This window comes from Sulfitobacter sp. NFXS29, from assembly GCF_040148765.1.
Taxonomy (GTDB): Bacteria; Pseudomonadota; Alphaproteobacteria; order Rhodobacterales; family Rhodobacteraceae; genus Sulfitobacter.
Genome location: NZ_JAGDED010000001.1, coordinates 1 through 55,455, shown reverse-complemented (window position 1 = coordinate 55,455; position 55,455 = coordinate 1). Strand labels below are relative to the sequence as shown.

Here is a 55,455-nt window from a genome sequence, read left to right as displayed (position 1 = left end):
GCGATGTTGATGCGCTTTCTTTTGCAATTCTTCAGGCCCATTGGCGCGATGATATCGACCTCGCAAATCCCGAGCATCTGCGCCGCGCGACCGCCGCGATTGACCCCGACAGCGACGCTCTGATCACGCAGGCGATGGATGCAGACGTTCAGGCCATCCACGCTAAAAACACCGAAGAGGCCATTTCCCGCGGCATCTTCGGCTCACCCAGCTATTTCCTGAATGGAGACATGTATTATGGCCAAGACCATCTGGAATTGATGGATCACGCCTTTGACCAGCCCTACCGCGACACGGGCTTTTACAACCCGCCGAAAGACGGGCGAGGCGCCCAAAAAGCGCTGCGTTCTTCAATTTTGGGTAGTGGCGGACCGAGGAGGATTCGAACCCCCGACCCCCTGATTCGTAGTCAGGTACTCTATCCAGCTGAGCTATCGGTCCACTGAGCGGGGGTTTAGTCTTAGCCCCGGGGAGTTGCAAGCCCTCGTTTTGAGGAAATGCAATTTTCTGCAAAAATCTATAGGGTGCCGTCCCCTTTGGGCAGCGTTATGTCAAAAACTGTCCCTTCCGGCCCACTGCTGCGCAGGGCCAAGGTGCCGCCGTGGCCGCGCACCAGTTCGGATGCGATCACCAGACCCAAGCCCGACCCACCTTTGCGTGCACCGCCCTGAAACGCGGTAAAAAGGTGCTCTCGCGCTTTCGGTGGCAGGCCGGGGCCGGTATCGCTGACGGTGATGCACCACGCATCGCTCATATCCTCGGCCCGCAGATGGACTTCGCCCGGTTTGCCGGTGGCGGTAATCGCCTGCCGGGCGTTCCGCATCAGATTGGCCAGCACACGGTACATTTGTTCGGGGTCCGCACGCACGGTCAGATTCGCGGGGATGTCGGCGGCAAAGCTGATGTCGCTTTCGGGGTCGGCAAGGCGTTCGCCGTCGATGACCTCTTCCACAAGATCTTCGAGCAGCATCAGGGTCAGCGTCGGTCCCGGCTCTTCGGCCTTGCCGAAAGCCAGTGTCGATTCGCATAGGTGCACCGCACGGGTGATGGAACTGACAAGCTTGGGCGCCATGCGTTTGACCGTTGGGTCTTCGGACATCTCGATCCGGTCGGTGAACAGCTGCGCCGAGGTGAGGATATTGCGCAGATCATGGCTGATCTTGCTGACCGCGCTGCCCAATTGGGCCAGACGCTCTTTCTGTTTCAGCGCCTGTGTCAGGTCGGTCTGGAGCTTCTGCAGCGCCACCTCAGCCTCGCGCAATTCGGTGACACTGGCGGAGGGCTCAATGATCCGCCGGGCGTCTTCGGGCGCGGCGGCGTAGCGCTGCATATGCCCTGCCACCCGCTTGATCGGCTTGAGCAGCAATGCCCGCATGGCAAAGAACAAAAGCACCGCCGTAATGACAGAGATCACCGCCGAGAGGATGAGGATGCGAATTCCGTAGTCGAGCATGGCCACACGCATGGGCGCGGTCTCCATCGTGACCTCGATCAACAGCCCCGCCTCGCGCACCGGGGCGCCGATCACGCGGACCACCTCATTGCCGGGCCGGAACAATCGCAGCATGGCATCGCGGATTAACACCGTCGCCGAGGCATCGCGCAAATCATAGGTTTGCGACACCATCCGCGGCATTGGAGAGGCCAGCACCAGTTGCCGCGCTTCGTCCCTGCGGAGCACCACGTTGAAGACCTCGGCGTTGCGCAGCAGCTCCGCCTCCAACTCCGGGTCGAGCATATCATCGGCCAAAAGCGCCAATGACGCGATCTGCGCCCGCTCGAGCCGGGTCAGCATATATTCCTCGCGGAACCGCGCGATGGAGGGGACGAAAATCAGCACTTCGGCCAGCATCACAAAGATGGTGGTGAGGATCAGCAAACGGCCAGAGAGCGAGTGAATCATGAGCTATCTCAGGGCAACAGGCGCTGCACGGCGCGCACGACCGCTTTAACCAACGAACTTTCGAAGAGGCGCGGACTAAAATAGGCCCCCGCCGCGCGTTTGTTGATTTCCGAGATCGTGGGGTAAGGGGCGACCATAGCGGCAATCTGGCTCATCTTCATGTTATTGACCAGCGCAAGCGACCACAGAGTGATCAATTCGCCCGCCTGATGGCCGACGATGCTGGCCCCCACGGGGCGCCCCTTGACCACCATGACTTTGATGAACCCTTTGGTCTGACGCTCGGCGATGGCGCGGTCGTTGTGGTTATAGTGAAAACGCACGACCTCCAGTTTGTCGCCATGTTCTTCGCGTGCCTGCGCCTCGGTCAACCCGACTTGCGCCAGTTCCGGCGCGGCATAGGTGACCCATGGAATATGGTGCAACTTGGTCTTGCTCGGCAGGCCAAAGAGGATTGAGCGGATCACCACCCCAGCGTGATAGCCCGCCACGTGGGTGAATTGCAGCCCGCCAGCCACGTCGCCGATGGCATAGACGCGGCGGTTGCTGCTGCGCAGACTGTCATCGACCTTGATGCCTGCTTTGGTGGTTTCCACCCCCGCCTTATCAAGGTCGAGCCGATCAACGTTGCTCTTGCGCCCCACGGCCATCAACAGGTGCGAGCCTTTGATGACACGGCCATCCTTGGTCTCAACCGTGATCGCGCCCGCCGCGCCACTGATCTTGGCGGCATCGCTACCCTCTTCAAAGGCCACCCCCTCGTTCCGCAGAGTCTGCAAAACCACCTCGGACAATTCGGGGTCATCCTTGCCAAGCGCGCGGCTGCCTTCGATCACGGTGACTCTGCAGCCCATCCGCACATGGGCCTGCGCCATCTCGATGCCGATGGGGCCACCCCCGATGATAATCAGATGCTCCGGCTTTTCCCGCAGATCAAAAAGTGTTTCGTTGGTCTCATAGGGCACATCTTTCAGCCCCGGAATCGGCGGCACTAGCGGGGATGACCCGGTGGCCACGACGATCCGCCGCGCGGTGATGATCGTATCACCCGCCTGCACCTCTTTATCGGAAATGAAACGCCCGTATTCACGGATCACCCGCACGCCCAAGCCCTCAAACCGCTCAACCGAATCGACCGGCGCGATTTGCGAGATCACATCGGCCACGTGATCCTTGGCCGCGGCGTAATCCACCGCTCCCGCGGCGTTTTCGACCCCATATTGCGCGCTGTGCTGTTGAGCATAGGCTGTCTTGCCGGTCTTGATCAGCGCCTTCGACGGCACACAGCCATAGTTCAGGCAATCGCCGCCCATCTTGTGCCCTTCGAGCAAGGTCACATCCGCGCCCATCTGCACGGCCCCCGCCGCCACCGACAACCCGCCAGAGCCTGCGCCGATGATCAGAACGTCGGTCTTGATACGGGTGGTCATTTCAGCAGATCCTTCTTGCCGGTAATTGTCTTAATCGCCACAGGCAGCAGCGACAGCACGCAAAGACCCAGAATGGGCAGCAAAATATGGGGCTCAAAGATGATCCCAAGGTCGGGCGTCTCACCTCGGGCAAAAACCGCACCTAGCCCAGCCCCGACAGAGGTAAAGACCAGCGCCCCCGGCATGATGCCGAAAAATGTCGAGATGGCGAAGCGAAACAGCGGCACCCCAAGAAAAGCAGGTACCAGATTCGCGACGAAGAACGGCACCACCGGCACGAGCCGGATAAAAAAGAGCATCGACCATTGGTTATCGTCGATCCCCGCTTTGATCTTACGCACCACCCCCTCCGAGGCATCCATCCGCGCCTTCAGTCGGTCGCCCAGCCCCCATTGTGCGGCCAAAAAGATCACAATTGCGCCCAACGTCGCGCCGCCCACGTTATAAAGGACGCCCGGAAACAGACCGAATAGAAAACCGCCCGTGAGCGTGGCCACCGTGGCCCCCGGCAGCGAAAAAGCCACGATCACCACATAGGCCGCGACAAAGGCCAGCGCGGTCAGCAGGTAATTGCTGTCCCGAAAGGCGATGAGCGCCTCACGATTGTCGCGCAGGGCATCGAAACTCAGGTAATCGCGCAAAGTAAAAGCGCCGATGGCGGCGACCACCACGATCACCGCGAGGGGCAGGTAGCGCATCAGCGCGGGCTTACTTTGGTCATCGCGGCTCATTTCAGTACTTTCATTGGGCCTACATCAGACCATTTGTCGTTTCCTTAATGATGGCGTTAAGCGGCAGGTAGGAACAGGCTCCTCACGCGCGCTTGATAGGACTTGTGCCCAAAGGCCCGATTTCGCAGGCTAGAAGGGCGAACTGAAACAAACCGCCCCCTTCTGACCGGCATTTTGTTGCAAAGCGCAGTTTTTCCCTGTCAGGGGGTTTGACTTGCGCGCCCCGCCGCATTAGAGGACGGGCTTGAATTGACGCTGGCCGCGGTGGAACCCTTCAAGTGATTCCGTGCCCAGCCAGCTTTAGATGGAGACGGAGCGATGAAACGCACCTTTCAACCCTCGAACCTCGTGCGCAAGCGGCGCCATGGTTTCCGCGCGCGCATGGCCACCAAAGCCGGCCGTAAGATCATCAATGCACGCCGCGCACAGGGCCGGAAATCGCTGAGCGCGTAAGCGCCCTCGATCTTCGGAACCAGAATATGACACCGCCGGAGGCACCCTTGAATGGCACTTGCGCCACGAAGGGGAACCCTGCCCCGGCGGTTTCTCTGCGTCTGGAAACCCTGACCAAACGGGCGAACTTTCAGCGTGCCAGCCGCGCCAAACGTGTGGCGACCGCCGGTTTTATTCTACAGATGCGACCCCGCCGGGAGGATGAGCCCAGCGCGGCGCCCATTCGCGTGGGATTTACCTGCTCGAAAAAGGTCGGCAACGCCGTGGCCCGCAACCGCGCCAAGCGCCGCCTGCGTGAAATCGCACGGCTGACGCTGCCTCAAGCTGGGCGCGCAGGCATGGACTATGTCTTTGTCGGGCGGCGCGAGGCGACAGCGGCCCTGCCCTTCGACCAGTTGCTTGCCGATCTCACCCGCGCGCTTGAAATCTTGCACGGGGCGCGCAAATGAGCCCCTTGGCGGTGCTGCTCGCCCTGCCGGTGCGCGGCTACCGGCTGATTTTCAGCCCATGGGTTGGATACAATTGCCGCTATCAGCCTACCTGCAGCGCCTATGCGTTGGAAGCCTTGCAAAAACACGGCGGGCTGCGGGGGGGATGGCTGGCCGCACGGCGCATCGCCCGATGCCACCCTTGGGGCCACAGCGGGATCGACAACGTCCCAGACTAGCGCCACGCTTGCGGCAAAGGGGTAAAATGCCCTAGGTGAAGCCAAGCAGATAGTGAGAGACCGACGATGCTGGACGAAACCAACGAGATTCACCCCCTCTTTGCCGGCGCACCGCAAAGCACCGAGTTCAAGAAACTGCGCAAGCGCATCGTCCGCATGACCCGCGAGGCGATTGACCAATACGGCATGGTGGAGCCGACTGCCGAGGGCGCGCCGAAACCCAAATGGCTGGTTTGTCTGTCAGGCGGCAAGGACAGCTACACCCTGCTTGCGGTCCTGCATGAATTACAATGGCGCGGCCTGCTGCCTGTCGAGCTTCTGGCCTGCAACCTCGACCAAGGCCAGCCGAATTTTCCGGCCACTGTGCTGCCGGAATTCCTTGAAAAGATGGGCGTTCCGCATCGCATCGAGTATCAAGACACCTACTCGATCGTGATGGACAAGATCCCTGCCGGACGCACCTTTTGCGCCCTTTGCAGCCGTCTGCGCCGGGGCAATCTCTACCGGATCGCGCGGGAGGAGGGCTGCTCCGCCGTGGTGCTGGGGCATCATCGGGATGACATCCTTGAAACCTTTTTCATGAACCTTTTTCACGGCGGACGGCTGGCGACGATGCCGCCCAAATTGGTAAACGAAGAAGGCGATCTGTTCCTCTACCGCCCCCTCGCCCATGTGGCTGAAAGCGATTGTGAACGCTTTGCCACGGCGATGAATTACCCGATCATTCCCTGCGATCTTTGCGGGTCGCAGGACGGGCTTCAACGCCAGCAGGTCAAGGCGATTCTCGACGGATGGGAGGCCAATAGTCCCGGTCGTCGGCAAGTTATGTTCCGCGCCCTGATGAACGCCCGGCCCTCACATTTGCTGGATCCCCAGCTTTTCGACTTTGCCGGGCTTACGCGGAACATTGAGAGCACAGAGCAAGAACAATTTTAGATAATAATCCGCGAAAAACCGGTCTCTGTTAACCCACGACACACCCTAAAGGCGATATCCCACCCCCATCAGCGCAGGCATGGCGCGCATTGAAGAGGGATATCGCGATGGCACATTACCGCACCACTGGGCCCAGGCAACTGCGCCAGTCGCTCGCCGCATTGCTTAGCGGTCAGGCCGCGCTAGCCTTTCTCCCCGCAATGTCACTGCTGGCGTTTTGGATCGGCGGTGAAATGGCCCTGATTGGCGTCTCCGCCGCGCTGCCGCTTCTTTTTCTTGCAGGGCAGCGGTTTGGCGAGGGGGCGACGTTACCCAGTGACACGCTCACCGCCATACTACAGCGCAGCACCTTTGAAGAGCTGACCGAACAGATCTTTCAAAGCGCCCGAACACAGGGCCGCTTGGCGGCAACATGCTTTATCGCGCTTGAGGATTTTGACCAGATCATCGAACGTTACGGCCAATCCGCCGCCGATACGATTGCGCTCCAAAGTGGCGAACGTTTGCACAGCGCCCTGCGGGATAACGATATCATCGCCAAAATGGGCGAGGCGCGTTTCGCGATCTGCACGGCCCCGGTCCGCCAGCTTGATCTTGAGCTTTGCATTCAACTCGCCGGGCGGCTTCAGGCCACTTTGGAAGAACCGTTCTTTATCGACGGGGTCACGATCTACCTTACGGCTTCCGTTGGATTTTGCCTCAACACCCGCGCCCCGGGTGGTGATGGCTCCGCTTGGCTTGCTGCCGCCGCCACGGCACTGCGCAGCGGCCAGCGGCGCGGACCATCTTCCATCCGCGCCTTCTCTGACCAGATGCGCCGGGAAACCGAAAGCCGCGCAGAACTCCGCGAGGAGGTCGCGCAAGCATTGGACAGTGGGCAGATTCAACCATGGTTCCAGCCGCAAATTTCAACCGACACCGGCCAAATCACCGGTTTTGAAGCACTGGCGCGCTGGAACCACCCGGTCCAAGGCATGATCCCGCCCTCCGATTTCCTGCCCGCCGTCGAAGAAGCTGGCCTGTTGGAACGTTTGGCCGAGGTGATGATGTATCATTCCTTTGCCGCGCTCAAAGCTTGGGACAGTTCCGGCACCGAGGTGCCCCAGATCGGGGTGAATTTCGCAGGCGGCGAACTTGCCAACCCTCAGCTCATCGACAAAATCACGTGGGAGTTGGACCGTTTTGATTTATCCCCCGAAAGGCTCGCAATCGAAGTGCTGGAGACGGTCGTCGCTTCCGCCGCCGATGATGTGATCACCCGAAATATAAATGCCCTGCGCAAGCTCGGTTGCCGCATTGACCTTGATGATTTCGGTACCGGCCATGCCTCCATCGCATCCATCCGCCGCTTTTCTGTCAGCAGGATCAAAATCGATCGTTCCTTCGTCATGAAGGCCGACCGCGATCCCGATCAGCAACGCATGATCAGCGCCATCCTGACCATGGCCGAACGCCTGGGCGTCGAAACCCTTGCCGAAGGGGTGGAGACGGTAGGGGAGCATGTCCTGTTGGCCCAACTCGGCTGTGACCATGTGCAAGGCTTTGGCATCGCCCGCCCCATGCCGTTTGAACAAACCCTTGATTGGATCGCCCGCCACAATGCGAAACTGCAAGATGTCCCCCGCATCATGAACGGGCGCGCCACATAGCGGCTCAACCCTCGTCCGATCGACACGCGCCAAATGCAGCTCCCCGTACCTGTTCCGGGCAGATGTTACCTCCCTCGCGCCGAGGCCTTAAAACCCCTTCGGCCCCGGCCCCGGCCAAAGCCAGTTCCACGGGGCCCCGCAACCAACCCCGGCGAAACTCCGCAAAACCCATGCCAGATGGGCCAAAACCACGCTACATCGCCCCTAACCTTACCCGATTCCACTTGACCTTTGGCCCCGCACTCTGTTGAACCCCCGTGATATTCAAAGACATCAGGTGGCGGTCCCCATGGACGAACAGAACAAGAATCTCATCCTTGCCACGGCGCTCAGCTTTGCCGTCATCCTCGTGTGGTTCCTCCTGTTCCCGCCCCCCGAAGCCGACCCTGCGTTAGAACCCGGCACAGAGACCAGCCAAACCATCGAGGGCACCTCGGTCCCCGCCTCCGCCGCCGAGACCGCTGCCGCGCCCGGCACGGAGGATGGCGAAGGCGCCGCACCCGAAGGCCGCCGCGCGGCACTGGCGGCTGCCCCCCGCGTGGCCATCGCGACCGATAAAGTCAGCGGCTCCATCTCGCTCATGGGGGGTCGGATCGATGACCTGAAACTGAACGACTACCAAACCACGCTCGACGCAGACGCCGAAATCGTCACCCTGCTCTCCCCCGAAGGATCGAGCGATGCCTATTACGCGCTGCATGGTTGGGCCGCAGGCTCTGGCCTTGCGCCCGATGCCGTGCCGGGTGTCGATACGCTCTGGACCCTGAGCGAGGGCGAAACACTGGGCGTCGACAGCCCCGTCACACTAAGCTGGGACAATGGCGCCGGGCAGGTCTTTACCCGCACCATCTCGGTCGACGACGAATATATGTTCGACATCACCCAGAGCGTGACCAACAATGGCGAAGGCGCGGTGAACCTCGCCCCCTTCGGCATGATCGCGCAACACGGGTTGCCCGAAGACCTGAAAAGCTTCTTCATCCTGCATGAAGGTGCCGTGGCCATGGCCAATGGTGAGCTTTCCGAAGTCGATTGGGACGACATCGCCGAAGCCGACGTGAACAGCACCTGGGGCCGCCCCGCCGTGGTCACCGAAGGCGTCACCGAGGGCTGGGTTGGCTTCACCGATCACTATTGGCAGGCCGTGCTGATCCCCGACGCAGGCGAGACCTTTGAACAGGCGCTCACCTATGACCCGCGCGCGGACACCTACCGTGCCTTCACCCGCCAGCCCACACGCTCGGTCGCGGCAGGCGAAAGCGTGAGCACCTCCAGCAAGTTCTTCGCGGGTGCGAAGGAGTGGGAAACCCTGCAGGATTACCAAGCCTCCGGTGTCGCCAAATTCATCGACAGCATCGACTGGGGTTGGTTCTTTTTCCTGACCAAGCCGATCTTCTGGCTGCTGCATAACCTCAACCAGCTCATCGGCAACATGGGCGTTGCGATCATCGGCCTGACGCTGCTGATCAAGGCGCTGCTCTTCCCGCTGGCCTATAAATCCTACGTCTCCATGGCGCGGATGAAGGAACTTCAGCCCGAAATGGAAAAGCTGAAGAAGGATGCGGGCGACGACCGTCAAAAGATGCAGCAGGGCATGATGGAGCTCTACAAGAAGAACAAGGTGAACCCCGCCGCGGGCTGTCTGCCGATCCTTCTGCAAATCCCGATCTTCTTCTCGCTCTACAAGGTGATCTTTGTCACGATCGAATTGCGCCACGCGCCCTTCTTTGGCCCGTTCCAAGACCTCAGCGCGCCCGATCCGACCTCGATCATGAACCTCTGGGGCCTGCTGCCCTATGCGGCCCCCGAGCCCGGCTCGATGCTGGCGCTGGTGTTCATCGGTATTCTGCCGCTTCTGTTGGGTATTTCCATGTACCTGCAGCAAAAGCTGAACCCGGCCCCCACCGATCCGACGCAGCAGATGATCTTTGCTTGGATGCCTTGGGTCTTCATGTTCATGCTGGGCGGTTTCGCGAGCGGCCTCGTGGTCTACTGGATCGCGAACAACACGATCACCTTCACCCAGCAGTATCTGATCATGCGCAGCCAGGGGTACAAACCTGACCTCTGGGGCAACATCGCAGGCGGCTTTAAACGCACGCCCAAGGGTGATGCCGCCAATGCAGATAGCAAACCCAAATCGGGCAAGTCGAAAAAGTGATGCAGGTCACCGCGCTTAACCGGCACCCGCTCAAGGCCCATGGCCGCGAGACGGTTGAGCGTGTGACCCTGCGCGCCGGGCAGTCGATGCCCTATGACCGGCTCTGGGCCGTGGCCCATGACGCATCCAAAGCCGCGCCCGGAGATTGGGCGCGGTGTTTAAATTTCACGCGAGGGGCGTCTTCGCCGCAGCTGCAGGCGATCACGGCCAAGCTGGATGAGGCGACAGAGAAGCTGACCCTGCGCCACCCGGCGCGCGGCGAAATCACCTTTCACCCCGATCGCGATCAGGCCGCATTCCTTGACTGGGTGCGCCCCTTGGTGGCCGAAGGCCGCGCCGCCCCCGTAGATATCCTGCGGCTCGACGGGCGTGGCTATACCGACAGTGCCGAACCGACGCTCTCGCTCAATAGCCTGGCCTCCCATGCCGCTGTCGAAGCGCTTGCCGGCAGCCCGCTGCAGACCGCCCGCTGGCGCGGCAACATCTGGTTTGACGGGGCCGCCCCGTGGGATGAGTTCGAATGGATCGGACGCGACCTGAAAATCGGCGCGGCGCGGCTGCATGTGTCAAAACGCATCACCCGCTGCCTTGCCACAACCGTGAACACCGACACCGGCGCGCGCGACGTGGATACGCTCGCCGCGCTTGACCAATTGGGTCACCGAGACTTCGGTGTTACCCTAACCGTCACCACCGGCGGAGAGATCGCCGTGGGCGACGAACTGGAGCTGATTTGATGCAAGTGAACTACACCATCGCCGAGGAGCCGGACGCGCCGAGCGCCGAAAAAGGCCGGATGCTTTTCGCCGGTGAGACGACATTCGTTAAAGGCGTGGTGGCGATGGACGGGCTGCCGCCCCCAGACCGGATGGAGGTCTGCTTTGCCGGCCGTTCAAACGTGGGCAAATCGACGCTGATCAACGCGCTGACGGGCATGAAAGCACTGGCGCGGGCCTCTAACACACCGGGACGCACGCAGGAGATTAACTTCTTCACGGCGGGCGAAGAGCATTACCTCGTCGACCTGCCGGGCTATGGCTATGCCAACGCGCCGCTGCCGGTGGTCGAGAAATGGCAGCGTCTGCTCAAGCAATACCTTTCGGGCCGTCAAACCCTGCGCCGCGCCTTTGTGCTGATCGACGCGCGTCATGGCGTCAAAAAGGTCGACAATGAAATCATGTCCCTGCTCGACAGCTCTGCCGTGACCTTTCAGGTCGTGCTGACCAAGGCAGACAAGGTCAAAGAAGCCGAGCGTGAGAAAATCCTGACTCAGGTGAAAGACGCGCTGAGCAAACACCCCGCCGCTTACCCTGAGATTGTGGTCACGTCTTCGGAAAAGGGCTGGGGCATCCCTACCCTGCGTGCCATCATCGCCACGCTGGAATAGCACTTTCCGCCGCTATCGGCTTCCCATGGGTCAACAGATGAGAACGCAAGAAATGAACCGCGACTGGATCGCTACCGCCCAAACCCTCAGCCAAGCTCTGCCCTTCCTGCAACGCTATGCCGATGCCACCGTGGTCATCAAGCTGGGCGGTCATGCGATGGGCAGCGACGCGGCGATGGATGAATTCGCCCGTGATGTCGCGCTGATGCGGCAGGTGGGTGTGAACCCGGTGATCGTCCATGGCGGCGGCCCGATGATCAACGACATGCTGGCGCGGTTAAATATCAAATCCGAATTCGTGAACGGCAAGCGGGTCACCGATGCCGCGACCATGGAAGTGGTCGAGATGGTGTTGTCGGGCCTCGTCAATGCGCGGATCGTGCAGGCGATTTCCGAACAGGGGGGGCGCGCCGTAGGCGTCTCGGGCAAGGACAGCGGTTTGATCGTTTGCGAGCCTGAAGACCCCGCTCTGGGCCTCGTCGGCAACCCGACACAGGTGAACCCGCGCATCCTGCGGGACTTTGCCGATAAGGGCATCATCCCCGTCATCGCACCGCTGGGCATGGGCCGGGGCGGTGAGACCTATAACATCAATGGCGACACCGCCGCTGGCGCCATTGCGGGCGCGCTGAAGGCCGACCGCCTGCTGTTGCTCACGGACGTGGCTGGCGTCAAAGATGGCGCGGGTGAGGTGGTGACCGACCTGACGGCGAGCCAGATCAACGAGATGATCGCCGATGGCACCATTGCAGGCGGGATGATTCCCAAGGTTCAGACAGCACTAGATGCGCTCGAAGGCGGCGTGCGCGCGGCGGTGATCCTCGACGGGCGGGCGCCCAATGCCTGCTTGCTGGAACTGTTCACAGAACACGGCGCGGGCAGCATCATTCGCAAAGGCTGAGGCAAAGCGCTTGCCCCCTGCCCCTGCTTCGCGCCTATGATGGGCCGAGCAGTGAAAGGAATGACATGCGCCGCCTGATCCTAATGCGACACGCGAAATCAGACTGGTCCCACGGCACCAGCGATCATGATCGCCCCCTGAACCCCCGCGGGCGTGGCGCAGCCGAAGCGCTTGGCAACTGGCTGCGGGCGGAAGGGTTTGTGCCTGATGCGGTGCTCTGCTCCACGGCGGCGCGCACGCGCGAAACCTGCGCGCTTCTAGACCTACCTGAAAGCTGCACAGTGACGCACCTGCGCCAGCTTTACCTCGCCGAGCCTGATGAGATCATAGCGACCCTGCGCCAGCGGGCGTCTGGCGACACCCTGCTGCTTGTCGCGCATAACCCCGGCATTGCCGCCGCCGCCGCAGGGCTGTTGCAGGACACGCCCGGCCAAGATGCGTTCGGTCGCTATCCCTCGGGGGCCACCACGGTGATGGACTTCGATATCGACAGTTGGGCCGACCTCGCCCCCGGCAGTGCCGCGTTGCGCGCCTTTACCGTGCCCAAGCAACTGGTCTGAAACGCAAAACGCCCCGACCGATTGGCCGGGGCGTTTGGTTGGCTATCATGCCGTAGCGCGGCTTAGTGTCCCAAAATCTGGCTCAGGAACAACTGTGTGCGCGGGCTTTGTGGGTTGTTAAAGAAGGCTTCGGGCTCGTTCTGTTCAACGATCTGGCCTTCGTCCATAAAGATCACCCGGTTCGCCACCTGACGGGCAAAGCCCATCTCGTGGGTCACGCAGAGCATCGTCATACCCTCTTCGGCAAGCTCGATCATCGTGTCGAGCACTTCCTTGATCATCTCAGGGTCAAGCGCCGATGTCGGCTCGTCGAAAAGCATGATGCGCGGGCGCATGCAGAGCGAGCGGGCAATCGCCACACGCTGCTGCTGACCACCCGAAAGCTGGCCGGGATACTTATTGGCCTGATCGGGGATCTTCACCTTTTCAAGGAAATGCATCGCCGTTTCCTCGGCTTCCTTTTTGGGCGTCTTGCGCACCCAGATCGGGGCCAGCGTGCAGTTCTCAAGGATCGTCAGATGCGGGAAAAGGTTGAAGTGCTGGAAGCACATGCCGACCTCGGAGCGAATCTTGTCGATGTTCTTGAGGTCCGAACTCAGCAGCGTGCCATCGACCTCGATGGTGCCCTTCTGATGCTCTTCCAAAGCGTTGATGCAGCGGATCAGCGTCGACTTGCCCGAGCCCGAAGGCCCGCAGATCACGATACGCTCGCCCCGGTGCACCGTCAGGTCAATGTCGCGCAGCACGTGAAACGCGCCATACCACTTGTTCATGTTCTCGATCCGAATCGCGACTTCGTCGGATACTTTCATTTGTGCGGTCTCAGACATGCGAGAACCCTCCCTTAACGATGGTCAGTCGCAAGACGGCGTTCCAGCCACTGCGAGTATTGAGAAATGCCGTAGCAAACGATGAAGAACAGCACGGAAGCAAAGAGGAAAAGCTCCCAGTAGACGCCGTTCCAATCGGTCGAGGCCAAGATCGGGCCGCGGATCATGCCGATGATATCGAAAAGCGAGATCACCGAGACCAGCGTGGTGTCCTTGAACAGGCCCACCGCGATGTTGACGATGCCCGGGATCGAAATCTTCAGCGCCTGCGGCAGGATGATCAGCCGCATCGCCTGCGGGTAATCAAGGCCAAGGCTGTCGGCGGCCTCGTATTGGCCCTTTGGCAGCGCGGCCAGACCGCCCCGGATCACCTCGGCGATGTAGGCCGATGAGAACATGGTGATCATGATCACGACGCGGATGAAGAGGTCCACGCCCGAGCCCGGCGGGAAGAAATAGGCCAGCATCACGTTCGCCACGAACAGAAGCGTGATCAACGGCACGCCCCGGACGAATTCGATGAAGACCACGCAGATGCCTTTGACGATCGGCAGGTGGGACTGACGCCCCAAAGCCAGCGCAATCCCGATCGGCAGCGACAGCGACACACAGGTGATGCCCAGCATCATGTTCAACATGAAGCCACCAAGGTCACGGCTGGGGATCGCTTGCAGCAGTGGCGAGGCGGGGCGCAATGCCTCCCCTATAAAGCCACCGATATACCAAACGATCACCGCGACAACGAGGCCACCCGCCAGCGCCATGGCAAAGCTTTTCTGCACCAGACGGCTGTAGACGATATAGCCTGCAATGACGCCCAGGAGGGCAAAGATCGGCCCCCAGATTGGACCGCCCCAGATCAGCCAGAAGGCAAGAAACGGGTAGACGCCAGTGAAATAAAGCAGCTTGCGCGGCAGGTCGATGAAGAGCACGGGGGCCACCGCAAGGAACAGCAGCACCAGCGCGAGAGTCGGACGCCAGTATTGATCACTGGGATATTTGAACCCGAACAGGAGCTGATGCCAACGCTCGCTCAGCACCGAGAAACAGGCCCCCGTGGCCCCGTCCAGTATCTCACGACATTCAGACAGGCTGCTAGCCGACCAAACGCCGTTCAACAGCCATGGCAAAGAGCCGGCGAGCAACAGATAGAGGAAATAAAGCGCCACCACCGTCAGGAGGGCATTCGCCCATGTCGGGAAGAGGTTGTCTTTCACCCATTTTACCGGGCCGCCAACCTTGTCCGGCGGTGCCGAAGGCGGCAGTGAGGTTTCACGCACGAAGGCGATGGATTCAGCATGTGTGTCTGACATGGCTTAACGCTCCTTCAGCTTCGTTGCGTTGTTGTAGACGTTCATTACCATGGAGATGCCCAGCGAGATGACGAGGTAGAAGAGCATCAACAAGACGACACATTCGATCGCCCGCCCGGTCTGGTTCAGGGTGATCCCGCCCAGCGTGGCCGTGATGTCGGCATACCCCACGAGGATCGCCAGCGAGGAGTTCTTGGTGATGTTGAGGTAGTTGGAGATCAGCGGCGGGATGATTACGCGCAGCGCCTGCGGCAGCACCACAAGGTTCATGATCCGGCCCGACCGCAGCCCCAAGGCAGCAGCGGCTTCGGATTGGCCCTTGCTGACGGCTTGGATGCCCGCGCGGACGTTCTCGGCGATGAAGGCACCGGTGTAGATCGACAGGGCGAACCACAGCGCGATCAGCGGTGCGCCGATCTGGATGCCGCCGCGGAAGTTGAACCCTTTGAGCGCGGGGTAATCCAGCCCGATCGGCATGCCCATGATGAAGAACATGATGATCGTCGGCAGCAACAAGATCGCGACCGAGGGCCAAAGCATCGGCAGCAAGCGGCCGGTGTCATAAAGCAGTTTCGTCGCATAGCGGCGGTAGGCAAAAACGCCGATCACCGAGGCGACAAAGGTCGCCACCACGATCATCGAGCCCGGTCCCCAGACGGGTCCGGGGATATAGACGCCCCGGTTGGTAAAGGCGAAAGACCCCAGCATCATGCTCGACGCCGGATCATCGCCCCGGAAGGCTGAAGGCGCGGGCATCGCGGCGGTCATGATGGTGTAGATGATCAGGATCCAGATCAGCACCGGGATGTTGCGGAAGATCTCGACATAGCCCGCCATCAGCTTACGGATGAGCCAGTTGTTCGACAGGCGCAGAACCCCGGCGATGACGCCAAAGATCGTGGCCGTCAGACAGGCGAGGAAGGAGACCAGCAGCGTGTTGATGATGCCGACCCAAGCCGCCTGAAGATTCGACGATTGGCTGGTATAGGGGATCAGCGTTTGGTTGATGTCATAGCCCGCGGGGTTACCGAGGAACTGGAAAGAGATGTTCAACCCGGCGGCGCGAAGGTTCGCGGCAAGGTTCGATCCCAGATACCAGATCGCCGTGACCAGCAGCGCAAGTGCGATAACCTGAAAGGTAATCGACCGATAGCGGGTGTCGCTCAACAGCATAGATGGCCGGAACGACTCCTTGGGAGGGTCGGAGAATGTCGTCATGTATGTATCCCTGTGTTCCGGCTTGTTTTTTATTGGTGCATTTGGCGCACCTTGGCCGAATCATTTTTGGTCGTTGATCGTTTTTCGATCGTGGGCTTTTATTGTCTCGTTGGGGTTTTGTCAGCCGTTTTTAGACCGTTTTTCGTGCGCAAAGGCATTTCGCGCCCCCAGAGGCACAAAGGGCGCAGGAATTCCTGCGCCCCTTGCCTTGCTATTTAGCGGAAGGGCGGTGCGTAGAGCAGGCCACCGTCTGTCCACTGGGCGTTCAACCCGCGTGCCAGACCGATCGGGGTCTCTTCGCCGATGTTCTTGGCAAAGATCTCGCCGTAGTTGCCTTCGGCCATGATGGCGCGCTTGGCCCACTCGGCGTCGAGGCCGATCATCTCACCCAAGGTACCTTCGGTGCCCAGAAGACGAGCGATCTCAGGGTTGTTGGTGTTGCCGGTCATCTCTTCGATGTTGGCGGATGTGACACCCAGCTCTTCAGCAGCGATCAGCGCGTTCAGCACCCAGCGGGTGATATCGCCCCAGTCGTTGTCGCCGTGACGGACCAGCGGGCCGAGCGGCTCTTTCGAAATGATCTCGGGCAGCAGCACGTGCTCGCCGGGGTTCTCAAAAGTGGCGCGTGTCGCGGCAAGGCCGGATGCGTCTGTGGTGTAGGTGTCGCAGGCACCAGCAAGGTACTGCTGCTGGCCTTCGGCGTTGGTTTCGACAGGCACCGGCTCATAGCTGATGTTGTTCTTGCGGAAGAAGTCCGCGAGGTTCAGCTCGGTTGTTGTGCCGGTCTGGATGCAGACGGTCGCGCCGTCCAGATCTTTGGCCGAGGAAACGCCAAGCGCTTTGGGGACCATGAAGCCCTGACCATCGTAATAGTTGACGCCGATGAAGTCGAACTTCAGGTCGGTGTCACGGCTGAAGGTCCATGTGGTGTTGCGTGCGAGGAAGTCGATCTCGCCCGAGGCCAGCGCGGTGAAGCGGGTCTTGCCGGTTGTCGGCACGAATTCCACGGCGTTCTTGTCGCCCAGAACGGCGGCGGCAACGGCACGGCACACAGCCACGTCGAAGCCTTCCCATTCGCCGTTGGCGTTCGGCGCGGCAAAGCCTGCAAGGCCTGTGGTCACGCCACAGTTCAGCTTGCCGCGGGCTTTGACGTCATCAAGCGTGGCAGCACCAGCAGCACCGGCCGCAAGGCCAGCAACGGTCAGCGCGCCAAAAATTACGGTTTTTTTCATTTTTACCTCTTCCTGATAGTCCGCCACGTTCACTGGCGGTTAATCCGACGTCAGATGACGCCGAAAGCGATCTTGCGCAGGGTTTCCCCTGCTCAATGAAAAGCAGTGTGGGCGGATTCAGGTTTGAAGGTCAAGGGCGCGATGGGCAAAATCAGGACGCGTTTTCACATCGCGCGGCAAAGCTTTTATCAAGTTAAGCAGCTTTGCAAAGCACGATAATTGCACATGCATGTAAAAACGCCTGTCGCTTGATTTCGGCCTCTTGCTCGGCCACGTCATCGCGGCCCCACTGCTCGGCCTGCCAATTCTCATCCAGCCGCGAAAGGGCCCAAATTTCTTCGGGGTCAAAGGCTTGGTCCAGCGCGGCAAAGCCAAGGATCAGCGAGCCGGTCAGGCTGACAAGGTCATGAAATGCCGCCAGTTCGAACGAATCGAGCCGCGCCGTGCGCCGGTGCAACTCAGCCAAGGCGTCGGGCGTTTGCGGGGCATGCATGATGCCCTGTCGCGGCTCCAAACGAACGCCGAGGGTCTCTGCAGCCCAATCCAGCATCGGATCCCACTGCACCGCTTGCCGGGCGACCAACTCTTCGGGACTGTCGGCGCGGTAGCACAGCAGGTCACTGTCCCCATAGGCCGCCAGCATGTCGACGACCTCGGCCTTTTGCACCGCGACCTTGTCGATGGCGGCATTGGCGGTTTTGGTCACCGGCATCGTGCGGGGGTCGATCTGCTTTTCCTGCGCCTGCCATTCGGCGGCCACGGCATCGGCCATGGCGCGGGTCGGCAGGGTCAGGGGGCGCTTGGCCGGGGTCTTCACCCGGCGGCCATCCAATTCCACGGTGAAGCCGTCCTCGACCGCGACCACGGCGGCGTCTTTCCAAAAGCGTTTGGCTTTCCAGTCACTCATGCGGGAATGCTCCAGATTTGTTCCAGCAAGGCGGGCAGCGCCGCGAAATCCTCAACCAGATGCGCGGCAGCGGCCAACCGTTCCGGGCCGTGATAGCCCCATTTGACCCCGATCCCGGTCACCCCGGCGGCGGCGGCCATGTCCATGTCGAAAGAGGTATCGCCGATCATCACCGTCGCCTCCGGCCCCACACCGGCATCGGCCATCGCCTGATGGATCATCGACGGATGCGGCTTGGAGGGGTGAAAATCCGCGACCTGCTGGGTGATAAAAAGCCCTTCCAGCCCGTGCCCGGCGATCAGCTTATCAAGCCCGCGTTTCGACTTGCCAGTGGCAACGCCCAACAGCACCTCCGGCTCGCCATGAAGACGCCGCAACGCGTCCAGCGCGCCGGGATAAAGCGGCGAGGATTGCGCGACGCCCGCCTCGGCCCGCAGGGTCATATAGGCGGCCTTATAGGCCTCCACCATCGCAAGGTGATCGCCGGTCGGGCGCGTGGGCGCCAGCACGGTCATTGCCACATCCAGCGACAGGCCGACGATCGACAAGATCTCGGTACGGCTCGGCGCGGGCGCGTTGACAGCCGCAAAGGCCGCCGTCATCGCGGCCACGATATCGCCCTGGCTGTCGACCAGCGTGCCATCGACGTCAAAGATCACCAAACGCAGTGGCTTGCTCATTGCAGCGACTCAAAGGGATCTTCGTCGGCCAGATCTTCGGTCCAGCCAAAGGTGTCCCAGCTATGCGCCATATGTTCGGGCAACTCAGCGGTGATGGTGACCGTCTTGCGGGTATGGGGATGCTCAAACCGCATCATCCGCGCGTGCAGATGCAGCTTTTTCGAGATGATCCCGCCCAGTTGCGCGCCCCAGCCGTCGCCGAGGTTTTCTTGCCCCGAGCCGCCGTATTTCCCATCGCCGACAATCGGATGCCCGATCTCGGCCATATGCGCGCGCAGCTGGTGCGTGCGGCCGGTGACTGGCTCCATCGCCACCCAAGACGCGCGCGATCCGACGCGGAACAGCGTGGCATAGAGCGTATGCGCCCGTTTCGCGCCCGGCGTGTCATCCATGTCGCGCGGATGCACGGCGATCATCTTTTCGCCCTCGCCGCTGCGGCCATGACCACCAGCTTTCACGAGGCCGTATTTGATTTCGCCCAAGTAAGGCGTCGGCACACCGGCGACGATGGCCCAGTAAATCTTGCGCGTCTCGCGGTGCCGCATGGCTGCGGTCAGCGCCTTGGCCGCCAAACGGGTCCGCGCCAGCAGCAGCACGCCCGAGGTATCACGGTCAAGCCGATGCACCAGACGCGGTTTCTCCTCGGCATCAAAGATCAACGCCTCAGACAACGCATCAACATGGCGATCCGCCTGCCCCGAGCCGCCCTGCACGGCCAGTCCCGGCGGTTTGTTCAGCGCTATGACATGCTCGTCGCGGTAGATCACGCAGTTGCGGATCATCTTGGCATCGGCATCGGTGATGCGGGTCCGTTTTGGCGGGGGCGGCGGGGCGCTGTCGGGCAGCGGCGGCACGCGCACCTCTTGGCCCGCTTCGAGCCGCGTGTTGGCCTTGACCCGGCCCCCATCGACGCGAATCTCGCCCTTGCGGCACATCTTCTCGATGAGTCCCTGATTGATCTGCGGAAACATCCGCTTGAACCAACGGTCAAGCCGCTGGTCGCCATCGCCCTCAGCGACGGTAATTGTCTGTACGCGGCTCATGCCAACACCTCTCGGGCCACCCAGAGGCCCAGCAAACAGGCGGCCAGCGACAAGATCACCGAGGCCCCCACATATGAAAATGCGACAACGGCGCGGCCTGTTTCAAGCAGCCGCATCGTGTCGAGTGAAAACGCCGAAAAGGTGGTGAAGCCGCCCAGCAGGCCGGTCATCAGGAAAGGCAGCAACAGCGCCTTATCCGCCAGTGCGACCCAGACCACCCCGATTGCGAGTGAGCCCGTGACATTCACCGCCAGCGTGCCCAGCGGGAAGCCGACGGTCAGACCGACAAGGTAGCGCAAGCACGCGCCCAGAGCGCCGCCGAGCGCCACCATGATCAGTGTTTTCATCATCGACACCCCATCGCGCGGGCGCGGCCCGGAGTCAAGTTTTCCGCTTGGCCCGCAGCCCCGCGAAGTAATCCTGTCGCTTTTTCAACTCCCGTTCGAAGCCACGTTCCACCGGCTCGTAAAGGCTGGGCCGGTCCAACGTGTCAGGAAAGTAGTTCTGGCCCGAGAACCCGTCCTCGGCGTCGTGGTCATAGGCATAGCCGCTGCCGTAACCTTGCTCTTTCATCAGCTTGGTCGGCGCGTTGAGGATATGTTTCGGCGGCGGCTCTGACCCGGTGCTGCGGGCCAGCCTGCGGGCCCCCTTGTAAGCTTTGTAGACGGCGTTGGATTTCGGCGCGAGGCAGATATAGGTCAGCGCCTGCGCGATGGCCAACTCCCCTTCGGGGCTGCCAAGCCGCTCGTAGGTCTGCCATGCCTGAAGGCAGAAGGCCTGCGCCTGCGGATCGGCGAGGCCAACGTCCTCCACCGCCATACGGGTGATACGCCGCATCAGGTAGCGCGGGTCCTCCCCGCCCTCCAGCATCCGGCCCAGCCAATAAAGCGCCGCGTCCGGGTCCGAGCCGCGCATGGATTTGTGCAGAGCGGAGATCGTATTTAACTTGTTTTTCTACCCGGTGAGTGAGTGAGCGAGTAAATTCTCTTTATAATCAGGTAGATCGGCGCGTTCTGAAACTGCAACCTTAACAGTATTCTCCATGGGTATATTTTTTTTCTTCCCAATCGCAACCTATCGGCGAGCGTCCAGATCGTCACCTAATAGGTGATACAGAGTTTTCCACCCAGAATCTCGGGCTCACAAGATTGAAAGGTGGGTCTGTTTGCAGATTTCTCAGATCGGGTCGGTTCGGTGCGCAGCCGTTGCGCCGCAGTAATAGTGTGTTGGCCATGTCGATTTGTATGTGGTGATTCCACAGATGTACCGACAACCAGTCGAGTAACACGATTTTGCTCACGTGTGATGTGGGCTGACCTACTGGGCCTTCCCGGCAAACCGCAGCTCTTGTTGCGGGCGTAGCTGGCGGGATTTATGGCTAAGCGGTCGAAATCTTCCAGCGTGTTCATGATCGATATGCGGCGGCGGCGCTACTTGCCGGGAGTGCTGATCAGAACCTCATGTCGATGGCGACCAACACGGTTGACAAGGGTAGCATAGATAGCCGCCATTGCCGGTCTCCTCAGCGGTGTGGCTATGCAAAACCACTGTTGAGACCTGAGACCCGGTTATGGCTAGCCGCTGCGCAATTTGAGGGTTGCGGAAGCTGCTAGAACCTCTCAGCGGCGCTTCTTCCCTACGTGCTATGGAACGGAGCTAACATCGAACACCATCTTGCAATGGCAGGAGGAGCGATGCGTCGAATTGCACTACATCGCCCCCGGAAAACCTATGCAGAACGGCTTCGTGGAAAGCTTCAATGGCCGTCTGCGGGACGAATGCCTCAGCGAGCATTTGTTCGCCGACCTGCGCCAAGCCCGGGACCTGCTCTCTGCCTGGCGCGAGGACTACAATCCTCATCGCCCACACACGAGCCTCGACGGGCTCATTCCGTGAGAGCATCACCAACGGTTAGTAAAAGACCCAGACCTGAACAGAGCTAACTCAAAATAGCGGACTAAGGGGAGCAGGTCAGCGAAAAGCCCTTATGGCATGAGATTTTCCTTATTGTGATACCAATCAAACCCGCTTGCTCCGCCTCCGAGAGGAGTGCCCGCGTACATGCACCAACGATCAGAGCTGACCTTGCCGTACTCCTTTAGATAGGTAGCATAAACGTACGCCATTTCGTGATCTACGTCGGTTGCAAGAAAAGCTTTTAACTTGCGTCTCCCGCGCTCTGTTAGAAACGCACGCCCTCCATCAGGTTCGGCAGATAGCTTGCACTTGATAACTATGAGCCGCCGCTTTTTCGCAACGCCAGCTTGCTCTTTAGAAAGCCAACCATACCAAACGAGTAAAAAGGGCAGAACAAGATCATTGCTTAGACCGAGGGCAGAAAGTTGGCCATTTATTGGGGACACGAATCACTCCTATTTTGGGAGTGCCTGACTAACCAACGTATTGCACCCTGTCGAGCACGATTGGAGCAAAACATTGGCAGGCGCCGCGCACACGGAGACATACTTGGTTTTCCGCAAAAAATTGATCGAAAGCCGGAAGGCTGCAGCACTTTCACAAGCTGAGCTTGCGAAAATGCTAGGAAAGCCTCCTTCTTACGTAGCCAAGTATGAGTTGGGAGAACGTCGTTTAGATGTGGTCGAGATGTGCGTCATACTGAAATGTATTGGGACCAATCCTTGTCGGTTTCTCCAATCTATTTTTGAAGTCGCACCAACGTCTTTACGCTAGCGTAACGCTTCGATCGTTAAGCGTCCGCTGCCTGACGCCAGCACCCCGGGGGACAGATTTGAGAATTTGAACGACGGAGTGTTTTTGGTTCATCGTAGCTTTTAAGGAGCGAAGATGAACAAGAAGCCCGGAACATCGAAAGACGCAGCTAACAAGCTGGTCAAGAACTTCCGCCGTAAGACCGCCAGACCTACTCGGCGGAGGAGATAATCAGAATGGTTTAGCCGGATTGCGCGGGGAGGAAAGCATCTCGGCGTTATGTCGCCGCAAGGGCATCTCTGACAGCCTGTACTGCACTTGGTCGAAGGAATTCCTTGAGACTGGAAATCGTCGTCTTTCCGGCGAGACAGCGCGTCAGGCGACATCCCTGAGGTAAAGGAGTTGAGATCGGAAGCCATGGCTCTGAAAGAATGCGCGGCCGACCTAACACTCGAGAACCGTCTGCTCAAAAAAGCATGACAGGGGCTGGGCAGTTCGAGGAATGAGGTATCCAGCAAAGCAGATACATTCAGCATGATGTGGAGGATGAGATACATTCGGCCTGATGCGGGGGATGAGGCGGCGGTCCAGTCCAACGACACGGTATTCTTCGTGCAATCGTTTGACGACCGCCGCCCCGAGGTATCCGCTTGAACCGGTGACGACGATGACTGGCTTGTCGGACTCCTTCATTGCCAGTCTCCTGCTTTACTTGCGCAGATACTTAACCAGCGCTGCGATCACCAAAATGAGGATCACGATGATCAAAAGCCAGCCGATCCCCATCCCAAACATCATCCCGCCGCCCATCATATCACCGTCCATCATCTCATTTCCCTATCTATTGCTGGTCGAAACTAACCCTATACGAAGACAACCCCTTTCCAGTGCGGGAGAGTTCCAAGTTAATTTCAGCCGATCTGTCCCAGCACCGGAAAGGTTTCCAAGAGCCACCATGAGAAAGCGCTGAGCTGTCCGGTCATCATAGTGACACCCATAACGATCATAATCCCCCCCGCCACCTGATGGAGCCGTCGCCCGACAGAGCCGATGGCACGCAGACGGGCCGCAACCTGCTCCGTAAAAGCCGCAACGATGAGGAATGGCACTCCAAGGCCGGCTGAGTAGACAGCCAACAATCCGATCCCTTCAGATACTGTGGCGCTGGCAGCACTTGCTGTTAGGATCGCACCCAGGATCGGTCCGATACATGGGGTCCAACCAAAGCCGAAAGCAAGGCCCAGAACGTAGGATGCCACCGGCTGCCCGCCGGGAAGGTCAATGTCGAAACGCATGTCACGTTCCATGGCCTGAATTCGGGCGGCCCCGAGCACGAACAGCCCAAAAAGGATTACGATTGCGCCGCCAATCAGGTTTAACTCGAACCGCCAACGCAGGAGCACTTGCCCCAGAGCCGTTGCCGAAGCCCCGAGCCCTATGAAAATCGTCGAAAACCCCAATACGAAACAGAAACTTAACCAAACCGCTTGTTTGCGGCTGCGATGCGCCCCAGTAACCCCAGTTCGTCCCGCGATATAGGAGACATAGCCCGGGACCAAAGGTAAGACGCAAGGTGACACAAAGGAGATTATCCCGGCAAGCAAAGCCGCTATGAGCCCGAGAGAGGAAACATCAAGCATCAGGCAAGCCCACCTTCCGGGAGGAATGCCTAACCGCGCCGAAGTAGGCCGCGAGGGGAACGAAGATCCATTGCAACATAGGGGTTAGCCCGGCGTCGATGATCGGAATGACCGGCATGATCTCGCGGTAGGCCCATGCTTCGCGCAATTCGATATTTAGCCATTCGCTGAAAACCGTGTAGCCAAGCCCCATCACCAACATTGCGCCTAAAACAGGATATACCCGCCTCTGCGGCCAAGAGCCGGTGCCAAAGAAGAACAGGGCAAGCAATAGGCTGCTCATGGCGATCAGTAGATCGCCTCCGGTGCAATGCACGGCAGCAAAGATAATCTCACCCCACGTCCCCTCAACCCAGATGGTATAAAGTGGAATATGTCCTGCCTCCCAAATGAGATGCCCCAGGAAGGTGATTACGGCAAAACGCCGAAGTGCGGAAAGCCAATGGGGTCCCGTGATCGTGCTGTAAGATTTCATAAGAACCATCCAGTCATTCGCTGCCAGAAGCTGGGTTCAGCATGAGGATGGGTGTTGGTCAGCCCATTGATATAGAGCAAGAGGTTAAGCGGCTCAAAATCAGCGCCGTGAAAAATGCCGACCTGCTGGCCTGCGCGGTTCAGCAGGTGGACCTGAGGGGTTAGGTCTTTCCGTTCGCTTACCCCAGCGAGAGCAGCGTTTGCATGACTAAGTTTTTCAGGGTCTGGCGTCCGCGCGAATATCCTGTTCTGCGTAGCGGGACCGCTTTGCGGCTCGTCGCTAAGGGTAACAAAGACCACCATATCGCGCATCGCGCTGGAGTTGAGCGCAGTGAGCGTTTCGGTGAGCGTAGCTTGTTGTGCCTCACAAGGATCGCCACAACCTTCGGGCACAAAGCTCAGAACCACGATCTTTCCCCTCAAAGCATTGAGGGATGTGCTTTCATGCGCCGCCCCTATCCAAGCGAGGTCTGGTGCGTCGCCGGGCAAGATCGGTTCGAAGGCGGCTTCCTTGGCAGCCATCACCTGATTATGGTTCTCACCCGGATGATCGGCAAAAACCGGTGAGGCCAAAAGTAGGCTGGCAACAAGTAAGAGGGCGCTGCGCCATGTGGTGGGGGTGTATTTTTGGGTCATTGGGTCCGTTTCTCTTTCGCGATACGCATGGAGATTTGTTCGGCCATCTCCTCAGCTGGTTGCGCGCTTTCAAGAAAAACAGCGTCAAACTCACCCTTGCGGTTCATCAGGTAAATATGGCCGGCGTGGGCCATCATGTATCCGTGGGGCGCCGTTTCTGCGGGAATTTTCTCGTTGTAAACCTTGAAGGCCTCGGTCGCCTCGGCGATTTGGTCCTCGCTTCCGGTCAACCCGATCAGATTCGGGTGAAAATTCGCGACATACTCCTTCAGAACCGAAGGCGTATCGCGCTCTGGATCGACCGTCACGAAGAGCGGAGCAATCTCATCAGCTTCAGGGCCCAGCAGTTCCAGCACGTTACCCATATATGCCAAGGTGGTTGGACAGATATCTGGGCAGTGGGTGAAGCCAAAAAACACAAGCTGCCAGCGGCCTGCGTAGTCCTTTTGGCTAACGACCTGACCGTTGTGGTCGAGCAACGAGAATTCTGAACGGATGTCAGCGTCGCCGCGATAGACCGCTTGGCCGGCAGGAACGTGGTCCGGGCGCAGCAGGGCAAGGCCCGCAACAAGCACGGCGGCAGCGATAGCACTCGCCCACAGGGCAATGCTTAGCCGACGACGGGCCGGCGTAATCTTAGTCATGATACTTCTTTCAATAGAATGATCCGCCCGCCAGTCAGACGGGCGGACCGAGGTTCAGCCCTTTTGATCTTCGCCATGCGCAGAATTCATGTGGTCGGTCATGGACTGCATCATCTCTGTGCAGGCTTCCATCATCGGCCCCATATCAGACATCATTTTCATCATGGGCATCATGTCTTCCATACCCTTCATGCCTTCCATGTTTTTCATGCCGGACATCTCGCCGTTCATGCTGTGACCTTCGGCCATCGGCATATCGTCCGTTTCTGGATTTGCATCTTGTGCCTGAGCGATGGGAGCGGCCAACATCATGCCGGTCAGGGCAGCAGCCGTGATTTTCATTTTGTAAGTCATGCCAGTTCCTTCTTGGGTTGAGTGTTAGTCTGTCGTGGTGTCCGGCTTGATTGTCGGATCGTTTTTAGCGCAGCCGGCAGAGCCGCCGCGCATGCAAAGCCCCAGAGCGCACATAGCGGCACAAGGGGCGAGGCTAAGGATCAAAGGTGCCGCACCAACAGCAGTCAGCCAGTCCCAGTTGAGCGCAGCGCCGCCACCGATAGCGGCAAAGCCAGTCAGCATGAGGGTCTGTCGCCGCGAAGGCATGGGGATCGCACTTGCTGGCCTGTCGTTGTTTGAAATTTGGGTCACTGTTGGGTTCATCCTTTAGAAATGACGCGTTTGATTTGAGAGATTACCGCTGGGCTGTCCCAATCGGCCGGTCCCACTTTGCGGGCGACTTCGCGGCCTTCGGCGCTAACAAGAAGTGTCGTCGGCAAGCCGACAACGCCAAGAGCCATCATCGCCCTCAATTGATCCGAGGCGTAGAGAGCGAGATGCTGAATGCCGATGTCGGAATAGAATGCGCGGACGGTGTCGAAACCACCCCTGTCGATCGACAAGGCGAGCACATGAAACTCTGGCCCGCCAAGCTTTGCCTGTAGTCTGTCGAGGGTTGGCATCTCATCACGACAAGGGGCGCACCATGTCGCCCAGATGTTAAGCAACACCGTGCTTCCCCGGAAATCTGCCAAAGTCAGGTCCCGGCCCCTCCCGTCGGTGATCGGCGGCGAGAGCATTGGTAAGGGCGCGTTGTGCTCGGCCATGACCGGACGCGCCGCAGCCGGCGTGGCCCCGAGCGCCAGTGCGCCGCCAAGAAAACCGCGCCGCTTCATGCCCCCTGCTCCTGTTGCAAACGCCGCACCACTGGAAGAATGTCGTTTTCCAGAGAGTGCCGGTTGAAGGGGCCAACATGTTTGTAAGCAATGCGCCCTTTTGAATCGATCACAAAGGTTTCCGGCACTCCGTAAACGCCCCAGTCAATAGAGGCCCGGCCAGAACTATCCGCACCGATCCGGTCATAGGGATCGCCGAGTTCTGCGAGAAACCTGCGTGCAGCGGCTGGCTTGTCCTTTAGATTGATGCCGTGGATTGACACGCTGCCGGTCTGAGAAAGCTCCACCAGCAGCGGCATCTCGACCCGGCATGGCACGCACCAGGAGGCCCAGACATTTACGAGTGAAACTTCGCCGCGGAGATCTGATGTCGACAAGCCGTTTTCGCGTCCTTCGATTGGCGGCAAATCAAACTCTGGTATGTCCCGGCCGATCATGGTGCTGGGAAGGCTGTCTTCATTGTTAAACAGTCCCCATAGGAAAGCCGTCGCGATGGCCGCGAAGACCGCCGCAGGAAGCGCGGCGATCAGAAGGGACCATCGCCACTTGGGCGCAGCTTGATCCTGGTTGCTCATGATCCTTCCTCGTTCTTCGAGGTGATCTCGGCCTGATAATTGCGTTCACGCTCGGGCCATGTGCTCTTGATATAGCCAAGGATCGCTGTGATTTCCGCGTCACTCAGAATGCCCTCGAACACGGGCATGTCGCTTTCATAACCCGGCACGACCGAGGCCAGCCCGTTCTTGGTAATGTCGAAAAGCTGCTGATCGGCATGGTGCCATGTATGGCCCGTTTCATCATGCGGCGGCGCGGGCATGCGACCATTGTCGAGCCGCCTGCGCCAGTCCGGTTGGCCCTCGAGGTCTGCGCCGTGGCAGGAGGCACAGTTCCCCGCATAGAGGTCAGCGCCCTGATCGAGCATTTCCGCATCCACAGGCACGCCAAGCACGGTGAGCGCCGGGGGGGCGTCTTCCTTCCCCCCGGCCCAGACAGCAACCGCAGCGGCGCCCGTGATGCCAACCACAGCGGCTACGATCAACGCTCTCATGCCGAGCGCCTCAGGTATTTGACCAGAGCCAACACGCCCAGAACCAGCACCGCCAGCACCAAAAGGAACAACAGGCCGCAGCCGATCATCATTCCGGCCGACATCGGCCCATTCATCATAGATCCGTTCATCATTTCCATCATTCCATCCTCACTCATTTGAATACACAGCCACGCCGTCCTCGCCGAAGGCATAGGTCTTGAGGGTGCCACTCTTGCCAGCCATGCCGGGTGCGTTGGTGGGCATACCTGGCAGCGTGATGCCGGTGATTTCGGGGCGTTCAGACATTAGGCGTTGAATGATCTCCACAGGGACCAGACCATTGATGTAATAGCCATCGACCTCAGCGAGGTGGCAACCGAGCCCCTGTTCAGGCACGCCAACTTCGACAGAGCGCTTGTCGAAATCGGGGTCGTCAATACGGGTGACATGATAACCGTTCTCTTCTGCATAATCGGCATAGGCGTCACAGCAGCCACAGGACGGATCGCGCCAAATGGTCATCTGGCGGTCAGCCGGAACGGTGATCGCAGCGGTATCCGTGTCAGGCGCTCTGTCGCTTTCGGCCAGGCCGAAGGTGGCAAAACCAATGAAGCCGGCGGCTGTGATTGCGGCAACCGTGCCGAGGGTGAATTTACTGTTCAATTTTTGTCTCCTTCAAAGATGTCGAGAGTGTCGAACGTCAGACCGCCATCGCGGCTGATAGAAAGATTGCCGTCGCGAACGACGGTCAGACGCTGAGGATCGGCAGGATCGACAGCCAGTGCGTCGATTTTCCCATCAGCAACCAGCGACCAATTCACGCCAGCGTCTGCCGAAGCCCAAAGGCCCCTTTCGAGGCCGGCGTAGAGTAGCTCCGGTGCTTTGGGCGAGAGCGCGAGATGTGGGACTGGCTGCCCTACAGGCAGCGGTGTCTTGGGCGGCAGCGCTTCACCCTCGACCAGAGCATCCATGGCATTGCCCGCCGTCACATCCTGCCAGCGGCAAAAACAATCGGGCACGCGGGTTAGTCCTGCCTCAGTTCCGGCATAGAGCCAGATGCCGCCCATGCCAGTAGGATTTCCCACAGAAATGAGCGTGAACACCTCCTGCTCAGCTCCGTTCAGATAGGGCCGGTCCATCACGAACTCCCAGCTTTCCCCGGCGTCTTCGCTGCGCCAGAGCCCGTCACCCGCAAGCGCAGCATAGAGCAAATCTGGCTCAAGGGCCGCTTGGGTCAGAGCAGTAACCCGGACTGGAGGCAAACCTGCACCTGCGTTGGTCCACGTGCGCCCGCCGTCGCGGCTGCGCAAGAGGCCGGTTGGCTCGACCGCCGCAAAGAGACTGCCCGAAGCCTCGGGGTGGCTGGCGATCGCGGTGACTGTCTGATCAAGTGGCCGTTCGCTTATTTGATTTGCGGTGGAGACGCGCCAGAGAGCATGCTCAGACGCGACGATCAATGAGTTGCCGTCGTATCCGAGGGCCCGGATCGAAGCCCCCTGAGTGGTTGCATATGACACATGAGGTAGGGTCAGCGCCGCACCCATGGCGGCGAGTCCGCTGGACAGCATGCGTCTACGCGAAATATCGCGCGATTGATAAAGTGACATGAAGGTCGTTCCCGAAAGTGACGGATAAGGTCGATCGCTCTGCCGTCGCTTGGCAGCAGACAACGCGAGACCGGGCCGTCACGCTTCGGTGCGGCCGGTCAACTCAGGAAGGTGGTTCTTGGTGGGAAAGGATCAGACCCGGGATTAAGCCCGGCAAGGCTGAGATCCGCAGGCGCAGGCATGAAGAAGCGCTGAATGCTCTCTATGGGTGACTGATGCATCTGCGAAAAGATAAAGACAGGTGCCGTGCAATCGATGTCGCAGACAACCTCGCTCTGCTCCCCCGGCAAACAAGCTGCGCAGGCTTCTTCCTCATCACTTGTCGAGGATGCGGTCATGCCGGACATCTCCATCGACATGTTCGCCGCCGCCAGATCATGCGCCAACACACCCGTTAGCAGAACGAGTGATAGGCAGAACGTGGCAAGGCGAAGCAGAATGCGCATGACGGTGATATAGGAGCACGTCGTTGAAATGTCGATCCTTGGTCGAAAAAGGAAAGCGGAAGAATGGCGGAATGCGCTCATATGGGCGGGACGCTGCTCAAGGCGGCGCGCAGCCTTCGCGAGTTCGGCTGCCGCTCAATCTGTGCCGGTTCCTTCGCCTTTACTCTTTCGCCGATCCGCATGACCGAACAGTGATGCATTCTCATGCGCATTGCCGAGGGTTTCAAACTCAAGGCTTGAATGGGTGATGCCAAAGTCGTCTGCCAATATTCCTTTGAGGGTATCTTTTGCAGATTCAAGGTCCTCGAGACCTGTTCCCTCCAAAACCACATGACAATCGAGTGCGACCTCATGTTCCTGCATTTGCCATAGGTGAACGTGATGCACATCGCGCACACCCTCGACGTTCGTCATCGCTTCAACCACCGCACCCGCATCCATGTCGGGCGGGCTGCCCAGCATCAGCATACGTATAGGATCGCCGATCTCAGTTAGAGCGAGGTATAGGATATAAAGGGCAATGCCGATGGTGATGGCCGGATCAACCCACCGAAGATCGTAAAGGATGATCAGGATGCCGCCGATGATTACGGCAACTGAAGCCAAAGCATCCGATAAATTGTGCAGGAACAGCGCTCTGATGTTCACGCTGCCCTTTTGCATTGAGTAGGTCAGCAGCGCCGTAAGAGTGTCGACTACAAGCGCGACCCCGCCCAAAATCACGACAGTCCAACCCGCCACTTGCGGCGGGTCAATCATGCGCATCCCGCCTTCATAGATCAGGTAAAGCCCGACAAGGATAAGCGTGGTGTAGTTGATCAGGGCGGCAACGACTTCGATCCGGCCATAGCCAAAGGTCATGCGTTCATCCGCTGGACGTCGCGCGATTTTTCGGGCGACGAAGGCGATAACCAATGAGGCCATGTCAGAAAAGTTATGCAGCGCATCAGCAATAAGCGCCAGCGAACCGGCGAAAATCCCGCCGACGATCTGTGCCGCCGTAAGCAGTGCGTTCGCCCAAATCGCAATGGATACCCTGCGATCACCATTCTCGGGATCAATATGGGCGTGATCGTGAGCCATCGGCCGCGCCTCTTTCTGTTGGCCTGATTAGAACGCGGTCCAACACCGCGTTCTAATCTTTTCCATTGGCAAAAACGGAAAGCCCTTATCCGGATGAACCGTTGGGCTCATTGAGCTGTCAGCAGCAGCCCGATTTCTCCTTGGGTTGCGAAACTTCTTCCACCAACTCCGCGGTCTCCGCCCCGCTGGCCTCTCGGGCGACGTCCGCTTGGGCGACGACGCCACAGCATTTACCACTTTCGTCGGTGACCACACTACGCCGAACCTGTTTTTCTTCCATCTTGTTGCAACAGCTTTCAACGTCGTCGTCAGCAGACACGGTCAGAAGGTCGTTCGACATGATTTCTGAAACCGGCGTCTCGACCGTCTTGCCCTGCGCAACGGCACCACAGCAGATATCGCGGTCCGTCACGATGCCAACGGGCTCACCGGCGTCATTAAGCACCGGAATGGAGCCGACAGACTTTTCAGCCATAAGGGCAGCGGCTTCCTGAATCGAAGTATCGGGGTCGCAGCAGGTGGGATTGCTCGTCATGATGTCCTGAACTTGCATGATCTTGCTCCTTGCTTTGGTTGACACAGTGCAAACCAAAAGATGGACATTGAGGTTCCTGTCACCATACTTTGCAGCAAGTTTCAGCGCAGTGCCCTATGCAGCGTCGTAATGCGAAAACACTTTTGTGCTGCCGTCCCTAAAGATTAGAAAGACCTCATAGGCTTCGCGTTCATCTTCTGACCCCATACCTGGTGAGCCATAGGGCATCCCCGGCACGGCAAGGCCGATGGCATCCGGGCGCTCGGCCAGCAGTTTGCGGATGTCGGCGGGCGGAACGTGACCTTCGATCATATAGCCTTCAATCTCGCCGGTGTGACACGAGGCCATGTTCTGCGGGATGCCGCTGTCCAACTTGTGCCGGATCATCAGCGTCCCAAGGCTGCGTTCAGTGGTTACGGCAAAACCGTTTTTTTCCAAGATGTCGATCCAAGCCGAACAGCACCCGCAATTGGGATCTTTCATCACGTGGATGGTAGGCTTTTCTTCAGCCCAAACTGCGAATGGCGCAGCGACGAATGAGCTCGCGGAACAGGCCAGAAGGCGGCGGCGTGTGAGGGTCATGTGAAATCCTTCCAAGGTTTTTCCTAAATCGGACAGGATATGAGCGAATTACAGTCGTTCGCTTGATCAGATAGACAGCGTAGAAAGGCCAGAAGAAAAACAATCACAGCGCGCTAAACTGTCATTACCCCTCCGGTCAAGCCCACGTCCCTACCTAATCGTCATGGCAAACAGCCTTATGATGTTCACCATGTGCGTCTTTCAGTATTCCGACACCGCCCCAAGCAGCAATGCCAGCAACAATAACGCCAACAATAAGGTCGGGCCAATTCGCTCCAAGCCAAGCCACGAGTAAGCCTGCGGCAATAATGCCGAGATTGGCGGCGAAATCGTTCCAGCTGAATGTGTTCGCCGCGCGGATGTTCACATCTGGATCGCGAATACGTGCCAACAGCCAAACGCAGAGCGCGTTAATGCCCGCCGCGACCAGTGCCATGATGATCATGATTATGCCAAGAGGATCCGATCCGCCAACGTAGCGACGCCAAGCATCATAAAGGATGCCGACGGCGAAAAGGATCAGCAGGCCGCCCGAAACATTCGCCGCTCCACGCTTCCACTTCGCGGATCGGGACAAGGCAAAGAGACTGATCCCGTAGACAAAACTATCTGATAAATTGTCGAGACCATTGGCGATAAGGGCGGTTGAATCGCCAAATGCGCCCGAGATAAAGAAGGCGATAGCCAACCCGATGTTCAGCCCCAGAACGATCCAGAGTGTGCGTCTTTCCGATGCATTCTTCTGCTCTACCATGCGCTATTCTTAATCCCAGAACTTGCAGAATTGCAAACTCAAACGACGAGCTATTATTCCGGAGTTCTTTCGTCTTTCCAGATTTCGCTTGAGCCGAACGGGCCCATTTCTTAGTGATCATGCGGTGCGGCTGTTGCCCCTAGCAAACAAATAACGGTGCCGAGCAGTTCCCGGCTGTCAGGCCTACTTTTGCCCACCACATCCACACAACCGAGGCCGCTATATGGACGCCACCATAAGCTGTAAATGTGTGTCCCGCGGCGACAGCTTCCACCTGCGCCTAGAGCCATCCGAACAAGGCTAGGACAGCAGCAGTGCCAGGCGAAACCCAAAGTGCCAACAGGCCTAGATAGCGAAACACCCTGCGATTTCGGCAAGCGCCGCGATCGGATAGACAAACGCAACGGGCATCTTAGCCGCCGATCTCTTCATGGTTTGTCAGGCATTCGGAGTGGTCTCTCAACACCTCTAACACACGGCAGTCAGCGGTCTGCCCGCCACTGCACTCATGCACCATACGTTTCAATTCCGTGCGCAGCGCCTCCAGGCGAGCCAGTCGATGCTCAACTTGCTTAAGCTGCCGGCGGGCAATCGCATCGGCCTCCGCGCAAGATTTTCCCGGGTGATCGCTGAGGTCGAGCAGTTCGCGGATCGCATCCAACGAGAACCCCAGTTGCCGCGCGTGCCGGACGAACGACAGGCGGTCAAGCTCGGCATCACCATATCGTCGCTGGCCGCCTTCAGTTCTGCCGGGTTCTGGCATGAGCCCGATCTGCTCATAATACCGGACTGTCTGCACTTTTGTACCAGTCTTTTTTGCAAGCGTCCCAATGGTCAACATTTCAGGCTCTCCACATTAGCTACAGAGGGTGTAGCTTTAAGTGGCAGACATCACAAGATTCACCACCTCCTCACAGGTCCGTGATTGCCAGCCAATTAGCGACAATCGCGCTTGAACCTACAGCTGCTAGAAGTTGTAGACACCTCCAAAATATAGAATCAAGTTCGGGCGTAGCGGTGTGAGGCTTCCAGGTTTTCAGAAGGTATCGAAGGTGTTGGCGGGCGTGGCGGCGTTCGTTCTCATCTGGCTGTTGCTGTGGTTGGACTACCGTGCCGACCTTGCCCGCACAGAGAGTGAACCACCGTTTTTTGCTGATTTCGAACTGACCGATCATCGCGGGATGGTCCAAACGGAGGAAGATTTCAAAGGTCGCTGGATGTTGGTCTTCTTCGGCTTCACCAATTGCCCCGACGTCTGTCCGACAACACTGTCCGAAGTCGCGGCCGTGATGGAGGGTCTGGGCGATGAGGCGGCAATGGTTCAGCCGATTTTCATAACGATCGATCCCGAGCGAGATACGCCGGCGGCTTTAGCAGAGTACGTGCCCTTGTTCGACGCAGGAATCATCGGGCTGACCGGCACGCCGGAGCAGATCGCCGCAACATCCGAGACTTTCCCAATTTTCTTTGAGCGGATCGAGGAGGCTACTGCGCCGCGTGGATACACGATGGGTCACACGTCGCACCTTTTCCTTTTCGACAAGCAGGCAGGCTTCGCGGATTCCTGGCCCTATGGCACGCCCGCCGAAGAGATCCTCGCCGATCTGAAAGAGAGGATCTGATCGTCATGCCCCGACTCTCCGGAGAAACAGCCCTTGGCCTAGCGTGGATCATTGCGCTTATCTCATCGCTTGCCGTGCTCTTTATTGGCGAGGTGCTTGGTCAAACGCCTTGCATCCTTTGCTGGTTCCAGCGCGCCTTCATGTTCCCCTTGGCCATCGTTCTTGGGCTCGGGTTGTGGTGGCAGGATTCCCGCGTGGGGCGCTATGGCGTTGCACTGGCGCTTGGGGGGGCGGCGGTGGCGATGTATCACATCGGCCTCTATGTCGGTCTGATCCCCGAGGCGATCCAGCCCTGCACGGCGACTGGCCCCTCTTGTATCGACGACAACCAGTTGGTCTCCGGGATTCCGATTCCGCTGATGGCGCTTGTCGCCTTCACGATTATCGGGGTGCTGTCGGCCCTTTCACTGAAGGAAGAATAAACATGAATCGACGCGGCCTCGTTCTATCCGTTCTGGCTGTTGGTGCCGCAGGTTTTGGCGGCGCGGCTTGGTATGCCACCCGCCCCCAACCCATGGCAGAGGCAGTCCCTGTCGCGCCAGAAGTGAACGATGTGCTGATCCGGTCCTATTCCCCGATCCTTGGCCCCGAAACGGCACCTGTCACGATTGTCGAGTTTTTCGATCCAGCTTGCGAGGCCTGCCGCGCCTTTTATCCCGTGGTCAAGGATATCATGACTGAGCACGGTGGTGCGGTCCGTGTCGTCATTCGATATACTGCCTTTCACGGGAAAGCTTCAGTGGAAGCGATCCGTGTTCTCGAAGCTGCGCGGATGCAGGATGTGTTCGAACCCGTGCTGGAAGCGGTCCTGCGCGAGCAGCCACGATGGGCGTCCCATGGCACTCCAGCACCGGGTTTGATCCTTGAGATTGCCGCAAGCGGTGGTCTGGATGTCGAAGCTGCTCGAACACAGATGCTGGCCCCCGGTGTCGTGGCAGTGCTCAATCAGGACCGCGCTGATGTCGAAGCGGTAGGCGTGCGACAAACGCCCACGTTCTTCGTCAACGCCAAGCCATTAGACCCGTTCGGTGAGGCCGAACTGCGGCGACTGGTCGCTGCAGAAATTGCGGTCAGCCAAAGTTGATGCTCGGATAGATAAAGGAGAATCTGTCATGATAGAGCTACCTTATATCAAGGGCTTGACTCTTTTTTTGCTGCTCTCGGGCATGTCGACTCCGACATTTGCCGGTTCGGAGGACGTCATCGTAGTAAACGCGTGGTCCCGTGCTTCGATTGGTATAAACCGACCGGGCGCGGCATATTTCACTATACATAACGCAACTGAAGACACAGTCACGCTGACCGGACTTACAACACCACTTGCCACGATGCCCGAGATCCATGAGACGAAAACCAACGCTGCAGGCGTCAGTTCAATGTCACCTGCAGACGACATCACGATCGGGCCGGGCGAAAGCGTGGCATTGGAGCCGGGCAGGCTGCACGCCATGCTCATGAAGCTGCAAGACCCGATGATCGAAGGCGAGACCTTCCCGCTGACACTGACTTTCTCGGACGGTGGCGAAGTGACTGTTGAGGTCCCAATTCTGGGGATCGCCGCGCGCGGGCCGGGAAGCTGATGCAGCGTCGGCAATTGTTCCAATACGGTGCAGGCGCTCTGGCTATGATGCTTGGTATCGGCTGGTGGCGCGTGGATGGTCCCGGCGCTCCGAAACCTACTGGCCAAAGGCCGCTCCCCCTAACGGCGATGGATTTCCGACTGACCGATCACGAAGGCCATGAAGTGGGCCCAGAAACCCTGATCGGACGGCCGACCATGGTGTTCTTCGGGTTCACCTACTGCCCGGATGTCTGCCCCACGACGTTATCGGATATCTCAGGCTGGCTTGAAGATCTCGGAGACGAAGCCGCGCAGATGAACGTGGTCTTCATCACGGTCGATCCGGCGCGTGACACGGTCGAGGCCATGGCCGAATATGTCGGCTATTTTCATCCGGCCATTCGGGGTTGGACCGGGACGGAAAACCAGATTACCCGCGCTACAGAAGGGTTTCGGGCTTCGTATGAGCGCGTCCCGACCGAGGGAGGTGACTACACGATGAACCATACGGCAAGCATATTTCTTTTTGGCGCCAACGGTGAGTTCGTCACCATGATTGACCACCACGAGCCAAGAGAATTCGCAGTACCGAAGATCCGACGTGCGTTGACAGAAGATGTAGAGATCACAACATGAGAATAAGAGTTGCCTCGGTAGCCCTGGTAGGCGCCTTTTCGATGACTGCCATCGCCACCTTAGGGTGGTGGTCCAAAGAACCGGTGCCCCAATCGATTGCCGAAGCAACGCATTGGGCGCCTGCTGCAGTTTTGGAACCGCGACTTGCTGATAGCGTCATGACGGTTCCCAAAACCACACAAGTCGGCGGAGCGCGCAAAATCCTAAACGTCCCTCTCTTGCAGCCTGACGTCACCGAAACCGCCTTGCCAGCAATTGAACCGCCCTTGGTGACTTGGACGCGTCAAATCGCGTCGGGTGAGACGTTGGATGCAGTTTTAGCGAACGCCGGCGTTGCCGCACACGCCCGTGCGGAGATCGCTCTGGCACTTGGAGTGGAATATGATCTGCGCCGATTGCGCCCAGGCCATGAGATCACCGTGATCTCAAACGCGGACGGCAATCCGAAGCGCGTAGAACTGGCCATTGACGATGGAGTGCGGATCGAAACGGTTTTTGGTGAAGAGCTTCTTACGCGCGTATTGGAACCAGACCCTGAAGTGGTGATTTTCGCAAGCGAGGCGGTGGTTGAAAGTTCGATTTCCGCAGCGTTGGACAAGGCAAAGATACCTGCTCGCTTCGCGGTCGATCTGGCACAGATGCTGGGCGGCACAATCGATTTTCGACGTGAACTCTCCGGGGGTGAGAGGATGCGTCTCCTTTGGCGCGAGGCGCGAGAAGGAAACAAAAGGATTGGCCAGCCCGAGCTTGCCTTTGCCGCATTGGACCTTGCTGGATCGGTCTATGAGATCGTCTGGCCGGATGACGGCAGCGGTCAAGCGACGATCTATGTGGATGGAGAGGTCCTGCGTGTCTTTGCCCAACCGGTGGAAGGAGCGCGGCTGAGTTCCGTCTTCGGCCGTCGCACGCACCCGGTCTATGGGAATGTACGCATGCACACCGGCGTCGACTTTGCTGCGGCCCGCGGTACGCCTGTAAAAGCAACGGCGCCTGGACGCGTGAGCTTCATCGGACGTCGTGGTGGATATGGCCGGGTGCTGGAGATATCGCATGGTTCCGACACCCTGACACGATACGCACATCTCAGCGAAGTGCCGGACACACTCGAACAAGGGCAGCGCGTGATGGCCGGAGACATGATCGGTCGCGTCGGTGCGACCGGCACCGCGACCGGCCCAAATCTGCATTATGAGGTTCGGGTCGATGGTCGCCCGACGGATCCTCTCTCAGACGACCGACTGGTAGAGGCGGCCGACCGGGATGCGGTTGGCACGGCTGCACTTGAGCGATTGGCTGAGGCTCGCTCGCTACTGGCCGAGAGGCTCACCAGCGAATTTGTGCAGACAACAACGGAAAGGCTTTAATCCATGAAACGACTGGCTCCCGCTCTTGCAGTCACGCTGGCCTTGTTTTCCGCGGCGCAAGCTGTCGCCGATGCGATCCAGATTGATGTCCGGAAGACAAACGGCTGCGGCTGTTGTCTGTCCTGGATGAAGCATCTTGAGGAAAGCGGATTCGCGCCGATAGGCAAGGACATGTTCGGGGGAACTCTTGTGCGATTCAAACTCGACACCGGCGTGCCTCAGCGCATGGTATCCTGCCATACGGCTTTGGTCGGCGGCTACGTGATCGAAGGTCATGTACCGGCATCAGACATCCAGCGTTTGTTGGATGAGCGTCCCGATGCAGTGGGGGTGGCGGTGCCGGGTATGCCCTATGGCTCGCCGGGCATGGGACCGGAAGATGATCGCGAGGGCTACGATGTCTTTTTGATCCAGGGCGATGGGTCGACCGAAATCTTTAGCAGCTATTTGGCCGCTGACTGACGTATCGGCGGGAACTCAGCGCTTGGAACCCTTGTCCCCAATAACTCTCGGCTTTCTTGGAAGCCTTGCCGCCGGATCGCTGACAGCGGTCGGGGCGACCCCCGTTCTCTTTGGACGCGTCCCCTCTCGTGCCACGCGCGATTTGCTGCTTGGCTTCGCGGCGGGTGTCATGCTCGCTGCTTCATTCTTTTCGTTGATCATTCCGGCTCTCGACGCAGCCGAAAGACAGTTCGACAACGGTGCTCTCCCGGCAACCATCGTTTGTGTTGCGATCTTGCTTGGCATGGGGGCGGTCGCTCTGATGAATGAACGACTGCCGCATGAACATTTCAAAACGGGGCGAGAAGGGCCCGCCGCCGCATCTCTGCGCCGCGTCTGGCTCTTCATCATAGCGATCACGATCCACAATTTTCCCGAAGGGCTTGCCGTTGGTGTCGGGTTTGGGGCTGATGGTTTCTCAGGTGGCTTGCCGCTCGCGATTGGCATCGGGCTGCAAAACGCGCCCGAGGGCCTCGCCGTAGCGGTCTCATTGCTTGGTGAGGGGTATTCCAGGCGCCGTGCGTGGGGGGTTGCCGCCCTGACAGGTCTTGTCGAGCCGGTAGGCGGGCTTCTTGGCGCTGGCATCATCGGCATCTCGCAGCCCCTGTTGCCATGGGGCCTCGCCTTCGCCGCCGGGGCGATGCTCTACGTAATCAGCCACGAAATCATTCCCGAAACCCACCGATCCGGCCATCAAAACAGGGCGACTTTCGGTCTCGCGGTCGGCCTCGTGATCATGTTGTTCCTAGATGTATGGCTGGGGTGATGAGATGAAACAGTCCCATTTCCAAGGCTTCATTGCGGCTGGAACTGCTTTTCTTGTTGATCAGGTGACAAAAGCAATCGTCGTCGCTAATGCGACAGATTTGAGCGCCGGAATTCCGGTCTTTCCCAGTTTTAATCTTATTTACTTGCGCAACGATGGCGTGACATTCGGACTGCTTGGTGGAGCACCATGGTGGGGCCTTGCGACCTTGGCCCTAGCCATCTGCGGCTGGTTGACCGTCATGCTGGTACGCACTGACAACCGGGTTGAGGCTATCGCCTATGGTGCGATCATCGGTGGTGCGCTCGGCAACGTCCTCGACCGCATTCGATTTTGGGGTGTGACGGACTTCCTCGATTTCTACGTCGGCTCCACGCATTGGCCCGCCTTCAACATGGCGGATGTGTTCGTGGTCGGTGGCGTGGGGCTGCTGCTCTTAGCACCGTGGTTAGCCGCTAAACTTCAGACTGGCCCATGATGACGGGTTGGCTGCAATTGACTGGCTGCAGCCGTTGCTTTCCCCTGCGATCAGGGATTAGCTTTATGGCGGGCGGTTTAACGGTTTTAACCCTTCCACCGTTCTCATGGATCATCGCTGTTCCAGTCGCCTTCTCAGCACTCTTTCTCGTGCTCATGCAGGTTTCCACCGCGCGCGCCTTCGTCATCGGCTGGATCTTTGGAATGGGCCAGTTCCTGTTTGGAATTTCCTGGATTGCCGAAAGCTTTTACGTCGATTCCGAACGTTTCGGTGCCCTTGCGATCCCAGCAGTCGCGGGACTGTCCGCCGGACTGGCCATTTTTCCAGCTATTGCGGCGATGTTATTTGCCACCGTAATGCAGCGCCGTGCTGTCGGCGGCATTACGGCAGGTCTTCTGTTTGCAACGTGTTGGGTTGCCGCGGAATGGCTGCGTGGTCATGTCCTGACGGGGTTTCCCTGGAACCTTGCTGCTTATGCCCTTGTCGAACATGCCCCCCTGCGCCAACCCGCCGCATGGGTCGGAAGTTACGGTCTGGGCTTTGTCACGGTATTTATCAGCATATTGCCAGGTGTGTTCATCGCAGCCGCGCCAAACAGCCGCGCAGCTGTCTTGACGCTCTTTGCCGTCGCGGTGACGGTAATTTGGGGGGGCGGTGTGCTTCGGCTAAATCAGAACGTGCCGCCAACGGACATTGCTTTGCGCATCGTCCAAGGCAATGTGCCGCAAGTCGAGAAGTGGGCGCCGGGCAGCCGCGAACGCACGCTGGAAAAATACCTCGGCTTGTCCGCGCAACCCGGACGCTTCGACCTGCTGCTGTGGCCGGAAACGGCCTTTCCCGGTTTTCTGGACGAAGACGCCTTGGCGCGCAGGCGGTTATCCACGGTTTTGCCAGACGGTAGGATCCTTTTGACAGGTGTGCCTGACCGCGTAGAGAGGGATGGGGGAACCCGATATTTCAACACGGTTCAGGTCTATGACGGCAGCGGCGAAATTCTAACGGGATATGCAAAACATCATCTTGTTCCGTTCGGGGAATATGTGCCCCTGAAAGGTTGGCTGCCGTTCGAGCGTCTGGCCGAAGGTTTGGGTGATTTCACGCCGGGACCAGGGCCACGAACGCTGGCAGTTCCGGGCGCGCCTCTGGTTGCGGTGGCAATCTGTTACGAGATCATTTTTCCGGGCCAAGTGGTCGACGATCTTTTTCGTCCCGACTGGATTTTCAACGCCACAAATGATGCCTGGTTCGGCGCCAGCATCGGGCCCGAGCAGCACCTCGCATCCGCGCGCATGCGCGCTGTGGAGGAAGGGCTACCCGTGGTGCGCGCTGCGAACACCGGGATATCCGCAATTATTGATGCTAACGGCGAGATCGTCGCGCGCCTCGACACTGGGCGAACAGACGTCATAAATGAAAGCCTACCGGCAGCGCGTACGGCTACGCCTTACGGACGTTTCGGCGATTGGACATTTCTGTCGCTCATCTGTGCAGCTTGGACGTTGAGGTTTGCCTTCGGCTTGGCCAAAAAGCGACATAAGTCTTTAAAAACAAACCCAAAGGAACCGTGATGCTAATGTTTGTAGGCTTTATCGGAGGTGCTTTTCGGGGAGGCTATTTAGCCCGGAGCCGCAAAGGGAACTACCTAGACATCCTTCAATATGCGGCAAGCTTCGGCATCGCCCTAGGCCTACTGGGTTTCTTCATCTCAGTGGTTCTCTTACGCATCACTTCCTGACGCGAATTTGGTCTTTGTATCGAATTAAAACTGCCCGCTTCCTAGGGTTGCGTAATGGGAAAATCCCGACGTTCATCGGTACCTATCGACTGGCTGACAATACAAAATGACAGGAGTTGATAATCCCCTTCTTTCTTCTTTTCGACCCGTTTGGATTTGCGGTTTCGCCAGTGTCCATTGTATCCGTCAGTTTGGCCGCATGGTTCTATATGCGCGGCCTCAGACGACCCGTGCGTATCCGCGGAACGATCTCTGTCTGGCGTCCGATCTTGTTCTTCGCCGGCCTTGCTTGCATTCTTGCAGCCATGAACGCACCGCTCGCTGTAATGGGACATACCTTATTCTCAATACATCAGGTCGAACATCTTCTTCTTCGCCTTATCGGCCCCCTTCTCATCGCCGTATCGCAGCCGTGGCGCATCCTGCTATCCAGCCTCGAAAGACGCCGGCGTCAACACTTCAGTGCGCCAGCGAACTCCCGGGGACAAAGTTTCTTAGCGCATCCAACGGCCGCAACTGGGTTGATTGTTGGAGCGCTATTTATCTGGCAGGTACCTGTCATTTACGCACTTGCGCAGCGTATCGCGGCTATCGAAGTGTTCGCTCATCTGGGAATGGTACTAGCAGGGCTCTGGTTCTTTACCATGCTCTTCGATCCCAGAGACCCCCCTGTGGGCGCCAAACGCGGAGCGAGGCTGTTGTCCGCCTTTGTTGTGATCGTAGCAAACATTTTTCTAGGTTCCCTGACGACACTCAAGGAGGTGAGCCTTTACGCATTCTCCCATAGGGAAAGAATTGGATTGATCGATGCGCTGTCCGACGAAACGATCGGCGGCTATACTATTTGGGTCCCGTCTTCGATGGTGATGATCGTCGCGATCATTCTGGTCATGAACGGCTGGGACGCTGCGGAAGTACGTCGCTGGAATACGAGATACGACCTGCTACGCGGCTCGAATTCAGCGGCACTGGAGTTTCCGGAAACCGCCGAAGAATTGCGTCTGAAAGTGGCAAAGACAAACCGCGACATGGGCCGAACCCTCGCCATAGGCGCATTGGTCATGTTCTTGATCGTCATCACAACGGTGGTGACAATTGTCTATGCGCTTTGAACAGAGGACCCACTCAAGGGTTGCGCCTACCTCTTTTCACGCGACCGGCATTTTCGCTGCATGGTCGGCGCAGGTAGGAATATTGGGCGCACTATTTCGTGCTGGCCAAACTCAGAGGACGCGATGGGTTGGACCAGAGTTGAGCATTGATACAAATGCTACCCCGCCAACGTATGACTGCTGACGCTGCAGCCTCCTGAGTCTCGCCTTGCTGAATTTCGAGAGAACTCGATGCTGCGCTACTTGCCGCTCTGAAACTTCTGGAGGGCGTGCTCGAAGGCCTCCAGCGTGGTCGTGCTGACGTGATGCTCGATCCCCTCCGCATCGCGTTCCGCAGTCTCTTCGTCGATTCCCAGGCTGAGAAGAAACGCGACAACGACTCTATGGCGGCGGCGACAGGCCTCGGCCAATTCTCGGCCCGCATCGGTTAGAAATATTGCGCGGTAACGCTCCCGCCGCACCAAACCAGCAGCCTTGAGTCGGGAGATGTTCTTGGTCACTGTTGGAGATTTCACGCCAAGCCGCTCGGCGATTTCGACCGGCCTAGCCTCCCCCCGCAACTCGATCAGCTCTGCGATCAGTTCCACATAATCCTCCGCCATTTCGCTTTCATGTGCTCGGCGCACAGTCGCGAAACCCTTAGCCTGCGCTTCGGGAGCTCTCTCGACAGTCTCGAACGCCTCGCGTTCGTATGATTGTAGCTTCGACATGTCCGGACATTGCAACGAATAACTAAAATTGACAATCTAATTAGCCTAGAATACCTAAGTTAGACGAGTCTAAGTTTTAGCGCTGGAGGCTATGGTGATAAAAAATCTTTCGAGGCTGCTGCTAACCGCTGCAAGCGCGGTCCTGCTGTCCGGACCCGGGGGGGCGACGCCTGTCAAAGAGGCTCCGTGGCTTCCTGAGGCGGCAGCCTATCGGCTGACACTTTTTCTTGGGAATCTCGCGCCAGTGCCTTGGGACGACATCGAGACCGCTTGGACAGAACCTCACCGGGGATCGGAATTCTCGACCGGCGCGTTGGAGTGGGTGGACCGCAAAAGCGGTATCAAGCCGGATGGTATCCTTGACGCCATGGCACGTGAAGACCGGCAAGCAGTTTTCACAGAGGCCACTCGTCTTGTAGCGCTTAGGATCGAAGAGGAATTGGACCGGACTCTCGCAGCCGAAGAACCTGCAAAGGCGCGCCAGGCTCTGCGAACGGCAGGCGAGCTCTACCGTGCGTTTGAGGATGGTATCGCGGCAGCCGACCCCGAAGCAGCAAGACGTATCGGCCTCGCTTGGCTGGAACTTAACAGCAGCACGGGGTCCGCTGGTCTTCTCGGCGCTGGCGCCTTTTCCGCAGATCGCGACACGCTGGAGGCCGCGCGCGCAGTCATTTCCAGCTATCTCGCGGAAAATTACCTCTTAGCCAACTATGCTCCACGTCAGACACTGAGCGCCCTGCCCGAAACCGCTGTGTTCAGCCGACGCACTATCGAGGTGCCGCCAAGCTTGCCGCCTGGCTCCGACATCTTCGATCAGGACCCGCTGCCATTGCTTGTCCTCAACTTCGAGGAACAAGGTATCGACGAGACCGATCTGCCCTTGGTGGCTTATGGCGACATGCTTTTCGACAGCCCGCAGATATTCGGAAATCCTGCGCGAAACCTCGGGATCGCCTGTTCGACCTGTCACAATCGCTCGGATGTGAACCAGCGCCTCTTCATCCCGGGCGCCAGCCACCAACCCGGTGCCATCGACGTCGATGGCGCGTTCTTTAATCCTATCTTCAACGACCGGCGCGACGACCCGATCGACATTCCGAGCCTGCGCGGGCTGCGCTTCACCGGGCCTTATGGTCGCGATGGGCGCTTTGCCTCTCTGCGCGACTTCAGCCGGAACGTGATCGTCAATGAATTTGGCGGCGCGGAGCCGACGCCCTTGATGCTCGACGCGCTGGTAGGATACATGCTCGAGTTCGACTTCCTACCAAACTCTAAGCTGAATGCGGATGGTACGCTGTCCGAGGCAAACCCGGACGCGGCGCACCGAGGCGAGGCTATTTTTAATCGGCCTTTCGCTGGGCTAGGCGATCGCTCCTGCGCTAGTTGCCACGTGCCTGACGCAAATTTCCTCGATCGGCAAGCCCATGACATTGGATCGGTCTCGCCGGCATATAGTGGCGCGCGCGCAGGCGCGCTGGATACGCCGTCCTTGCTGGGAACCGCATATACCGCCCCCTATTTTCACGACGGTTCGCTGTCGACGTTGGCCGCCGTTGTTGAGTGGTTCGATGAGACGAAATCGCTCGGGCTATCAGAGACGGAACGGACTGAACTGACCGCGTATCTGGAGACTGTAGGGTCGGCAGACGAGCCTTACGAGAAGTTCGACGCAGAGAACACCGCCTTTCGCCTGACTTTTGCCGAATTGGCGACATTTGCATCGACGCTCGACACGCTTCTGCCCCGACGTGACGCAGAGCACATCCTGCTGCTGACCGATACTGTCGCTGCGGACCTCGCCGCAGACGCGAGCACCATGTCGAACCTGACCGCACGGCCCGAAGTCTATGCCTTGGCCGAGCGTCTTGCCGCAGTCGGCGATGCAGTCCGTGACGACGACTGGGGGGCCGCCGAAGCAAGTTGGACCGCGTTCAAGACCGAAGCCGACGCGATCGAAGAGAGGGCATTCTGATGGAATTCTACCTAACCCGCAGAAATATGCTGGCCTTGGCCAGTGCAGGCGCGATCTCGCTGGCCTCCCCGCTGATCGCACAAGACACTCCCTTGCGGCTTGCTTTCATTCCGCAGGAGAATCCCGACAAGCTCTTAGGCGACATTGAGGCCATCACAAGATGGCTATCCGAACAGATTGGCGTTCCCGTGGAAGGCTTCGTCACCATCGACCATGCTGCGGCTGTCGAGGCACTTCGCAACGGAGATGCAGACGTCTCCTTCATGGGCGCATTGCCTTTTGTTCTGGCGGAGGCGGAAATTGGCGCGGTACCTCTCTTGTCTGAGGTCTACCGGGGCGCGTCAAGTTACACAGGACGCATTTTTGTCCGCCGCAACAGCGGTATCGAAACGCTGGCAGACCTGCGCGGGCGCGATATCGCCTTTGCCGACCCGATCTCTGAATCAGGTTATCTTTATCCTCTTTCCGAATTCGTTAAGGCCGGGCTAATTGAGGGTCCTGGCGCAGCGGAGCAATTCTTCGGCCGCGTGTTCTTTGCCGGAGGCTACCAGCAAGCCATGCAGGCTATGGCCGAAGGTCTGGTCGATGCCGCCGGTGCCAGTCAGTATGCGGATTTGTTGTTGACCCCACAACAGCAGGCCGAGGTGACTTGGCTCGTAGAAAGCGCGCCGATTCCAAGTCACCTTGTGATCGCACGCCCAGAACTCGATGCCGCCCTGCAAGCCCGTTTTGTTGACGTCATGCTGAAGCTCAACGAACCGAAGCACCGCGACAAATTGAGCTATCTTTACGGACCAGATGGCTACGTCAGGGCAGACGGCACCGCGTATGAAGGCGTACGCGATATGGCAAAGAAATACGGGCTGTTACGATGAGCATGGCTATCGAAATAGACGATCTGAGTTATGTCCATAAGGGCGCACAGCTACCAGCGTTGGAACGAGTCTCATTTCGGATCCCGGCGGGCGAGTGTGTCGCTTTACTGGGCCCATCCGGGGCGGGCAAAACGACGTTGCTGGCGCTGCTCGACGGTAGGATTCAGGGATGGCGCGGGCGCGTTTCTGTCTTTGGTGCGCCGCTCAATCCCGACCGCCCACCACCCCGAGCTCGCCGTCCTGATACCGGTTTCGTGTTTCAGGAATTCGCCCTCGTAGAACGCTCCACGGCACTACGCAACGTGCTCAACGGCCGCCTGGGGCGGATGTCACCTTTCCAAGCAGTACTGGGATCGCCAATGGCTCAGGATCTCGATATTGCCCGCACAGCACTCGCCGATTGCGGCATCGCAGAACTCGCGGAACGCCGGGTCGACAGTCTCAGCGGAGGGCAGCGACAGCGCGTGGCTATTGCGCGATGTCTGGCGCAGGAACCACGGCTGATCCTCGCCGACGAGCCAGTGAGCAACCTCGACCCCGCCCGCGCTGGAGAGGTTCTGGGGTTGATGACCAAGGCGGCGCGAGCGCGTGATGCAACAGCGCTATTCTCCTCGCACCAACCCGATCTGGCGCGGCGTTTTGCAGGGCGCATCATCGGCATACGAGAGGGGCGGATCGCGTTTAACGTGCCAACGTCCGAGTTGAAAGACGATGCGACTGCCGAACTCTATCGGGGGTCAGGACCGACGCCGGAACTCGGTCCCCGGGCGGTGTTATGATGGCCCCCCGCGACTTCGGCGGCTTCGTCACCAGTTCGCTGATCGCTATTGCCATCCTATGGTCCCTCGTCACAACCGATGTCGAGTTGTCGCGTCTTGCTTCGGCCGGTCCACGGATTACCGACTTTATCGGCCGGATGTTCCCGCCCGATCCGACAGTGATGACCGAGATCAAAAAAGGCAGCGCAGAGACACTAAGAATAGCAATCCTCGGCTCCCTCGGCGCAGTGCTGCTGTCGACCCCTCTGGCTATTCTCGCGTCCGAAACCATGGTTTCGCGTGCGGTGTTCGGGCCGGTCCGCGCGCTGCTGGCCTTTATCCGGGCGGTACCGCTGATCCTCGTGGCCATGCTCATGGTGGGCGCGGTCGGGCTCGGGCCGCTGCCCGGCATCATCGCAGTTGCCTTTCATGCCACTGGGATGCTCGCTAAATTCTATGCCGAGGCGATCGACGGCGTATCTCGCGCCCCCGTCGCAGCACTTGAAAGTGCAGGGGCTGGACCGCTCGTGCGGCTGAGACATGCGATTTGGCCACAGATGGCCCCAGTCATCGCCCGCGACACGATTTTCCGGTTCGAACTGAACCTGCGTGAGTCGTTGGTCCTCGGCATCGTCGGCGCGGGCGGGATCGGCTTTTACATCCAGACCTACATCCGCTCTTTTCAGTATGACAAGGCGGCCAGCGTCACGATTGCCGTCGTCGGCCTAGTCATCGTCATCGAGGCGATCAACATCACGCTGCGTCGCCGATTTACCTAACCATCAAGCATAAATGTCGATCGGTGTTCCATTTTTCACCATTGCGTAGATTTCCTCGATCTGACGGTCCGTTACGGCGATGCATCCTGCGGTCCAGTCACGCTTGTTCATCGGGTCGATCCCCTTGCGTGGCCCACCGTGAATAAAAATATCGCCACCCGGCGACTTTCCTTGGGACTCAGCAAAGGCAATATCCGCCGCGTTGGGATATGAGATGCCGATGGAGAGGTGGAAGAGGCTGTCCGGGTTGCGTCGGTCAATCACGTAGGTGCCTTCTGGCGTACGGCCGTCTCCCTCGAACTGTTTGTGACCCTGGGGCGCGAAGCCCAATCCGATGGGAAATGTACGCAAAACGCCAGCCTTCCCGTCAAGGACGAGCAACCGCTGTGCCTTGTACATGCGAAGACGGGTTACTTTGGGTCCGTTGTAGGTCCGGAACTTATCTGCACAGCCTGACAGGAAGGCAGCCAACCCACTTAGAATAAAGACCCGTCGTGGAAAATTGGTAGTCATTACTGCTTGATGCCCCTTTCGTGAGGTCTGATGTGTTTTAGGCATTACTTAACCGCAAATGCCGGATCAATGACCGTGCGCGAGTGCTCCCTTTGCCATATTCTCGCCCACCGGTTCACCGCCCGAAGGCCCGCCCTTGATCTGATAGCCGTTCAAAAGCCGCAGTGCATTGGCGACCACCAACAGGGATACGCCCACATCCGCAGCGATGGCGCCCCACATAGAGGCCATGCCGAACGCGGTCAGCCCGACGAACAGCGCTTTGGTCGCCAACGATATACCAATATTCTGGTGGATGATCGACATGGTCCGGCGTGAATGACCAATAAGCCAGGGCACCTTGCCGATATCGTCAGTCATCAGCGCAATGTCGGCCGTCTCGATGGCCGCATCAGATCCGACTGCCCCCATGGCAATGGCATAATGCGCCCGCGCCATGGCCGGTGCGTCGTTCACGCCGTCACCAATCATCGCCACCATGTCGTGGATTTCCACCAGTTCTTCGATGGCCGTCACCTTATCTTCTGGCAAAAGTTCGGCGCGCACTTCGTCGATCCCAACTTCGGCCGCGACGGCACGCGCGGTGCGTTCGTTGTCGCCCGTCAACATCACGATCGTCTCCACACCCTGCGCATGCAACTTTTCAACGACCCCCTTAGCATCAGGGCGGATGCGGTCGCGCAGCTCTAGTATGCCGACCACGGCAGTCTCGTCACCCACTACAACTAAGGTGCTCCCTGCTCCTTCTATTCGATCTCTCAAATCTGTCGGAATGTGATTGCCAAACCCCTTCTCCTCAGCGAACCGATCCGAGCCGAGCCAGATTACACGCCCGTCGGCGCGCCCTTCCAGCCCGCGTCCAGGCACGGTGCGTGTATCCTCTGCAGCAGTTATGGAAACACCATCAGTTTGCGCGCGCGCGAGAATGGCCCGTGCCAGCGGGTGCGAAGACCGTGCCTCCAAACTCGCTGCCAGCGTTATGAGATCGCGCGCGGAGGCTTCGCCCAATGCGTGAACTGCTGCAACCTCGGGTTCGCCCATAGTGATCGTTCCCGTCTTATCCATCGCCAGCGCAGTGGTGCGACCTGGCGCCTCAACATAAGCGCCCCCCTTGATAAGCACCCCTGCTCGCGCCGACGCGGTCAGCGCTGCCACGATCGAAACTGGTGTTGAGATGACAAGGGCACAGGGGCACGCGATTACCAGCAGCACCAACGCATTGTAGAACCAATAGTCCCAGGCACCGCCCAGGAGGAGCGGCGGCACCAGCGCAAGGGCGACCGCCAGCGCCATCACTATGGGGGTGTAGATGCGTGCAAACTTCGCGACCCATTGCTCGACCGGGGCGCGACGGGCATGGGCATCGCCGACCATGCGAATGATTTTCGCGAGCACCGTGTCCGAGGCGGCCTTCGTCGCGCGCACCGTCAGTGTGCCCTCACCATTGATTGTGCCGGCATAAACCTCGTCGCCGAGTTCCTTCGGAACCAGTGCGCTTTCGCCAGTGATCGGGGCCTGGTCGACAGCCCCGGCCCCCTCTAAGACCTCGCCATCAAGTGGGATGCGGTCGCCGCCGCGCACGATGAAGCGATCATCCACGGCAACTTCTGCCGCTGGAACATTCGCCTCGCTACCATCCGGCCGGATGATCCTGGCTGTCGGTGGTGCTAAATCCAGAAGGGCCGACACCGCATTGCGCGCCCGCCCCACACTCCAGCTCTCAAGGTAGAGCGACAGTGAAAAGAAAAACGCAACTGTCGCTGCCTCGAATAATTCGCCCAGCCCGATAGCACCCGCCACGGCCACCACCATCAATAGATTCATGTCAGGGCTAATTCTGCGTGCTGAAGACCAGGCCTTTGGTGCAACGAGCCAGACGCCAAAAAGGATTGCGACGGCAAACAGCCCGGCTTCCGCGATGGGCATCGGCGCCGTGCCATGCCCTGCAAACAGACCAAGCGCACCACCCATGCCCGTTTCGACGATATGGTAGAGAAATCCTGCCGCCCAAAACCCGCCGCTCAGCGTGGTAAAACCCTTTTGACGTGCCAAATGCGCTGCCTGATTTTCGGCAGCGTTGTCGGCATCCCACGGTTTCGCGCTCATGCCCGTGCTCGCGACCAACTCAGCGACCTCATCATCTGAAATCTTATCCGCAGTATCCAGAATCGTCATTCGTCCATTAATGACATCAAACGCCAGATGCTCTGTCCCGCCAACTGTTGGACCGACAGCCCTATTCAGGATCGCCACCTCTTCGGCACAATCCAGACCAGAGACCTGGAAACTTCGTCCGGTCGCGGGGATGGGTTGTGCTGGTTCCGTGTCGGCTCCAGCACCGCAGCACGTACCACCTTCTCCATGAGAGTGGGAAACTCCTTTCGGATGCTCTTGATAATCACTGTGCTCGCGATCGCGGTCAGATTTGTGTTTGTGGTCGCGGCGGTGGTCATGGATAGACATAGATTGACCCTAGGATTAGATTGATTCAACTCTGACATACCCCCTACAGTTACTAGAGGTTCAATAGAAAAATTGCGTTTCTTTTTATGAACTCTTTTGAAGATGCCGCGCTCCGACCGCCCCAGGGTGGTTCTTGTGGACCTGTGCCCGGTATGCAAGATTGTTGGTGAAAACCAAATTAGGACAGGTCAGAGGACTGAATGCAAACACGACATATGATGATTGGAGCGGCCCTGCTGCTCGCAAGCGGATGTGCCGCACCAATGGCTAACTCCCGCGCGCCGGTAGACGCGGTTGGAAACCTTCCCGAACAAATCGTTAACCTAGCTGCACCTGGTCAGGACCTCACAACAGCTCGGCTTCGTTCCGAGGATGGATGCTACTGGTATGAGCACAGCGGTCCAGTAGAAACGACACTGGTGCCGCTCCGCTCAATAGGTGGCAACCCGATCTGCACCACGCGCTCGGCGTGACTAATTGACCAGTGCAGACTGGTTGGGCGTAGATCACGTTCGCGGGGTCACGCTTTCTTCTGCCGAATACAGGAACGCCGTCGAACCAGTTTTAACGTTCGGGTATAGATGGTTGATATGTGCCATGACCATGCGGACACACCCCGAACTCGCGCGCCCGCCGATGCTTCTTGGTTCGGGCGTCCCGTGAATGCGTAGATAGGTGTCTCGGTTGCCTTCAAAAAGGTAAAGCGCCCGCGAGCCAAGAGGGTTTTCTGGGCCAGGGTCAACACCGTCGGCAACCGGGCCATAGAGCTCGGGATCGCGTGCGATCATGTTTTGGGTCGGCGTCCAGTTTGGCCATTCCACTTTTCGCTGGATCGTATACGTGCCGGGCTCGTACAGGTTACCACGGGCGATCGCCACACCGTAACGCATCGCAGTTCCCCCTTCTTCGATGTGATAGATGTAGCGCGCTACGGCATCGACATGGACGTCTCCCGGAACAAGCCCGTCCTTAGCGACCACCCGCTGGGGCAAAAAGCGCGGGTGCAGGCCCCACGGGTTTGACGTAGTTGGATCAAAAGCGGGAGGTGTGACCTGCGCGTCCCAGGCGGCCTTCTCCTCCTTGATGGGCCGAGTGGCTGCCAGTAGCGGGCCAGCGATTGGAGTAGAAAACAGCGCACCGCTGGTCTGGAGAAAATGTCGTCTTGTTAGCATCATTCTTATTCCTTCAACGTTAGGTAGGCAAACTAAGCTTAAACAAGACCACTCTGCCGTTCAGTAAGGAAAGCCTGAAGCAGTATGGCCTGTTTGACTCGAATGCCGTTCTTCGCCTGCGGTCCTAACTCCTAAAGCCGCTGTAGGTTCAAGAGAAATATTTCTATCGAACCGGGCTTCTTGGAACCTAAATCCGTTCCCTTATTTGTGTTAACACCCCTACTCGGGCGGCTTCTGTGACGAAAAAAGCTACTTCTAGCAACTGATGATACGAGTTCACCGTTTCAATTCTCTGCCAACGGACAATAGCAGCCGGTTTGCGGCCAAGGGTCAAAGGCCGGCTTTTATGAATGTATAACGCCAGCCACTTCCTGACGCGGGCCATTGGCGCTGATCCGTTTTCACAGGCATACAGGCATGTAAGTAGCCCCATAAACCCCAGCTAACGCCGCAGCCCCCAGCTAAGATGTAGTTAAGGAAACGGTCATCGCTATCCATTGGCATGTGGGCACCTCACCATCGCAGCAGATTTTTCCACACCAATGAACTGAGCTAACCGCCCTGAACGGAATTCGAGTTCTTAGGTGGTCCGAACTTGTAGTTGGCTTCGTGTAACGCATTAACCTAGGGATCAGCCTCCAGGATGCTCAAAATGGATTTCGACTTTTTTGGTGATGGTGCCTCGCGGGAGCGAACATCATCCTAGTAGCGCAGCGCACGGGTTAACTTTCGACTTGAAGCTACATCTACTGTAGCAATTACACTTGTCTCATCACGATTCGATGGAGACGGGAATGAATGCCGACACAACTTTGCTTCAACCGACAGAATTACTCGACTTTTGCCGAGGCCCGATCAGTAGTCTCATCGAAAAGCGTGGCTGGCTGGCGCTTTCCGAACATGGTCGGATCGGCGCAGCATATGATTTCGTCCGTAATGAGATCCACTTCGGCTATAACCGCGCGGACAACATTCCGGCCTCAGTCGTGCTGATGGACGGCTATGGCCAGTGCAATACTAAGGCCACGCTGCTCATGGCGCTTCTGCGCGCGCTCGGTTTCCCTTGCCGGCTGCATGGCTTCACCATCCACAAGGCTCTTCAGCGTGGCGTCGTGCCCGAAGCAGTCTACCCGATTGCGCCGGTAGAGATCCTGCATTCATGGGTCGAGGTTCGCGTTATTGGCACCTGGGTGAACCTCGAAGGCTTTATTCTGGATACTGACTACCTAACCCGGCTCCAAGCGCACTTCCCCGGACGCAAAGAGTTCTGCGGTTACGGCATCGGGACAGATTGTCTCGGCGCACCACCGGTCGACTGGCGCGGTGGTGACACCTACATCCAACGCACTGGCATCACGCGCGACCTCGGAACATTTGATGCCCCGGATGAATTCTATCGGCAACATCGGCAGGAATTCGGACGCCTTCGTGGATGGCTCTACCGACACGGAATTCGCCATTGGATGAACGCACGTGTCGCCGCGCTCCGGTCGGGCCGCTTGGTCCCCTCGCCAGAGATTACGGCCCACAATCAAGAGGAGCCGCATTATGCCGCATGATCACGGTAATGCCCACATGGACCCGACTTCCGGGGACCGGAGGGTATCGGTCGCCATTTGGGCCAATGCTCTTCTGACTGTTGCGCAGGTCGTCGGCGGCATCTTTTCTGGCAGTCTTGCCCTCATTGCAGACGCACTGCACAATTTCTCTGATATGGCATCGCTAGTCATCGCCTTCGTCGCGCGCAAGATTGCCCGGCGACCGGCAGATGAACGCATGACCTTCGGCTATGGCCGGATCGAGATCGTAGCGGCGCTGATCAACTACACCACCCTAATCCTTGTCGGCTTCTATCTGATTTACGAGGGCGCGATGCGCTTTATCGAGCCAACGGAGGTCGCTGGCTGGACCGTCGTTATCCTCGGTTGCGTGGCGCTCGCGGTAGACAGCTTGACCGCATGGCTCACCTGGTCGATGCAGAAAGGCAGCGTGAACATCCGCGCGCTCTTCCTACACAATCTATCCGACGCACTGGCCTCAGTAGCGGTGATCATCGGGGGGACGCTGATCATTCTCTACGACGTGACTTGGGTCGATCCGGCGATCACGATTGCCATTGCCCTCTACATTCTCTACCTCGCCCTGACCGAAATCGGAAAGCCGATCCGTACGTTGATGCTCGGCAGCCCCCCCGACATGGATAGCCGTGCAGTGGTCCGGGCGATGACCGAGGTGGATGGTGTCGAGGACGTGCATCACGTTCATCTCTGGCAAATGCAGGAACACGAAGCAGCGCTCGACTGTCACGTGGTGCTGACAGAGGCGGGCTGGAGCCGCATCGAACCGGTCAAGGCGGAAATCAAAGAACGGCTGAGTGCGGAGTTCAGCATAATGCATTCCAGCTTTGAGTTCGAGAACATCCACCACGCGCACCAGAACGTCCAACTCTTCGGCCACGGCGACGTAGAGAAGAAACCCGACCACGAAGACAACAAAGATACTGAAAGACAGTGACAATGTCACCGGCATCGTTTGCCAGAGCAAACGGTATGGAGCGCACTCATGCGCACAAGAATGAAGAGTGGCGGACCATCCGGCCAAGTCGGTGGGGCGAGTGAAATGCCTCCACGATAAGGCCCCACAAACTGCTTTCAGACAGCGTTAAAAGACCGAACGCCACCCCGTCAGAAAATCGACCCTACGTCCGAAGTGGCCGTCGGGTTAGCTGCGGGCATCGCTTTCACCTGCGCCGCCCCTGCCAGTGATGAGTTTCGCTCCGTCATGTGTTTCACCGATGCGCTTCTGCGAATATCAGCCCGAGGTATCGGTGAAGCTCACCTCGATATCGCCCCTCTCTCGTGCCCCTGAAATGGTCCTGTTTTTTAGGACAGCTTTGTGGCTCAGCTAAGACGTAATTTGGTTGGTTTCATGCCGCCCTCTGGGTCCGCTCTGCTTCAACGAATGCGTCGTCAGAGGATTGTTTGTCGAGAGCCGTGTGTGACACCTCGGAGTTGTAAAACCCGACCCAGTCTTTGATTAAGGGTAATCCCCCCTAAAAATAGTGGTGTTCAAAAGTAGAATTTTCTCGGCAAGATATCTGAGGAGATTTATGATGAAGAACGGACGATTTAGCGACGCACAGATCATGGCCGTGTTGAAGCAGGCAG

General features: G+C 58.7%; 60 protein-coding genes, 1 tRNA gene and 5 pseudogenes (1 of these 66 only partly in view). 31 read left to right on the top strand and 35 right to left on the bottom strand.

Annotated elements, in window-relative coordinates; all coding sequences use genetic code 11:
- Positions 1–215: pseudogene (locus J3456_RS19395) on the top strand (2-hydroxychromene-2-carboxylate isomerase); its annotated part reaches 316 nt to the left of the window's first position; the annotation flags it as partial.
- A gap of 149 nt (positions 216–364) precedes the next feature.
- On the opposite strand, the gene J3456_RS00325 reads toward J3456_RS19395, so the two are convergent.
- The 4 genes from J3456_RS00325 to J3456_RS00310 all read right to left on the bottom strand — a co-directional run bounded on the left by J3456_RS00325 (position 365) and on the right by J3456_RS00310 (position 4,064).
- A tRNA-Arg gene (locus tag J3456_RS00325) sits at positions 365–441 on the bottom strand.
- Between the two features lie 76 nt (positions 442–517).
- Positions 518–1,903, bottom strand: coding sequence for a sensor histidine kinase (locus tag J3456_RS00320; protein WP_259946224.1), 1,386 nt, complete (start codon positions 1,901–1,903; stop codon positions 518–520).
- An 8-nt stretch (positions 1,904–1,911) separates the two neighbouring features.
- Positions 1,912–3,333 (bottom strand): dihydrolipoyl dehydrogenase family protein, encoded by a 1,422-nt coding sequence (locus J3456_RS00315; protein WP_349578412.1) that lies wholly within the window; start codon positions 3,331–3,333, stop codon positions 1,912–1,914.
- Positions 3,330–4,064: a TVP38/TMEM64 family protein gene (locus tag J3456_RS00310; RefSeq protein WP_349578410.1), complete on the bottom strand. Its 735-nt coding sequence runs from the start codon at positions 4,062–4,064 to the stop codon at positions 3,330–3,332. Before J3456_RS00310 ends, J3456_RS00315 begins: the two co-directional genes overlap by 4 nt.
- 318 nt (positions 4,065–4,382) lie before the next feature.
- Between J3456_RS00310 and rpmH the strand changes: the two genes are divergently transcribed.
- From rpmH to J3456_RS00260, 10 genes are all read left to right on the top strand, one after another.
- Entirely contained in the window at positions 4,383–4,517 is a 135-nt protein-coding gene (rpmH, locus tag J3456_RS00305) for a 50S ribosomal protein L34 (RefSeq protein WP_007118882.1), read from the top strand.
- A 26-nt stretch (positions 4,518–4,543) separates the two neighbouring features.
- Positions 4,544–4,966 carry a ribonuclease P protein component gene (gene rnpA / locus J3456_RS00300; RefSeq protein ID WP_349578409.1) on the top strand — a complete coding sequence of 141 codons (423 nt, stop codon included), beginning with the start codon at positions 4,544–4,546 and terminating at the stop codon, positions 4,964–4,966.
- The gene (gene yidD / locus J3456_RS00295) at positions 4,963–5,184 is read left to right on the top strand and encodes a membrane protein insertion efficiency factor YidD (protein WP_349578407.1); all 222 of its coding nucleotides are present in this window, start codon (positions 4,963–4,965) and stop codon (positions 5,182–5,184) included. The genes rnpA and yidD overlap by 4 nt, the downstream gene beginning before the upstream one ends.
- Before the next feature lie 66 nt (positions 5,185–5,250).
- Positions 5,251–6,120: a tRNA 2-thiocytidine(32) synthetase TtcA gene (gene ttcA, locus J3456_RS00290; protein ID WP_259946236.1), complete on the top strand. Its 870-nt coding sequence runs from the start codon at positions 5,251–5,253 to the stop codon at positions 6,118–6,120.
- Positions 6,121–6,227: 107 nt separating this feature from the next.
- Positions 6,228–7,769: a putative bifunctional diguanylate cyclase/phosphodiesterase gene (locus J3456_RS00285; protein WP_349578405.1), complete on the top strand. Its 1,542-nt coding sequence runs from the start codon at positions 6,228–6,230 to the stop codon at positions 7,767–7,769.
- Between the two features lie 289 nt (positions 7,770–8,058).
- The gene (gene yidC, locus J3456_RS00280) at positions 8,059–9,930 is read left to right on the top strand and encodes a membrane protein insertase YidC (protein ID WP_349578404.1); all 1,872 of its coding nucleotides are present in this window, start codon (positions 8,059–8,061) and stop codon (positions 9,928–9,930) included.
- A complete protein-coding gene (locus tag J3456_RS00275; protein WP_349579115.1) occupies positions 9,930–10,667 on the top strand; it encodes an MOSC domain-containing protein in 738 nt (245 codons plus the stop codon). Before yidC ends, J3456_RS00275 begins: the two co-directional genes overlap by 1 nt.
- Positions 10,667–11,317, top strand: a complete 651-nt coding sequence (gene yihA, locus J3456_RS00270) for a ribosome biogenesis GTP-binding protein YihA/YsxC (protein ID WP_120351813.1) — start codon at positions 10,667–10,669, stop codon at positions 11,315–11,317. The genes J3456_RS00275 and yihA overlap by 1 nt, the downstream gene beginning before the upstream one ends.
- Before the next feature lie 37 nt (positions 11,318–11,354).
- The gene (gene argB / locus J3456_RS00265) at positions 11,355–12,218 is read left to right on the top strand and encodes an acetylglutamate kinase (RefSeq protein WP_349578403.1); all 864 of its coding nucleotides are present in this window, start codon (positions 11,355–11,357) and stop codon (positions 12,216–12,218) included.
- A 65-nt stretch (positions 12,219–12,283) separates the two neighbouring features.
- Positions 12,284–12,778, top strand: a complete 495-nt coding sequence (locus tag J3456_RS00260) for a SixA phosphatase family protein (RefSeq protein WP_349578402.1) — start codon at positions 12,284–12,286, stop codon at positions 12,776–12,778.
- 62 nt (positions 12,779–12,840) lie between these two features.
- On the opposite strand, the gene J3456_RS00255 is transcribed toward J3456_RS00260, so the two are convergent.
- The 9 genes and pseudogenes from J3456_RS00255 to J3456_RS00215 all read right to left on the bottom strand — a co-directional run.
- A complete protein-coding gene (locus J3456_RS00255; protein ID WP_349578400.1) occupies positions 12,841–13,608 on the bottom strand; it encodes an amino acid ABC transporter ATP-binding protein in 768 nt (255 codons plus the stop codon).
- Positions 13,609–13,622: 14 nt separating this feature from the next.
- The gene (locus tag J3456_RS00250; protein ID WP_349578398.1) at positions 13,623–14,921 is read right to left on the bottom strand and encodes an amino acid ABC transporter permease; all 1,299 of its coding nucleotides are present in this window, start codon (positions 14,919–14,921) and stop codon (positions 13,623–13,625) included.
- A gap of 3 nt (positions 14,922–14,924) precedes the next feature.
- A complete protein-coding gene (locus J3456_RS00245) occupies positions 14,925–16,139 on the bottom strand; it encodes an amino acid ABC transporter permease (protein WP_349578397.1) in 1,215 nt (404 codons plus the stop codon).
- A gap of 215 nt (positions 16,140–16,354) precedes the next feature.
- The gene (locus J3456_RS00240) at positions 16,355–17,371 is read right to left on the bottom strand and encodes an amino acid ABC transporter substrate-binding protein (RefSeq protein WP_339637708.1); all 1,017 of its coding nucleotides are present in this window, start codon (positions 17,369–17,371) and stop codon (positions 16,355–16,357) included.
- Between the two features lie 193 nt (positions 17,372–17,564).
- Complete coding sequence (locus J3456_RS00235; RefSeq protein ID WP_349578396.1) at positions 17,565–18,278, bottom strand: ATP12 family chaperone protein; 714 nt, start codon at positions 18,276–18,278, stop codon at positions 17,565–17,567.
- Positions 18,275–18,958 carry an HAD-IA family hydrolase gene (locus J3456_RS00230; RefSeq protein ID WP_349578394.1) on the bottom strand — a complete coding sequence of 228 codons (684 nt, stop codon included), beginning with the start codon at positions 18,956–18,958 and terminating at the stop codon, positions 18,275–18,277. Before J3456_RS00230 ends, J3456_RS00235 begins: the two co-directional genes overlap by 4 nt.
- Entirely contained in the window at positions 18,955–20,001 is a 1,047-nt protein-coding gene (locus J3456_RS00225) for an RluA family pseudouridine synthase (protein ID WP_067622210.1), read from the bottom strand. The genes J3456_RS00230 and J3456_RS00225 overlap by 4 nt, the downstream gene beginning before the upstream one ends.
- Entirely contained in the window at positions 19,998–20,351 is a 354-nt protein-coding gene (locus J3456_RS00220; protein WP_349578392.1) for a fluoride efflux transporter FluC, read from the bottom strand. Before J3456_RS00220 ends, J3456_RS00225 begins: the two co-directional genes overlap by 4 nt.
- A gap of 31 nt (positions 20,352–20,382) precedes the next feature.
- Positions 20,383–20,943 (bottom strand): annotated as a pseudogene (locus J3456_RS00215) (AAA family ATPase); the annotation flags it as partial.
- Between the two features lie 705 nt (positions 20,944–21,648).
- Between J3456_RS00215 and J3456_RS00210 the strand changes: the two are divergent.
- The 3 genes and pseudogenes from J3456_RS00210 to J3456_RS00200 form a co-directional block, all read left to right on the top strand.
- Positions 21,649–21,897 (top strand): annotated as a pseudogene (locus tag J3456_RS00210) (integrase core domain-containing protein); the annotation flags it as partial.
- A 507-nt stretch (positions 21,898–22,404) separates the two neighbouring features.
- A complete protein-coding gene (locus J3456_RS00205) occupies positions 22,405–22,692 on the top strand; it encodes a helix-turn-helix domain-containing protein (protein WP_349578391.1) in 288 nt (95 codons plus the stop codon).
- A 114-nt stretch (positions 22,693–22,806) separates the two neighbouring features.
- Positions 22,807–23,194 (top strand): annotated as a pseudogene (locus J3456_RS00200) (transposase); the annotation flags it as partial.
- A 98-nt stretch (positions 23,195–23,292) separates the two neighbouring features.
- On the opposite strand, the pseudogene J3456_RS00195 reads toward J3456_RS00200, so the two are convergent.
- From J3456_RS00195 to J3456_RS00110, 18 genes and pseudogenes are all read right to left on the bottom strand, one after another.
- Positions 23,293–23,364 (bottom strand): annotated as a pseudogene (locus J3456_RS00195) (hypothetical protein); the annotation flags it as partial.
- A gap of 218 nt (positions 23,365–23,582) precedes the next feature.
- Positions 23,583–24,311 carry a cytochrome c biogenesis CcdA family protein gene (locus tag J3456_RS00190; RefSeq protein WP_349578390.1) on the bottom strand — a complete coding sequence of 243 codons (729 nt, stop codon included), beginning with the start codon at positions 24,309–24,311 and terminating at the stop codon, positions 23,583–23,585.
- Positions 24,304–24,786: a hypothetical protein gene (locus tag J3456_RS00185; RefSeq protein ID WP_254693933.1), complete on the bottom strand. Its 483-nt coding sequence runs from the start codon at positions 24,784–24,786 to the stop codon at positions 24,304–24,306. Before J3456_RS00185 ends, J3456_RS00190 begins: the two co-directional genes overlap by 8 nt.
- A complete protein-coding gene (locus J3456_RS00180) occupies positions 24,783–25,421 on the bottom strand; it encodes a hypothetical protein (RefSeq protein ID WP_349578389.1) in 639 nt (212 codons plus the stop codon). Before J3456_RS00180 ends, J3456_RS00185 begins: the two co-directional genes overlap by 4 nt.
- Complete coding sequence (locus J3456_RS00175; protein WP_093743407.1) at positions 25,418–26,065, bottom strand: SCO family protein; 648 nt, start codon at positions 26,063–26,065, stop codon at positions 25,418–25,420. Before J3456_RS00175 ends, J3456_RS00180 begins: the two co-directional genes overlap by 4 nt.
- A 54-nt stretch (positions 26,066–26,119) precedes the next feature.
- A complete protein-coding gene (locus J3456_RS00170; RefSeq protein ID WP_349578388.1) occupies positions 26,120–26,419 on the bottom strand; it encodes a hypothetical protein in 300 nt (99 codons plus the stop codon).
- A 299-nt stretch (positions 26,420–26,718) separates the two neighbouring features.
- A complete protein-coding gene (locus J3456_RS00165; RefSeq protein ID WP_120351828.1) occupies positions 26,719–27,234 on the bottom strand; it encodes a TlpA family protein disulfide reductase in 516 nt (171 codons plus the stop codon).
- Positions 27,231–27,809, bottom strand: coding sequence for a DsbE family thiol:disulfide interchange protein (locus J3456_RS00160; protein WP_349578387.1), 579 nt, complete (start codon positions 27,807–27,809; stop codon positions 27,231–27,233). Before J3456_RS00160 ends, J3456_RS00165 begins: the two co-directional genes overlap by 4 nt.
- Positions 27,806–28,282: a c-type cytochrome gene (locus J3456_RS00155; protein ID WP_349578386.1), complete on the bottom strand. Its 477-nt coding sequence runs from the start codon at positions 28,280–28,282 to the stop codon at positions 27,806–27,808. The genes J3456_RS00160 and J3456_RS00155 overlap by 4 nt, the downstream gene beginning before the upstream one ends.
- Positions 28,279–28,416: a hypothetical protein gene (locus J3456_RS00150; RefSeq protein ID WP_162931771.1), complete on the bottom strand. Its 138-nt coding sequence runs from the start codon at positions 28,414–28,416 to the stop codon at positions 28,279–28,281. The genes J3456_RS00155 and J3456_RS00150 overlap by 4 nt, the downstream gene beginning before the upstream one ends.
- 16 nt (positions 28,417–28,432) lie before the next feature.
- Positions 28,433–28,927, bottom strand: a complete 495-nt coding sequence (locus J3456_RS00145; protein ID WP_349578385.1) for a DUF411 domain-containing protein — start codon at positions 28,925–28,927, stop codon at positions 28,433–28,435.
- Positions 28,924–29,871: a WD40/YVTN/BNR-like repeat-containing protein gene (locus J3456_RS00140; RefSeq protein ID WP_349578384.1), complete on the bottom strand. Its 948-nt coding sequence runs from the start codon at positions 29,869–29,871 to the stop codon at positions 28,924–28,926. The genes J3456_RS00145 and J3456_RS00140 overlap by 4 nt, the downstream gene beginning before the upstream one ends.
- 98 nt (positions 29,872–29,969) lie before the next feature.
- Complete coding sequence (locus J3456_RS00135; protein ID WP_205570872.1) at positions 29,970–30,398, bottom strand: hypothetical protein; 429 nt, start codon at positions 30,396–30,398, stop codon at positions 29,970–29,972.
- Between the two features lie 54 nt (positions 30,399–30,452).
- A complete protein-coding gene (locus J3456_RS00130) occupies positions 30,453–31,400 on the bottom strand; it encodes a cation diffusion facilitator family transporter (protein ID WP_349578383.1) in 948 nt (315 codons plus the stop codon).
- 118 nt (positions 31,401–31,518) lie between these two features.
- Entirely contained in the window at positions 31,519–31,953 is a 435-nt protein-coding gene (locus tag J3456_RS00125) for a CBS domain-containing protein (protein WP_349578382.1), read from the bottom strand.
- A 96-nt stretch (positions 31,954–32,049) separates the two neighbouring features.
- A complete protein-coding gene (locus J3456_RS00120; protein ID WP_349578381.1) occupies positions 32,050–32,517 on the bottom strand; it encodes a DUF411 domain-containing protein in 468 nt (155 codons plus the stop codon).
- Positions 32,518–32,671: 154 nt separating this feature from the next.
- Complete coding sequence (locus J3456_RS00115; protein ID WP_120351833.1) at positions 32,672–33,271, bottom strand: cation efflux transmembrane domain-containing protein; 600 nt, start codon at positions 33,269–33,271, stop codon at positions 32,672–32,674.
- A gap of 412 nt (positions 33,272–33,683) precedes the next feature.
- Positions 33,684–34,112, bottom strand: coding sequence for a MerR family transcriptional regulator (locus J3456_RS00110; RefSeq protein ID WP_067263750.1), 429 nt, complete (start codon positions 34,110–34,112; stop codon positions 33,684–33,686).
- A gap of 214 nt (positions 34,113–34,326) precedes the next feature.
- On the opposite strand from J3456_RS00110, the gene J3456_RS00105 reads away from it, so the two are divergent.
- From J3456_RS00105 to J3456_RS00055, 11 genes are all read left to right on the top strand, one after another.
- Positions 34,327–34,893: an SCO family protein gene (locus tag J3456_RS00105; protein ID WP_349579114.1), complete on the top strand. Its 567-nt coding sequence runs from the start codon at positions 34,327–34,329 to the stop codon at positions 34,891–34,893.
- Positions 34,894–34,898: 5 nt separating this feature from the next.
- On the top strand, positions 34,899–35,315 hold the full coding sequence (locus J3456_RS00100) for a disulfide bond formation protein B (protein ID WP_120351834.1): 417 nt from the start codon (positions 34,899–34,901) through the stop codon (positions 35,313–35,315).
- Between the two features lie 2 nt (positions 35,316–35,317).
- Entirely contained in the window at positions 35,318–35,977 is a 660-nt protein-coding gene (locus J3456_RS00095; protein ID WP_067263745.1) for a DsbA family protein, read from the top strand.
- A gap of 28 nt (positions 35,978–36,005) precedes the next feature.
- Positions 36,006–36,473 (top strand): copper chaperone PCu(A)C, encoded by a 468-nt coding sequence (locus tag J3456_RS00090; protein ID WP_502989475.1) that lies wholly within the window; start codon positions 36,006–36,008, stop codon positions 36,471–36,473.
- Positions 36,473–37,090 carry an SCO family protein gene (locus tag J3456_RS00085; RefSeq protein ID WP_120351836.1) on the top strand — a complete coding sequence of 206 codons (618 nt, stop codon included), beginning with the start codon at positions 36,473–36,475 and terminating at the stop codon, positions 37,088–37,090. Before J3456_RS00090 ends, J3456_RS00085 begins: the two co-directional genes overlap by 1 nt.
- On the top strand, positions 37,087–38,454 hold the full coding sequence (locus J3456_RS00080) for a peptidoglycan DD-metalloendopeptidase family protein (RefSeq protein WP_349578380.1): 1,368 nt from the start codon (positions 37,087–37,089) through the stop codon (positions 38,452–38,454). Before J3456_RS00085 ends, J3456_RS00080 begins: the two co-directional genes overlap by 4 nt.
- Positions 38,455–38,457: 3 nt before the next feature.
- Positions 38,458–38,916 (top strand): DUF411 domain-containing protein, encoded by a 459-nt coding sequence (locus J3456_RS00075; RefSeq protein WP_349578379.1) that lies wholly within the window; start codon positions 38,458–38,460, stop codon positions 38,914–38,916.
- A gap of 22 nt (positions 38,917–38,938) precedes the next feature.
- Positions 38,939–39,721 carry a ZIP family metal transporter gene (locus tag J3456_RS00070; protein ID WP_120351839.1) on the top strand — a complete coding sequence of 261 codons (783 nt, stop codon included), beginning with the start codon at positions 38,939–38,941 and terminating at the stop codon, positions 39,719–39,721.
- On the top strand, positions 39,705–40,199 hold the full coding sequence (gene lspA / locus J3456_RS00065; protein WP_082852052.1) for a signal peptidase II: 495 nt from the start codon (positions 39,705–39,707) through the stop codon (positions 40,197–40,199). The genes J3456_RS00070 and lspA overlap by 17 nt, the downstream gene beginning before the upstream one ends.
- Entirely contained in the window at positions 40,196–41,767 is a 1,572-nt protein-coding gene (lnt, locus tag J3456_RS00060; protein WP_349578378.1) for an apolipoprotein N-acyltransferase, read from the top strand. Before lspA ends, lnt begins: the two co-directional genes overlap by 4 nt.
- 283 nt (positions 41,768–42,050) lie before the next feature.
- Positions 42,051–43,046, top strand: a complete 996-nt coding sequence (locus tag J3456_RS00055) for a cytochrome c oxidase assembly protein (protein ID WP_349578377.1) — start codon at positions 42,051–42,053, stop codon at positions 43,044–43,046.
- A gap of 239 nt (positions 43,047–43,285) precedes the next feature.
- Here the strand turns inward: J3456_RS00055 and mntR are convergent, their stop codons facing one another.
- The gene (gene mntR, locus J3456_RS00050; RefSeq protein ID WP_349578376.1) at positions 43,286–43,756 is read right to left on the bottom strand and encodes a manganese-binding transcriptional regulator MntR; all 471 of its coding nucleotides are present in this window, start codon (positions 43,754–43,756) and stop codon (positions 43,286–43,288) included.
- A gap of 244 nt (positions 43,757–44,000) precedes the next feature.
- Between mntR and J3456_RS00045 the strand changes: the two genes are divergently transcribed.
- Genes J3456_RS00045 through phnE form a run of 4 tightly spaced genes read left to right on the top strand, consistent with a single transcriptional unit; the run spans position 44,001 to position 48,140 of the window.
- On the top strand, positions 44,001–45,728 hold the full coding sequence (locus tag J3456_RS00045; RefSeq protein WP_260010383.1) for a cytochrome c peroxidase: 1,728 nt from the start codon (positions 44,001–44,003) through the stop codon (positions 45,726–45,728).
- Positions 45,728–46,603, top strand: coding sequence for a phosphate/phosphite/phosphonate ABC transporter substrate-binding protein (locus tag J3456_RS00040; RefSeq protein ID WP_276153445.1), 876 nt, complete (start codon positions 45,728–45,730; stop codon positions 46,601–46,603). The genes J3456_RS00045 and J3456_RS00040 overlap by 1 nt, the downstream gene beginning before the upstream one ends.
- On the top strand, positions 46,600–47,382 hold the full coding sequence (locus J3456_RS00035) for a phosphonate ABC transporter ATP-binding protein (protein WP_349578375.1): 783 nt from the start codon (positions 46,600–46,602) through the stop codon (positions 47,380–47,382). Before J3456_RS00040 ends, J3456_RS00035 begins: the two co-directional genes overlap by 4 nt.
- Complete coding sequence (gene phnE / locus J3456_RS00030; protein ID WP_349578374.1) at positions 47,379–48,140, top strand: phosphonate ABC transporter, permease protein PhnE; 762 nt, start codon at positions 47,379–47,381, stop codon at positions 48,138–48,140. Before J3456_RS00035 ends, phnE begins: the two co-directional genes overlap by 4 nt.
- Positions 48,141–48,143: 3 nt before the next feature.
- Here the strand turns inward: phnE and J3456_RS00025 are convergent, their stop codons facing one another.
- The 3 genes from J3456_RS00025 to J3456_RS00015 all read right to left on the bottom strand — a co-directional run bounded on the left by J3456_RS00025 (position 48,144) and on the right by J3456_RS00015 (position 52,288).
- Positions 48,144–48,653 carry a L,D-transpeptidase family protein gene (locus J3456_RS00025; protein WP_067264398.1) on the bottom strand — a complete coding sequence of 170 codons (510 nt, stop codon included), beginning with the start codon at positions 48,651–48,653 and terminating at the stop codon, positions 48,144–48,146.
- Positions 48,654–48,719: 66 nt separating this feature from the next.
- Entirely contained in the window at positions 48,720–51,116 is a 2,397-nt protein-coding gene (locus tag J3456_RS00020) for a heavy metal translocating P-type ATPase (RefSeq protein WP_502989474.1), read from the bottom strand.
- Between the two features lie 506 nt (positions 51,117–51,622).
- Positions 51,623–52,288, bottom strand: coding sequence for a L,D-transpeptidase (locus J3456_RS00015; RefSeq protein ID WP_349579108.1), 666 nt, complete (start codon positions 52,286–52,288; stop codon positions 51,623–51,625).
- A 794-nt stretch (positions 52,289–53,082) separates the two neighbouring features.
- On the opposite strand from J3456_RS00015, the gene J3456_RS00010 reads away from it, so the two are divergent.
- Positions 53,083–53,847: a transglutaminase-like domain-containing protein gene (locus J3456_RS00010; protein WP_244153561.1), complete on the top strand. Its 765-nt coding sequence runs from the start codon at positions 53,083–53,085 to the stop codon at positions 53,845–53,847.
- A complete protein-coding gene (locus J3456_RS00005; RefSeq protein ID WP_349578373.1) occupies positions 53,837–54,802 on the top strand; it encodes a cation diffusion facilitator family transporter in 966 nt (321 codons plus the stop codon). The genes J3456_RS00010 and J3456_RS00005 overlap by 11 nt, the downstream gene beginning before the upstream one ends.
- Positions 54,803–55,455 lie beyond the last annotated feature (653 nt).

Coding starts and splice junctions, on each gene's coding strand:
- J3456_RS00320 (WP_259946224.1), bottom strand. CDS start 1,903: ATGATTCACTCGCTCTCTGGCCGTTTGCTGATCCTCACCACCATCTTT.
- J3456_RS00315 (WP_349578412.1), bottom strand. CDS start 3,333: ATGACCACCCGTATCAAGACCGACGTTCTGATCATCGGCGCAGGCTCT.
- J3456_RS00310 (WP_349578410.1), bottom strand. CDS start 4,064: ATGAGCCGCGATGACCAAAGTAAGCCCGCGCTGATGCGCTACCTGCCC.
- rpmH (WP_007118882.1), top strand. CDS start 4,383: ATGAAACGCACCTTTCAACCCTCGAACCTCGTGCGCAAGCGGCGCCAT.
- rnpA (WP_349578409.1), top strand. CDS start 4,544: ATGACACCGCCGGAGGCACCCTTGAATGGCACTTGCGCCACGAAGGGG.
- yidD (WP_349578407.1), top strand. CDS start 4,963: ATGAGCCCCTTGGCGGTGCTGCTCGCCCTGCCGGTGCGCGGCTACCGG.
- ttcA (WP_259946236.1), top strand. CDS start 5,251: ATGCTGGACGAAACCAACGAGATTCACCCCCTCTTTGCCGGCGCACCG.
- J3456_RS00285 (WP_349578405.1), top strand. CDS start 6,228: ATGGCACATTACCGCACCACTGGGCCCAGGCAACTGCGCCAGTCGCTC.
- yidC (WP_349578404.1), top strand. CDS start 8,059: ATGGACGAACAGAACAAGAATCTCATCCTTGCCACGGCGCTCAGCTTT.
- J3456_RS00275 (WP_349579115.1), top strand. CDS start 9,930: ATGCAGGTCACCGCGCTTAACCGGCACCCGCTCAAGGCCCATGGCCGC.
- yihA (WP_120351813.1), top strand. CDS start 10,667: ATGCAAGTGAACTACACCATCGCCGAGGAGCCGGACGCGCCGAGCGCC.
- argB (WP_349578403.1), top strand. CDS start 11,355: ATGAGAACGCAAGAAATGAACCGCGACTGGATCGCTACCGCCCAAACC.
- J3456_RS00260 (WP_349578402.1), top strand. CDS start 12,284: ATGCGCCGCCTGATCCTAATGCGACACGCGAAATCAGACTGGTCCCAC.
- J3456_RS00255 (WP_349578400.1), bottom strand. CDS start 13,608: ATGTCTGAGACCGCACAAATGAAAGTATCCGACGAAGTCGCGATTCGG.
- J3456_RS00250 (WP_349578398.1), bottom strand. CDS start 14,921: ATGTCAGACACACATGCTGAATCCATCGCCTTCGTGCGTGAAACCTCA.
- J3456_RS00245 (WP_349578397.1), bottom strand. CDS start 16,139: ATGACGACATTCTCCGACCCTCCCAAGGAGTCGTTCCGGCCATCTATG.
- J3456_RS00240 (WP_339637708.1), bottom strand. CDS start 17,371: ATGAAAAAAACCGTAATTTTTGGCGCGCTGACCGTTGCTGGCCTTGCG.
- J3456_RS00235 (WP_349578396.1), bottom strand. CDS start 18,278: ATGAGTGACTGGAAAGCCAAACGCTTTTGGAAAGACGCCGCCGTGGTC.
- J3456_RS00230 (WP_349578394.1), bottom strand. CDS start 18,958: ATGAGCAAGCCACTGCGTTTGGTGATCTTTGACGTCGATGGCACGCTG.
- J3456_RS00225 (WP_067622210.1), bottom strand. CDS start 20,001: ATGAGCCGCGTACAGACAATTACCGTCGCTGAGGGCGATGGCGACCAG.
- J3456_RS00220 (WP_349578392.1), bottom strand. CDS start 20,351: ATGATGAAAACACTGATCATGGTGGCGCTCGGCGGCGCTCTGGGCGCG.
- J3456_RS00190 (WP_349578390.1), bottom strand. CDS start 24,311: ATGCTTGATGTTTCCTCTCTCGGGCTCATAGCGGCTTTGCTTGCCGGG.
- J3456_RS00185 (WP_254693933.1), bottom strand. CDS start 24,786: ATGAAATCTTACAGCACGATCACGGGACCCCATTGGCTTTCCGCACTT.
- J3456_RS00180 (WP_349578389.1), bottom strand. CDS start 25,421: ATGACCCAAAAATACACCCCCACCACATGGCGCAGCGCCCTCTTACTT.
- J3456_RS00175 (WP_093743407.1), bottom strand. CDS start 26,065: ATGACTAAGATTACGCCGGCCCGTCGTCGGCTAAGCATTGCCCTGTGG.
- J3456_RS00170 (WP_349578388.1), bottom strand. CDS start 26,419: ATGACTTACAAAATGAAAATCACGGCTGCTGCCCTGACCGGCATGATG.
- J3456_RS00165 (WP_120351828.1), bottom strand. CDS start 27,234: ATGAAGCGGCGCGGTTTTCTTGGCGGCGCACTGGCGCTCGGGGCCACG.
- J3456_RS00160 (WP_349578387.1), bottom strand. CDS start 27,809: ATGAGCAACCAGGATCAAGCTGCGCCCAAGTGGCGATGGTCCCTTCTG.
- J3456_RS00155 (WP_349578386.1), bottom strand. CDS start 28,282: ATGAGAGCGTTGATCGTAGCCGCTGTGGTTGGCATCACGGGCGCCGCT.
- J3456_RS00150 (WP_162931771.1), bottom strand. CDS start 28,416: ATGATGAACGGATCTATGATGAATGGGCCGATGTCGGCCGGAATGATG.
- J3456_RS00140 (WP_349578384.1), bottom strand. CDS start 29,871: ATGTCACTTTATCAATCGCGCGATATTTCGCGTAGACGCATGCTGTCC.
- J3456_RS00135 (WP_205570872.1), bottom strand. CDS start 30,398: ATGAGCGCATTCCGCCATTCTTCCGCTTTCCTTTTTCGACCAAGGATC.
- J3456_RS00130 (WP_349578383.1), bottom strand. CDS start 31,400: ATGGCTCACGATCACGCCCATATTGATCCCGAGAATGGTGATCGCAGG.
- J3456_RS00125 (WP_349578382.1), bottom strand. CDS start 31,953: ATGCAAGTTCAGGACATCATGACGAGCAATCCCACCTGCTGCGACCCC.
- J3456_RS00120 (WP_349578381.1), bottom strand. CDS start 32,517: ATGACCCTCACACGCCGCCGCCTTCTGGCCTGTTCCGCGAGCTCATTC.
- J3456_RS00115 (WP_120351833.1), bottom strand. CDS start 33,271: ATGGTAGAGCAGAAGAATGCATCGGAAAGACGCACACTCTGGATCGTT.
- J3456_RS00110 (WP_067263750.1), bottom strand. CDS start 34,112: ATGTTGACCATTGGGACGCTTGCAAAAAAGACTGGTACAAAAGTGCAG.
- J3456_RS00100 (WP_120351834.1), top strand. CDS start 34,899: ATGCCCCGACTCTCCGGAGAAACAGCCCTTGGCCTAGCGTGGATCATT.
- J3456_RS00095 (WP_067263745.1), top strand. CDS start 35,318: ATGAATCGACGCGGCCTCGTTCTATCCGTTCTGGCTGTTGGTGCCGCA.
- J3456_RS00090 (WP_502989475.1), top strand. CDS start 36,006: ATGATAGAGCTACCTTATATCAAGGGCTTGACTCTTTTTTTGCTGCTC.
- J3456_RS00085 (WP_120351836.1), top strand. CDS start 36,473: ATGCAGCGTCGGCAATTGTTCCAATACGGTGCAGGCGCTCTGGCTATG.
- J3456_RS00080 (WP_349578380.1), top strand. CDS start 37,087: ATGAGAATAAGAGTTGCCTCGGTAGCCCTGGTAGGCGCCTTTTCGATG.
- J3456_RS00075 (WP_349578379.1), top strand. CDS start 38,458: ATGAAACGACTGGCTCCCGCTCTTGCAGTCACGCTGGCCTTGTTTTCC.
- lspA (WP_082852052.1), top strand. CDS start 39,705: ATGTATGGCTGGGGTGATGAGATGAAACAGTCCCATTTCCAAGGCTTC.
- lnt (WP_349578378.1), top strand. CDS start 40,196: ATGATGACGGGTTGGCTGCAATTGACTGGCTGCAGCCGTTGCTTTCCC.
- mntR (WP_349578376.1), bottom strand. CDS start 43,756: ATGTCGAAGCTACAATCATACGAACGCGAGGCGTTCGAGACTGTCGAG.
- J3456_RS00040 (WP_276153445.1), top strand. CDS start 45,728: ATGGAATTCTACCTAACCCGCAGAAATATGCTGGCCTTGGCCAGTGCA.
- J3456_RS00035 (WP_349578375.1), top strand. CDS start 46,600: ATGAGCATGGCTATCGAAATAGACGATCTGAGTTATGTCCATAAGGGC.
- phnE (WP_349578374.1), top strand. CDS start 47,379: ATGATGGCCCCCCGCGACTTCGGCGGCTTCGTCACCAGTTCGCTGATC.
- J3456_RS00025 (WP_067264398.1), bottom strand. CDS start 48,653: ATGACTACCAATTTTCCACGACGGGTCTTTATTCTAAGTGGGTTGGCT.
- J3456_RS00020 (WP_502989474.1), bottom strand. CDS start 51,116: ATGTCTATCCATGACCACCGCCGCGACCACAAACACAAATCTGACCGC.
- J3456_RS00015 (WP_349579108.1), bottom strand. CDS start 52,288: ATGCTAACAAGACGACATTTTCTCCAGACCAGCGGTGCGCTGTTTTCT.
- J3456_RS00010 (WP_244153561.1), top strand. CDS start 53,083: ATGAATGCCGACACAACTTTGCTTCAACCGACAGAATTACTCGACTTT.
- J3456_RS00005 (WP_349578373.1), top strand. CDS start 53,837: ATGCCGCATGATCACGGTAATGCCCACATGGACCCGACTTCCGGGGAC.